The sequence below is a fragment of the Micromonospora zamorensis genome, assembly GCF_900090275.1.
Classification (GTDB): Bacteria; Actinomycetota; Actinomycetes; order Mycobacteriales; family Micromonosporaceae; genus Micromonospora; species Micromonospora zamorensis.
The window spans coordinates 3,307,806-3,363,627 of record NZ_LT607755.1 but is presented as its reverse complement, the minus strand read 5'-3'; the positions used below and the strand labels follow the sequence as shown (position 1 = coordinate 3,363,627).

At 71.7% G+C, this 55,822-nt stretch carries 52 protein-coding genes (2 of these 52 only partly in view); 34 read left to right on the top strand and 18 right to left on the bottom strand.

The features are described from left to right. The 3 genes in view from GA0070619_RS14775 to GA0070619_RS14765 are tightly spaced (at most 37 nt apart) and all read left to right on the top strand, a layout consistent with a single transcriptional unit that may run on beyond the window. On the top strand, positions 1-399 hold the end of the coding sequence (locus tag GA0070619_RS14775; protein ID WP_088948602.1) for an epoxide hydrolase family protein. It extends 735 nt beyond the left edge of the window; 399 of the gene's 1,134 nt are visible here — the last part of the coding sequence; the start codon falls outside the window, past its left edge; it ends in the stop codon at positions 397-399. Next, entirely contained in the window at positions 396-1,565 is a 1,170-nt protein-coding gene (locus tag GA0070619_RS14770; protein ID WP_088948601.1) for a winged helix DNA-binding domain-containing protein, read from the top strand. The genes GA0070619_RS14775 and GA0070619_RS14770 overlap by 4 nt, the downstream gene beginning before the upstream one ends. A 37-nt stretch (positions 1,566-1,602) precedes the next feature. Continuing rightward, positions 1,603-2,346: a YqjF family protein gene (locus tag GA0070619_RS14765; protein ID WP_088951809.1), complete on the top strand. Its 744-nt coding sequence runs from the start codon at positions 1,603-1,605 to the stop codon at positions 2,344-2,346. 22 nt (positions 2,347-2,368) lie between these two features. Here the strand turns inward: GA0070619_RS14765 and GA0070619_RS14760 are convergent, their stop codons facing one another. Beyond that, positions 2,369-3,346 carry an aldo/keto reductase gene (locus GA0070619_RS14760; RefSeq protein WP_088948600.1) on the bottom strand — a complete coding sequence of 326 codons (978 nt, stop codon included), beginning with the start codon at positions 3,344-3,346 and terminating at the stop codon, positions 2,369-2,371. Between the two features lie 165 nt (positions 3,347-3,511). Here GA0070619_RS14760 and GA0070619_RS14755 point away from each other — a divergent pair, with 165 nt between their 5' ends. The 6 genes from GA0070619_RS14755 to GA0070619_RS14730 all read left to right on the top strand — a co-directional run bounded on the left by GA0070619_RS14755 (position 3,512) and on the right by GA0070619_RS14730 (position 12,741). Continuing rightward, positions 3,512-4,891 carry a cellulase family glycosylhydrolase gene (locus tag GA0070619_RS14755; RefSeq protein WP_088948599.1) on the top strand — a complete coding sequence of 460 codons (1,380 nt, stop codon included), beginning with the start codon at positions 3,512-3,514 and terminating at the stop codon, positions 4,889-4,891. A 233-nt stretch (positions 4,892-5,124) separates the two neighbouring features. Continuing rightward, positions 5,125-7,794, top strand: a complete 2,670-nt coding sequence (locus tag GA0070619_RS14750) for a carboxylate--amine ligase/circularly permuted type 2 ATP-grasp protein (protein WP_197699649.1) — start codon at positions 5,125-5,127, stop codon at positions 7,792-7,794. Positions 7,795-7,893: 99 nt separating this feature from the next. Further along, entirely contained in the window at positions 7,894-9,672 is a 1,779-nt protein-coding gene (locus tag GA0070619_RS14745) for an N-acetylglutaminylglutamine amidotransferase (RefSeq protein ID WP_088948598.1), read from the top strand. Continuing rightward, on the top strand, positions 9,673-11,517 hold the full coding sequence (locus GA0070619_RS14740) for a S9 family peptidase (RefSeq protein ID WP_088948597.1): 1,845 nt from the start codon (positions 9,673-9,675) through the stop codon (positions 11,515-11,517). 17 nt (positions 11,518-11,534) lie between these two features. Continuing rightward, positions 11,535-12,113 carry a hypothetical protein gene (locus GA0070619_RS14735; protein WP_088948596.1) on the top strand — a complete coding sequence of 193 codons (579 nt, stop codon included), beginning with the start codon at positions 11,535-11,537 and terminating at the stop codon, positions 12,111-12,113. A gap of 73 nt (positions 12,114-12,186) precedes the next feature. Continuing rightward, on the top strand, positions 12,187-12,741 hold the full coding sequence (locus GA0070619_RS14730) for a dihydrofolate reductase family protein (RefSeq protein WP_088951807.1): 555 nt from the start codon (positions 12,187-12,189) through the stop codon (positions 12,739-12,741). A 5-nt stretch (positions 12,742-12,746) separates the two neighbouring features. On the opposite strand, the gene GA0070619_RS14725 is transcribed toward GA0070619_RS14730, so the two are convergent. Continuing rightward, positions 12,747-15,788, bottom strand: coding sequence for a BTAD domain-containing putative transcriptional regulator (locus GA0070619_RS14725; RefSeq protein WP_231927424.1), 3,042 nt, complete (start codon positions 15,786-15,788; stop codon positions 12,747-12,749). A 120-nt stretch (positions 15,789-15,908) separates the two neighbouring features. Between GA0070619_RS14725 and GA0070619_RS14720 the strand changes: the two genes are divergently transcribed. The 4 genes from GA0070619_RS14720 (at position 15,909) to GA0070619_RS14705 (ending at position 22,096) form a co-directional block, all read left to right on the top strand. Continuing rightward, a complete protein-coding gene (locus GA0070619_RS14720; RefSeq protein WP_088948595.1) occupies positions 15,909-16,181 on the top strand; it encodes a GlsB/YeaQ/YmgE family stress response membrane protein in 273 nt (90 codons plus the stop codon). A gap of 250 nt (positions 16,182-16,431) precedes the next feature. Next, complete coding sequence (locus GA0070619_RS14715; RefSeq protein WP_088948594.1) at positions 16,432-18,285, top strand: adenylyl cyclase; 1,854 nt, start codon at positions 16,432-16,434, stop codon at positions 18,283-18,285. A gap of 245 nt (positions 18,286-18,530) precedes the next feature. Further along, a complete protein-coding gene (locus tag GA0070619_RS14710; protein ID WP_157744000.1) occupies positions 18,531-19,583 on the top strand; it encodes an NAD-dependent epimerase/dehydratase family protein in 1,053 nt (350 codons plus the stop codon). Between the two features lie 125 nt (positions 19,584-19,708). Then, positions 19,709-22,096, top strand: a complete 2,388-nt coding sequence (locus GA0070619_RS14705) for a galactose-binding domain-containing protein (protein ID WP_088951805.1) — start codon at positions 19,709-19,711, stop codon at positions 22,094-22,096. 421 nt (positions 22,097-22,517) lie between these two features. Here the strand turns inward: GA0070619_RS14705 and GA0070619_RS14700 are convergent, their stop codons facing one another. Together GA0070619_RS14700 and GA0070619_RS14695 are read right to left on the bottom strand one after the other, a co-directional pair. Beyond that, positions 22,518-22,805 carry a hypothetical protein gene (locus GA0070619_RS14700; protein ID WP_231927423.1) on the bottom strand — a complete coding sequence of 96 codons (288 nt, stop codon included), beginning with the start codon at positions 22,803-22,805 and terminating at the stop codon, positions 22,518-22,520. Further along, positions 22,799-23,119 (bottom strand): hypothetical protein, encoded by a 321-nt coding sequence (locus tag GA0070619_RS14695; RefSeq protein WP_088948592.1) that lies wholly within the window; start codon positions 23,117-23,119, stop codon positions 22,799-22,801. Before GA0070619_RS14695 ends, GA0070619_RS14700 begins: the two co-directional genes overlap by 7 nt. A gap of 167 nt (positions 23,120-23,286) precedes the next feature. On the opposite strand from GA0070619_RS14695, the gene GA0070619_RS14690 reads away from it, so the two are divergent. Then, positions 23,287-24,138, top strand: a complete 852-nt coding sequence (locus GA0070619_RS14690) for an alpha/beta fold hydrolase (protein WP_088948591.1) — start codon at positions 23,287-23,289, stop codon at positions 24,136-24,138. 89 nt (positions 24,139-24,227) lie between these two features. Here the strand turns inward: GA0070619_RS14690 and GA0070619_RS14685 are convergent, their stop codons facing one another. From GA0070619_RS14685 to GA0070619_RS14660, 6 genes are read right to left on the bottom strand one after another with little or no spacing between them, the layout of a single operon-like run. After that, on the bottom strand, positions 24,228-25,244 hold the full coding sequence (locus GA0070619_RS14685) for a methyltransferase (protein WP_088948590.1): 1,017 nt from the start codon (positions 25,242-25,244) through the stop codon (positions 24,228-24,230). Positions 25,245-25,287: 43 nt separating this feature from the next. Continuing rightward, positions 25,288-25,917 (bottom strand): hypothetical protein, encoded by a 630-nt coding sequence (locus GA0070619_RS14680; RefSeq protein ID WP_088948589.1) that lies wholly within the window; start codon positions 25,915-25,917, stop codon positions 25,288-25,290. Further along, entirely contained in the window at positions 25,914-27,320 is a 1,407-nt protein-coding gene (locus GA0070619_RS14675; protein WP_088948588.1) for a selenium-binding family protein, read from the bottom strand. Before GA0070619_RS14675 ends, GA0070619_RS14680 begins: the two co-directional genes overlap by 4 nt. Before the next feature lie 14 nt (positions 27,321-27,334). Beyond that, entirely contained in the window at positions 27,335-28,066 is a 732-nt protein-coding gene (locus GA0070619_RS14670; RefSeq protein ID WP_088948587.1) for an ABC transporter ATP-binding protein, read from the bottom strand. After that, positions 28,039-28,872: an ABC transporter permease gene (locus GA0070619_RS14665; protein ID WP_088948586.1), complete on the bottom strand. Its 834-nt coding sequence runs from the start codon at positions 28,870-28,872 to the stop codon at positions 28,039-28,041. The genes GA0070619_RS14670 and GA0070619_RS14665 overlap by 28 nt, the downstream gene beginning before the upstream one ends. Continuing rightward, a complete protein-coding gene (locus tag GA0070619_RS14660; protein WP_088948585.1) occupies positions 28,869-29,846 on the bottom strand; it encodes an aliphatic sulfonate ABC transporter substrate-binding protein in 978 nt (325 codons plus the stop codon). The genes GA0070619_RS14665 and GA0070619_RS14660 overlap by 4 nt, the downstream gene beginning before the upstream one ends. Positions 29,847-30,036: 190 nt before the next feature. Between GA0070619_RS14660 and GA0070619_RS14655 the strand changes: the two genes are divergently transcribed. Beyond that, positions 30,037-31,218: an LLM class flavin-dependent oxidoreductase gene (locus tag GA0070619_RS14655; RefSeq protein ID WP_088948584.1), complete on the top strand. Its 1,182-nt coding sequence runs from the start codon at positions 30,037-30,039 to the stop codon at positions 31,216-31,218. A 78-nt stretch (positions 31,219-31,296) separates the two neighbouring features. Here GA0070619_RS14655 and GA0070619_RS14650 read toward each other — a convergent pair whose 3' ends face one another. After that, positions 31,297-31,701, bottom strand: coding sequence for a hypothetical protein (locus tag GA0070619_RS14650; protein WP_088948583.1), 405 nt, complete (start codon positions 31,699-31,701; stop codon positions 31,297-31,299). Between the two features lie 325 nt (positions 31,702-32,026). Here GA0070619_RS14650 and GA0070619_RS14640 point away from each other — a divergent pair, with 325 nt between their 5' ends. The 7 genes from GA0070619_RS14640 to GA0070619_RS14610 all read left to right on the top strand — a co-directional run bounded on the left by GA0070619_RS14640 (position 32,027) and on the right by GA0070619_RS14610 (position 37,082). Then, a complete protein-coding gene (locus tag GA0070619_RS14640) occupies positions 32,027-32,329 on the top strand; it encodes an urease subunit gamma (protein WP_088948581.1) in 303 nt (100 codons plus the stop codon). Next, positions 32,326-32,661: an urease subunit beta gene (locus GA0070619_RS14635; RefSeq protein WP_088948580.1), complete on the top strand. Its 336-nt coding sequence runs from the start codon at positions 32,326-32,328 to the stop codon at positions 32,659-32,661. Before GA0070619_RS14640 ends, GA0070619_RS14635 begins: the two co-directional genes overlap by 4 nt. After that, positions 32,658-34,361 (top strand): urease subunit alpha, encoded by a 1,704-nt coding sequence (locus GA0070619_RS14630; protein WP_088948579.1) that lies wholly within the window; start codon positions 32,658-32,660, stop codon positions 34,359-34,361. Before GA0070619_RS14635 ends, GA0070619_RS14630 begins: the two co-directional genes overlap by 4 nt. Beyond that, entirely contained in the window at positions 34,361-35,077 is a 717-nt protein-coding gene (locus GA0070619_RS14625) for an urease accessory protein UreF (protein WP_088948578.1), read from the top strand. Before GA0070619_RS14630 ends, GA0070619_RS14625 begins: the two co-directional genes overlap by 1 nt. Further along, positions 35,067-35,849: an urease accessory protein UreG gene (gene ureG / locus GA0070619_RS14620; protein WP_414855628.1), complete on the top strand. Its 783-nt coding sequence runs from the start codon at positions 35,067-35,069 to the stop codon at positions 35,847-35,849. Before GA0070619_RS14625 ends, ureG begins: the two co-directional genes overlap by 11 nt. Beyond that, on the top strand, positions 35,849-36,565 hold the full coding sequence (locus GA0070619_RS14615) for an urease accessory protein UreD (RefSeq protein WP_088948577.1): 717 nt from the start codon (positions 35,849-35,851) through the stop codon (positions 36,563-36,565). The genes ureG and GA0070619_RS14615 overlap by 1 nt, the downstream gene beginning before the upstream one ends. Positions 36,566-36,707: 142 nt before the next feature. Further along, positions 36,708-37,082 carry a cupin domain-containing protein gene (locus GA0070619_RS14610; protein ID WP_088948576.1) on the top strand — a complete coding sequence of 125 codons (375 nt, stop codon included), beginning with the start codon at positions 36,708-36,710 and terminating at the stop codon, positions 37,080-37,082. A 6-nt stretch (positions 37,083-37,088) separates the two neighbouring features. On the opposite strand, the gene GA0070619_RS14605 is transcribed toward GA0070619_RS14610, so the two are convergent. Next, positions 37,089-37,547 (bottom strand): MarR family winged helix-turn-helix transcriptional regulator, encoded by a 459-nt coding sequence (locus tag GA0070619_RS14605; protein ID WP_088948575.1) that lies wholly within the window; start codon positions 37,545-37,547, stop codon positions 37,089-37,091. Between the two features lie 95 nt (positions 37,548-37,642). Here GA0070619_RS14605 and GA0070619_RS14600 point away from each other — a divergent pair, with 95 nt between their 5' ends. The 6 genes from GA0070619_RS14600 to urtE all read left to right on the top strand — a co-directional run bounded on the left by GA0070619_RS14600 (position 37,643) and on the right by urtE (position 44,005). Next, positions 37,643-38,725, top strand: a complete 1,083-nt coding sequence (locus GA0070619_RS14600; RefSeq protein ID WP_088948574.1) for a substrate-binding domain-containing protein — start codon at positions 37,643-37,645, stop codon at positions 38,723-38,725. Positions 38,726-39,148: 423 nt separating this feature from the next. Then, entirely contained in the window at positions 39,149-40,393 is a 1,245-nt protein-coding gene (urtA, locus tag GA0070619_RS14595) for an urea ABC transporter substrate-binding protein (RefSeq protein WP_088948573.1), read from the top strand. 75 nt (positions 40,394-40,468) lie between these two features. Further along, positions 40,469-41,356, top strand: coding sequence for an urea ABC transporter permease subunit UrtB (gene urtB, locus GA0070619_RS14590; protein WP_088948572.1), 888 nt, complete (start codon positions 40,469-40,471; stop codon positions 41,354-41,356). Further along, positions 41,353-42,540, top strand: coding sequence for an urea ABC transporter permease subunit UrtC (gene urtC / locus GA0070619_RS14585; protein WP_088948571.1), 1,188 nt, complete (start codon positions 41,353-41,355; stop codon positions 42,538-42,540). The genes urtB and urtC overlap by 4 nt, the downstream gene beginning before the upstream one ends. Beyond that, positions 42,537-43,313, top strand: coding sequence for an urea ABC transporter ATP-binding protein UrtD (gene urtD, locus GA0070619_RS14580; RefSeq protein ID WP_088948570.1), 777 nt, complete (start codon positions 42,537-42,539; stop codon positions 43,311-43,313). Before urtC ends, urtD begins: the two co-directional genes overlap by 4 nt. After that, the gene (urtE, locus tag GA0070619_RS14575; protein WP_088948569.1) at positions 43,313-44,005 is read left to right on the top strand and encodes an urea ABC transporter ATP-binding subunit UrtE; all 693 of its coding nucleotides are present in this window, start codon (positions 43,313-43,315) and stop codon (positions 44,003-44,005) included. Before urtD ends, urtE begins: the two co-directional genes overlap by 1 nt. Positions 44,006-44,029: 24 nt before the next feature. On the opposite strand, the gene GA0070619_RS14570 is transcribed toward urtE, so the two are convergent. After that, on the bottom strand, positions 44,030-45,088 hold the full coding sequence (locus GA0070619_RS14570; RefSeq protein WP_231927422.1) for a LacI family DNA-binding transcriptional regulator: 1,059 nt from the start codon (positions 45,086-45,088) through the stop codon (positions 44,030-44,032). Between the two features lie 109 nt (positions 45,089-45,197). Here GA0070619_RS14570 and GA0070619_RS14565 point away from each other — a divergent pair, with 109 nt between their 5' ends. The 4 genes from GA0070619_RS14565 (at position 45,198) to GA0070619_RS14550 (ending at position 49,581) form a co-directional block, all read left to right on the top strand. Then, positions 45,198-46,145: a LamG-like jellyroll fold domain-containing protein gene (locus GA0070619_RS14565; RefSeq protein WP_197699648.1), complete on the top strand. Its 948-nt coding sequence runs from the start codon at positions 45,198-45,200 to the stop codon at positions 46,143-46,145. A 37-nt stretch (positions 46,146-46,182) separates the two neighbouring features. Then, a complete protein-coding gene (locus tag GA0070619_RS14560; RefSeq protein WP_231927421.1) occupies positions 46,183-48,285 on the top strand; it encodes a PQQ-dependent sugar dehydrogenase in 2,103 nt (700 codons plus the stop codon). Positions 48,286-48,386: 101 nt separating this feature from the next. Next, positions 48,387-48,857, top strand: a complete 471-nt coding sequence (locus tag GA0070619_RS14555; protein ID WP_088948566.1) for a molybdenum cofactor biosysynthesis protein — start codon at positions 48,387-48,389, stop codon at positions 48,855-48,857. Between the two features lie 199 nt (positions 48,858-49,056). Next, complete coding sequence (locus GA0070619_RS14550; protein ID WP_088948565.1) at positions 49,057-49,581, top strand: SUKH-4 family immunity protein; 525 nt, start codon at positions 49,057-49,059, stop codon at positions 49,579-49,581. Between the two features lie 6 nt (positions 49,582-49,587). Here the strand turns inward: GA0070619_RS14550 and GA0070619_RS14545 are convergent, their stop codons facing one another. The 3 genes from GA0070619_RS14545 to GA0070619_RS14535 form a co-directional block, all read right to left on the bottom strand. Beyond that, positions 49,588-49,965, bottom strand: a complete 378-nt coding sequence (locus GA0070619_RS14545; RefSeq protein ID WP_088948564.1) for a nuclear transport factor 2 family protein — start codon at positions 49,963-49,965, stop codon at positions 49,588-49,590. A gap of 104 nt (positions 49,966-50,069) precedes the next feature. After that, a complete protein-coding gene (locus tag GA0070619_RS14540) occupies positions 50,070-50,489 on the bottom strand; it encodes an ATP-binding protein (RefSeq protein WP_088948563.1) in 420 nt (139 codons plus the stop codon). A gap of 256 nt (positions 50,490-50,745) precedes the next feature. After that, positions 50,746-51,078 (bottom strand): nuclear transport factor 2 family protein, encoded by a 333-nt coding sequence (locus GA0070619_RS14535; protein ID WP_141909737.1) that lies wholly within the window; start codon positions 51,076-51,078, stop codon positions 50,746-50,748. Between the two features lie 179 nt (positions 51,079-51,257). Between GA0070619_RS14535 and GA0070619_RS14530 the strand changes: the two genes are divergently transcribed. Then, the gene (locus GA0070619_RS14530) at positions 51,258-51,644 is read left to right on the top strand and encodes a DUF2267 domain-containing protein (RefSeq protein ID WP_088948561.1); all 387 of its coding nucleotides are present in this window, start codon (positions 51,258-51,260) and stop codon (positions 51,642-51,644) included. 117 nt (positions 51,645-51,761) lie between these two features. Here the strand turns inward: GA0070619_RS14530 and GA0070619_RS14525 are convergent, their stop codons facing one another. Together GA0070619_RS14525 and GA0070619_RS14520 are read right to left on the bottom strand one after the other, a co-directional pair. Further along, positions 51,762-54,167 carry a ricin-type beta-trefoil lectin domain protein gene (locus GA0070619_RS14525; protein ID WP_088948560.1) on the bottom strand — a complete coding sequence of 802 codons (2,406 nt, stop codon included), beginning with the start codon at positions 54,165-54,167 and terminating at the stop codon, positions 51,762-51,764. 245 nt (positions 54,168-54,412) lie between these two features. After that, positions 54,413-55,255, bottom strand: coding sequence for a copper resistance CopC family protein (locus GA0070619_RS14520; RefSeq protein WP_231927420.1), 843 nt, complete (start codon positions 55,253-55,255; stop codon positions 54,413-54,415). A 123-nt stretch (positions 55,256-55,378) separates the two neighbouring features. Between GA0070619_RS14520 and GA0070619_RS33825 the strand changes: the two genes are divergently transcribed. Continuing rightward, positions 55,379-55,822, top strand: the 5' portion of a protein-coding gene (locus tag GA0070619_RS33825) for a cupredoxin domain-containing protein (protein WP_088948558.1). 27 nt of this gene lie beyond the right edge of the window; the window shows 444 of its 471 coding nt (coding positions 1-444); the start codon lies at positions 55,379-55,381; the stop codon falls past the right edge of the window.

Below are 55,822 nucleotides of genomic sequence, written 5' to 3'. Positions count from 1 at the left end.
GCCTGGAACGACTCGCCGGTCGGGCTGCTGGCCTGGATGATGCAGAAGTTCAAGGAGTTCACCATGACGGTGCCGACGCCGGAGCAGGCCATCGACCGGGACCACCTGCTCACCAACGTGAGCCTCTACTGGTTCACCGGCACGTCGGGAACGTCGTCGTGGCCCATGTACGAGCGACTCACCGTCGCCGACGACGGCGGCTTCGCCTGGCCCACCGGCCAGCGGCGGGTGCCGTCCGGTGTGTACGGCGGCGGGTCCGCGCTGATGCGCCGCCTCGCCGAACGGGACAACACCATCGTCCACTGGCCGCAGGGCAACCCGGGCAGCCACTTCGTGGCCATGGACGAACCGCTGGCGCACGCGGCGGACATCCGCGCGTTCTTCAGGGGCCTGCGATGACCGACCTGAGCTGGGCGCAGGTGTCCGCTCGACGCCTACAGCGGCACCGGCTCGGCACACCGGTGGTGGACGCGGCACCGGAGGCGGCACCGGACGCCGGACGCGTCGCCGACGTGGTGTCGACGATCTGCGGCGCGCACGCCCAGATCGCATCCGCCGCCGAGCTGTCCATCGGGCTGCGGGTGCCGGGCGCGACCCGCGCCCTGGTGCGCCGGGCTCTGTGGACGGACCGCACGCTGGTCAAGACCCGTGGGCCGCGCGGCACCGTGCACCTGCTCGCCGCAGCGGACCTGCCGATGTGGGTCGGCGCGCTGACCGCGTTGCCGACCCCCTCGTGGGAGCGCAGTGCGGTCCTGCTGACACCCCGGCAGACCGAGCAGGTCCTCGCGGCCATTGCCGAGGCGGTTGCCGAGGCCGACCTGACCACCGCCGAGCTGACCGAGGAGATTGTCGCCCGCACCGGCCCGTGGGCGGGTGACCTGGTCATGGAGGCGTTCCAGGACAAATGGCCTCGGTGGATCGCCGCGATGACCGCCGCCACCCGAGGCGGAGTGATCTGCTTCGGCCCGAATCGCGGTCGGGTCAGCACGTACACCAGCCCGGCCCGGTGGCTGCCCGACTTCGCGCCGATGCCCGGTCCCGCCGCCCTGGCCGCACTCGTCCGCAGTTACCTGTACGCGTACGGGCCGGCCACCCCGGCGCAGTTCGCCCGGTGGATGGCGGTGCCCCCGGGGTGGGCGACGTCGCTGTTCGACTCGCTCGACCTGGCCGAGGTGACAGTGGAGGGCACCCGGACCTGGGTGGCCGCCGACGACACCGGGTTCCCCGACGACCGGCCGTCCGGGCTGCGACTGCTGCCCTACTTCGACGCGTACGCGGTCGGCTGCCACCCCCGCGAACGGCTCTTCCCCGGTGCCGCCGCCGAGCGTGCGCTCGCCGGTGGCCAGGCCGGCAACTATCCGGTGCTGCTGGTGGACGGTGTGGTCGCCGGGGTGTGGCATCAACGCCGCTCCGGCCGCTCGATCCGCGTCACCGTCGAGCCGTTGCGGACGCTCGACGCCGCCCGGCAACGGGAGCTGGCGGAGGAGGTCGAACGCATCGGCGAGATCCTGGAGGGCAACGCGTCGCTGACCATCGGCACCGTCAGTGTCGGTCCGCACGCCTGAGACCACGCCGGCCCACGGCGTGGGCGAGGATGAGAGCGTGCACCCCGAACCGGTCGACCACTCGCCCCGGCAGTCGTTCCCCTGGGCGGTCCTGGGCCAGCGCTGGGAGGACCTCACCTTCCTGCACTGGGCCGTCGACCCGGCGCTCGTCGCACCGCTGCTGCCGGCCGGAACCCGTCCGGACACGCTGGACGGCGTCAGCCACGTCGGGCTGATCGGCTTCCGGATGGTGGGGCTGGGCTTCGGGCGGGGCCCCGGTGTGCCGTACTTCGGCACCTTCTGGGAGACCAACGTCCGGCTCTACTCGGTCGACGACCTCGGCCGGCGGGCCGTCGTGTTCCGGTCGCTCGACGCGTCCCGCCTGGTGCCGGTGCTGGTGGCACGGGCGACGCTGCGGCTGCCGTACCTCTGGTCGTCGATGCGGATGGACCGCGACGGTGACCGCCTCACCTACCGGTGCCGGCGACGCTGGCCGGGCCCGGCGGGCACGACGAGCCGGATGGTGGTGCGGGTGGGGGAGCAGGTCGACGACCCGACGCCCCTTGAGCATTTCGTCACCGCCCGCTGGGGGCTGCACACCCGGGCGTACGGGCGCACGCTGCACCTGCCGAACTGGCACCCGCGCTGGCCGCTGCACCGGGCCGAGGTGCTGCACCTCGACGACGAGCTGATTGCCGCCGCCGGGCTGCCGGCACCGGTCGGCCCGCCGGTCAGCGTGCTCTACTCGCCCGGTGTCGGGGTCAGGTTCGGCCCGCCCGTGGCGGTCCGGCGGCCCAGCTGAGTGGAGCCGGGCCGCCGGGCTGTCAGTAGCGACCGCCCTCGGGTGCGGGCAGGGCGTCCAGGTCGGCCAGGTCCTCGGCGCCGAGTCGGACGTCGCCGGCGGCGCAGTTGTCCGCCAGGTACTTCGGGGTCTTGGTCCCGGGGATCGGAATGACCTGGTCACCCTGGGCGACCACCCAGGCGAGCGCGACCTGCGCGGACGTGACGCCGGCCCGGTCCGCGATCTCCCGGACCCGGGCGACGATGGCGAGGTTGGCGCGTAGCGCATCCTGCTGGAAACGCGGCAGGCCACGACGGAAGTCGTCGGCGGGCAGGTCGTCGAACGAGGTGAACCGGCCGGCGAGGAAACCGCGACCGAGCGGGGAGAACGGCAGGAAGGCGATGCCGTGCTCGGCGCAGTACGGCAGCACCTCAGCCAGCGGGTCGCGGGTCCACAGCGACAACTCGGACTGCACCGACGCCACCGGGTGCACCGACTGGGCTCGCTTGATCTGGGCCACCGTCACCTCGGACAGCCCGATCTGCCGCGCCTTGCCCGCCGCCACGACCTCCGCCATCGCGCCCCAGGAGTCCTCGATGGGCACCTCCGGGTCGACCCGATGCAACTGGTAGAGGTCGACGTGGTCGGTGCCGAGCCGGCGCAGGCTGTCGTCGATCGCCGCGCGGATGTGCTCCGGACGGCCGTTGTTGCCGATCTTCGGCGAGTTGCCGGGACCACCGGTGGGGGAGGTCGCCACCAGGCCGACCTTCGTCGCCAGGACGGCCCGCTCCCGGTGGCCACCGACCAGCGCCCGCCCAACCAGTTCCTCGTTGGTGTACGGCCCGTACACGTCCGACGTGTCGATCAGGGTCGCGCCCAGGTCGAGCGCCTGGTGGATGACCGAGATCGAGGTGTCGTCGTCGCGGGGACCGCTGATGTCGTATCCGTGGCTCATGCCCATGCACCCGAGGCCGATGACGCCGACCTCGGGACCTGCGCTGCCCAGCGTGGTGGTTCGCATGCGCCCCACGCTACGACCAGCGCTGCCGACCCGCACCTACCCGAGGGGGCTCAGCGGCCTCGGGTCCTGGTGCCCCCGCCTTGCCTGCATTGGCATTGATCGATATTGTGCGCGAAGGCGCCGCCCCGCCTCAGACCACCACCGTCGATCCGAAGCGGGTTCCGCATGCGCGCACTGAGACTTGTCACGACCCTGGCCGTCGCCGGCCTGCTGGCCGGTGGGGTGGCCATCACCGCCACCCCGGCCAGCGCGGCGACCGCCGTGTTCTCCGTGACGAACAACTGGGGCAACGGCTACCAGGGGCAGATCACCGTCACCAACGACACCTCCGCACAGATCACGAGCTGGCGGGTCGAGTTCGACCTGCCGTCCTCCTCGACCGTCAGCCAGTCGTGGAACGCGCAGCAGTCGACCTCCGGCAGCCGCTACACCTTCACCAACGTGTCCTGGAACGGCACCCTCGCCGCGGGCGCCTCGACGTCGTTCGGTTTCCTCGTCAACGGCTCCGGCACCCCGGTCAACTGCACGGTGAACGGCGCGTCGTGCGCCGGTGGCCCACCCCCGACCACGCCGCCCCCCACGACGCCACCGCCCACGACCCCACCGCCCACGACGCCACCGCCCACGACCCCGCCACCGACCACCGGCACCCCGGTCGAGCGGTACGGGCAGCTGCGGGTCTGCGGCACGACGATGTGCGACAAGACCGGCGCACGGGTGCAGCTGCGCGGCATCAGCAGCATGTGGCTCAACTGGGAGACCGCCCCGTACGCCGAGAACCTCTCCGCGCTGACCTGGATGCGCGACAACTGGAATCTCCAGGTGATCCGCGCGGCGATGGGCGTGGAGCCGGCGGGCGCGTACCTCAGTGACCCGGCCAAGGCGCGTGCACAGGTGGAGACCATCATCAACAACGCGGTCACCGCCGGTGTGTACGTGATCGTCGACTGGCACGCCCACGAGGCGCAGAACAACCAGTCCCAGGCGGTGGCGTTCTTCGGTGATCTGGCCCGCCGCTACGGTCACCTGCCCAACGTCATCTGGGAGCCCTACAACGAGCCGTTGCAGGTGAGCTGGACCAACGTCATCAAGCCGTACCACCAGGCGGTGGTCTCCGCGATCCGCGCCGCCGACCCGGACAACATCGTCGTGCTCGGCACCCCGACCTGGTCGCAGGACGTGGACGTCGCGGCGGCCAGCCCGGTCACCGGCACCAACCTGATGTACACGCTGCACTTCTACTCGTGCACGCACGGCGCGTCGCTGCGGGCCAAGGGCGATGCGGCGATCCGCGCCGGCCTGGCGCTGTTCGTGACGGAGTGGGGCGCCAGCCACGCCGACGGTGGCCTGGACGGCCGATCCTGCCTGCCGGAGGCGCAGTCCTGGATCGACTGGATGAAGACCAACGGCATCTCCTGGACCGCGTGGAAGCTCGACGTCGGCACCGACACCACCAACCTGCTCAGCCCCGGCGCACCGGTCACCGGGGGGTGGAACAACTACCTGCACGGCCACGCGCCGTTCGTGGTCGCCAATATGAGGTGATCCCGGCCGCTCCCAGGCCGTGATCGACACGTGTTCACTGATGTCGGGGTATCCGGATCGACGGGATACCCCGACATCGCCATGCCCGTCGACCCGGCAGGAGCGTGCTGCGCGTCGCTGAGCAGCCCGGCCAGAACGGCGCGTCACCTTAACGCGCTGGAAACACCCCCGGTACCAACCCTGGGAACGCTCGTCGGACAGCCGAGACCACCGACACGCGAACCGGGGTGACCATGGCCGACAACACCACGAACGTGCCGACGTTCGACGGGTCGATGGGCCGGTCCGGCAATGGCCGGACGCTGCCCACGCCCCGCACCAACCCGGTCGCGTCGCTGGACGACGGTGACCCGGCGGACCTGGCCACGATCGGCGTGGAGGAGGAGTTCCACGTCGTCGACCTGCACACCCGCGAGCTGGTGCCCCGGGCCGGGGAACTGCTCGACCGGCTGCCGGCGACCTCGTTCACCGCGGAACTGCACCGCAGCGTGGTGGAGACCAACACCGCGGTCTGTCGCACCCTCGACGAGATCCGCGACGAGCTGACCAGGCTGCGTCAGCTCGCCGTCCGGGTCGCGGACCGGGCCGGGCTGGGCATCGTGGCGGCCGGTACGGTGCCGCTGCGCGCCGACGGGGACCCGAGCGTCACCCCCACCTCCCGCTACCGGCGGATGCTCGACGAATACCAGCTGCTCGCCCGGGAGCAGTTGATCTGTGGCGCGCAGGTGCACGTCGGGGTGTCCGACCGGGATCTCGCGGTGGCCGTCACCCGCCGGGTCCAGCCGTGGCTGCCGGTCCTGCTCGCCCTCTCCACCAGCTCGCCGTACTGGATGGGTCAGGACAGTGGTTACGCCAGCGTCCGGTCGCTGGTCTGGCAACGCTGGCCCACGGCGGGGGACCCGGGCGAGGTGACCAGCGCCGCGGACCACGAGGCTCTGGTCGCCGAGCTGATCTCCTCCGAGACCATCACCGACCCTGCCATGATCTATTTCGACGTCCGGCCGTCGGCCCACGTGCCCACAGTGGAGCTGCGGATCACCGACGCCAACTCCGACGTGGAGACCATCGTCCTGCTCACCGGCCTGTTCCGGGCGCTCGTCCGGCGGGAGGTCGCCGCGCTGCGAGCCGGGGTCGAGCGCACCGGCGTACGGCCACCGGTGCTGCGCGCCGCCGTGTGGCGGGCGGCCCGGTCCGGGCTGGAGGGTGACCTGCTCGACCTGCCCCGCTCGGCCCGGCCGGTGCCGGCCGCCGAGGCGGTCCGCCGCCTGGTGACCGACCTGCGTCCGCAGTTGGAGGCGACCGGCGACTGGGAGCAGGTCAGCGAGCTGACCCGTCACGCGCTGGAACGCGGCAGCTCCGCCGCCCGACAGCGGCGGGCGTACGAGCGGCGCGGCCGGTTGGCCGACGTGGTCGACCTGCTCCTCGACGAGACCCGGGGCCGGGTCCGGGGGCCACTGCCCGGAGTGTCGCCGCTGCCCGTCCTGCCCACGTACACCGACTCGTCCGACGAGGTCTTCGGGCCCGGCGGGCCGGAGCCCTCGTACCGTCCGTTGCTGGCCGCCCTGCGCGGCCTCGGCGCCGGCGGCCTGCGTCAACGGGAGAACGACCGGGACGAGGAGCAGCGGGCCCGCGGTGTGACGTTCAGCGTTGCCGGTGAGGCGAGCACCCGGCTCTTCCCCGTCGACCTGGTGCCGCGCGTCGTGCCCGCCGCCGACTGGCGGACCCTGCGCACCGGCCTGGTGCAGCGCGCCCGCGCCCTCGACGCGTTCCTGCGGGACGTCTACGCGGACCGGGCCGTGGTGGCCGACGGCGTCGTGCCGGCATGGGTGGTGGAATCCTCGCCCGGTCTGCGCCCGACCGGGGCGCTGATGGGCCGGCGGGGAACCCGCGCCCAGGTGTCCGGCACCGATCTCGTCCGGGACCCGGATGGCGGCTGGTACGTGCTGGAGGACAACCTGCGGGTGCCCTCCGGAATCGGCTACGCGGTGCAGAACCGCCGGTTGACCCAGGCGGTGCTGCCGGAGCTGCCGGTGCCGGCCGATCTGCTGCCCGCCGACGAGACACCGGCGATGCTGTACCGGGCGCTGGTCGCCGCCGCGCCTGCGGCTGCCGACGATCCCGCCGTGGTGGTGCTCAGCAGCGGTCCCGGTGATCCCGCGTGGTTCGAGCACCGGCTGCTCGCCGACGAGATGGGCGTGCCCCTGACCGAGACCAACGACCTGCTGGTGGAGGACGGCCGGGTCCGGCTGGTCCGCGAGGGCTGCCGCCGCGAGGTGGACGTGATCTACCTGCGGATGGACGAGGAGGCGCTGCTGCACGCGCCGGGCGCCGACGGGGTGCCGCTGGGCTGGCCGCTGCTCGCCGCGGTGCACGCCGGGCGGCTCACGTTGGCCAACGCGCTGGGCAACGGTGTCGGCGACGACAAGGCGCTGTACGCGTACGTGCCCCGGCTGATCGAGTACTACCTGGGCGAGAAGGCTCTGCTGGGGGACGTGCCCACGTACCTGTGCGGGCTGCCCGAGCAGCGGGCCGAGGTGCTGGGGCGGCTCGACGAGTTGGTGCTCAAGCCGGTCGACGGGTACGGCGGCGACCGGGTGGTGATCGGCCCCCGGGCCGAGGCGGAGGAGCTGGACGCCGTCCGGGAGCAGATCCTCGCGGCCCCGCACCGGTGGATCGCCCAGGAGATGATCGCGTTGACCACCCACCCGGTCTTCGACGGCACGGCTCTCGCCCCCCGTCACGTCGACCTGCGGGCCTTCGTGTTCCTCGGCGACACCGCCGAGGTCGCGCCGGTCGCGCTGACCCGGGTCGCGCCGGCCGGCAGCATGATCGTCAACTCGTCCCGAGGCGGCGGGTCCAAGGACACCTGGCTGCTCGGTGGAGACGAACGGCCGTCGGTGTAACCCACGCTTGACCCGCCCGTCATCGGGACGCAACCCGGTCCGCCAAACCTGGACCCGTCAGCGGCCCGAGCGGACCCGAGCCGAACAGAGGTGCGTGGCATGTGCGGTATCGGAGGCGAGTTCCGCTTCGACGGGACGCCACCGGACATGGCGGCCGTCGAGCGGATGCTCCCCGCCCTGGCCTCCCGTGGCCCGGACGGTGAGGGCCGGTGGCAGCAGGGGCCGGCGGCCCTGGTGCACCGACGGCTGCGCATCATCGACCTCTCCGACGCGGGCGCCCAGCCGATGGTCGACGACGAGCTGGGTCTGGCCGTCGTCTTCAACGGCTGCATCTACAACTACCGGGAGCTGCGCGACGAGCTGATCACCGCCGGTTACTCCTTCCGGTCCACCTCGGACACCGAGGTGATCCTCAAGGCGTACCACCGGTGGGGGACGGCCTGCGTCGAACGGTTCTACGGAATGTTCGCGTTCGCCCTGGTGGAGATGGCCACGCACACCCTGGTGCTGGCCCGCGACCGGCTCGGCATCAAGCCGCTCTACCTGGCCGAGGGGCCGGGGCGGGTCCGCTTCGCCTCCACCCTGCCGGCGTTGCTCGCCGCCGGTGACGTGGACACCGACCTCGACCCGGTGGCGCTGCACCACTACATGAGCTTCCACTCGGTGGTGCCCCCGCCGCGCACGATCCTCGCCGGGGTCCGCAAGCTCCCACCGGCGACCGTGCGGGTGATCACCGCATCCGGCCGGAGCACCGACACGCTGTACTGGCGGCCGGAGTTCACCAGGGCCGCGGCCGATCCGATGTCCGCCGACGAGTGGCAGGAACGGCTCATGGCGGCGTTGCGCACCGCCGTACGCCGACGGATGGTCGCCGACGTGCCGGTCGGCGTACTGCTCTCCGGTGGCCTCGACTCCAGCCTGATCGTCGCCCTGCTGGCCGAGCAGGGCCAGACCGGACTGGCCACCTTCAGCATCGGCTTCGAGGCGGCGGCGGGGGAGAGCGGGGACGAGTTCCACTACTCCGATCTGGTGGCCCGTCACTTCGGCACCGACCACCACCAGATCCGCATCGGCGCGAGCCGGTTCGTCCCCGCCGTGCACGACGCCATCGCCGCGATGAGCGAGCCGATGGTCAGCCACGACTGCGTCGCGTTCCACCTGCTGTCCGAGGAGGTCTCGCAGCGGATCACGGTGGTCCAGTCCGGGCAGGGCGCCGACGAGATCCTGGCCGGCTACGACTGGTACCCGCCGATGGCCAACGTAGCCAGGGCGGACGCCGTCGAGGCGTACGCCCGGGTGTTCTTCGACCGTCGTCACGACGCGCTCGGCGGGCACCTGGCGCCGGAGTGGATGCTCGACCACGACGCGAGCCTGGAGTTCGTGGCCGCCCACTTCGCCGCACCGGGCGCGGACACCGCGCTGGACGCGGCCCTGCGGCAGGACAGCCTGGTGATGCTGGTCGACGACCCGGTCAAGCGGGTGGACAACATGACGATGGCCTGGGGGCTGGAAGCCCGGGTGCCGTTCCTCGACCACGAGGTCGTCGAGCTGGCCGCCGCCTGCCCACCGGGGATGAAGCTGGCGCAGGGCGGCAAGGGCGTGCTGAAGGCGGCGAGTCGGGGCATCGTCCCGGACGCGGTGATCGACCGGCCGAAGGGCTACTTTCCGGTGCCCGCCATCCGGCACCTCTCCGGCCCGCTGCTCGACGACGTGCGCGACGCGCTGACCGCCCGGCCGGCCCGCGAGCGGGGCCTGTTCCGCAAGGACTACCTGGAGGAGTTGCTGGACGCGCCCAACGCCCGGCGGACCACGCTGGGTTCCAACGCGCTCTGGCAACTCGGGTTGCTGGAGCTCTGGTTGCAGCGGATCGGGGTTTAGATGAGCGTACGGACCGAGGTGCCGGGCACCGCCCGACGGGCCCGACCCGTCGGCCACCGGCCGGCACCGCCGCTGCCTCCCGGCGAGGACCACGCGCCCGCGCCGTCCCCCGACGGTCGCCGGGTGGCGTTCCTCTCCGACCGGGCCGGCGCGCCGGGCGTCTGGGTCCGCGACGTCGACGCCGCCGAGGCTGTCGCGCTGCCCACCGGCGACGACCCGGTGCTCGCGCTGAGTTGGTCCCCGGACGGGCAGTGGCTGGCCTGTGTCGTCGCCCCCGGCGGCGCTCCCCGCACCGAGCTGTGGGTGCTGCGCCCGGACGGGTCACGACGCCGCCAGGTCGCCGGGTTCGGCCGTCGCAGCGCCGCGTTGGCCGGCTGGCTGCCCGAGGGTGCGGTCCTGATGGTCACCGAGACCGACGAGCACGCCCGGGCCGTCCTGGTCGACGCGGGCACCGGGCACCGGCGGGTGCTCGCCGAGGGTGACCTGCTCACGCTCCTGGACGTCACCCCGGACGTCGGCATCGCCCTGCTGCGCCGCGGCCCGCGCAACGCGCGCTGGCTGGAGGTGCTCGACGTGGCCACCGGCGTTCGACGGCGACTGTTCCCGGACACCGGCCAGGGCAGCACCGACCAGGGCTGGTTCGGAGCGGACGGGACCAGCGTGCTGGCCCGCACCGACGCGTTCTCGGAACTCGCCGCGCTGGTGCGGGTCGACCTGACCCGACCGGAGCAGCCGCCGACCCGGCTCGCCGGACGACCGGACGCCGAGTTGGAGCAGGCCGTGCCGAGCGCCGACGGGCGGCGGGTCGCGCTGCTGTGGAACACCTACGGTGGCCGCAGTGAGATGAGCCTGCTCGACCTCGCCAGCGGCGTGCAGCGGGCCGTGGTGGCACCGGGCGAGGTGCTCGACGACGCCGTCTTCGCCGCCGGCGGTGACCTGCTCTGCGTCACCGCGCAGGGGCCGGTGCAGCCTCGGGAGGTCTGGCTGGTGGACCCGACGAGCGGGGCGCTGCGGCCGCTGCGCCCGGACACCGGTGTGGCGCGTACGGGCGACGGCGGGGTCGCGCCGCACCTCGTCGACCTGCGTGCCCGCGACGGGTTGCCGCTCTCCGGCTGGCTCTACCGCCCCGCCGGGCCGGGTCCCTGGCCGACCGCCATCAGTCTGCACGGAGGCCCGGAGGCGCAGGAACGTCCCTGCTACAACCCGTTGTTCCAGGCTCTCGTCGCGCAGGGCATCGCCGTGTTCGCGCCGAACGTGCGCGGCTCGTCCGGCTTCGGCCGGTCCTTCGTCGCGGCCGACAACCTCGCCGGCCGGTACGGCGCGATCGCCGACGTGGCGGCCTGCGCGGACTTCCTCGTCGACAGCGGCGTCGCCCGGCCCGGCCAGCTCGGCTGTCTGGGTCGTTCCTACGGTGGTTACCTGGTCCTCGCCGTGCTGGTGAACTTCCCCGGGCTGTTCGCCGCGGGGGTCGCCGAGTGCGGGATCTCCGACTTCCACACCTTCTACGCCGGCACCGAGCCGTGGATCGCCGCCGCCGCCGTCAGCAAGTACGGCGACCCGCAGCGCGACGCGGAACTGCTGCGTGACCTCTCGCCGATGACCCACCTCGACCGGCTCGACGTGCCGGTGATGCTCATCCACGGCGCCAACGACACCAACGTGCCGGCGGGCGAGTCGGCGCAGGTGGCGCAGGCCCTCGCCGCCCGGGACGTGCCGCACGGGCACCTGGTGCTCGCCGGCGAGGGGCACGACTTCCTGACGCGCGCCAACGCCGAGGCGGCGCGTACGGCCACCACCGCCTGGCTGACCCGGCACCTCGCCGCGGCCACGACCACCGTCGGCTGAGGCGTTATCCTGCGCCGGTGGAGGTCACGGCGCAGGGCGAGCGGTTGGCGTCCGACCTCGGTCGCGCTCTGGCGGACCTGACCTTCGTCGACCTGAGCGCCGACGAGGTCACCGCGCGGGTGATCGACTCGGTCGTGGGGTGGGCCGAGGCCCAGGGCTGGCGGGTCTATCGGCGCGCCCCCAGCGTGTTGCCGTTGCCGCCGCCGCTGGAGCAACGGCACTCGGTCCTGGACGTGGCGTGTGCCCGCCCGGACGGCCCGCCGGTCGTCGTGGAGGTCGACCACACCGACCGGGCCCGTACGGTGCAGAAGTTGCGCGCGGAGGCGGACGCCGGCCGGATTCCGATCTGGGTGCGGTGGGGTGTCGGGCGTTTCACCGCGCCGCCCTTGCCGGTGCGGATGGTGACCGTCGAGGTGACCCGGCGTGCCGGGCCGGCGGGGCAGGGACGCCTGCACAGCCGCACCGGTGACCGCCCCGCGCCGGCGCACTCGACCGGCGGCGGCACGGTGGCCACGCAGGCGCTGCCCATCCCGCTGACCGACCCGCTGTCGCAAGCGGCTCCAGGCGCGGCCGGGGACGCCGGTAAGGGCACCTGAAGCGAATCGTAAGCGGGCATTGGCAGAGTTCTGGGTGTCACCGGAGAGCACGACAGACAACCAGGAGATCCCGATGCGCAAGCTCATCAACTCGACCTACATCACCCTCGACGGCGTCATCGAGAACCCCATGTGGACCATGCCGTACTTCGACGAGGAGGCCGCCAGCCTCGCCGGGGCGCAGACCACCGAGGCCGACGCGATGCTGATGGGCCGAGCCACCTACGACGGCATGTCCGCCGCCTGGCCGACCAGGGACGAGAGCGACCCGACCACGGGCGCCGCGTACTTCAACAACGTCAAGAAGTACGTCGCCTCGACCACCCTGACCGACCCCACCTGGAACAACACGGAGGTGCTCCAGGGCGACCTGGTCGAGGCGGTCAGCGCGCTCAAGGCCCAGGAGGGCAAGAACATCATCCAGTACGGCTTCGGCTCGGTCACCGCGCAGCTGATCCGGGCGGGCCTGGTGGACGAGGTCCGGTTCTGGATCCACCCGGTGCTGGAGGGCGGCGCCAACCTGACGGTGCCGCTGACCGACTTCAAGGCCTCGTTCGACCTGGTCGACACCCGGGTGCACAAGAGCGGCGTGATCGTCGCCTCGTACGCGCCGAAGACGCCGGCCTGACCAGATCAGAGCTGAGCCCGGGCCTCGCTCGGGCTCAGCTTCGCGCCCTCGGCGAGCAACGCGTCGAACCGCTGCGGCCCGAGTGCGGCTCGCAGGCGCTCGGTCGTCCGGTCGATGTCGTCGCGTTCGGCCGGCGCGGCGGGGGACTGCGTGGCGAGTCGGGCAGCGGCAGCGGCGCCCAGCAGTCGGGCGGCCACCTCGGGGGAGCGCACCGCCGCCGCCATCCCCTCCAGGGGGCCGACCGCGTCGCGCATCGTGGTCATCGCCTCGGCGGCCTCGAACGCCTCGATGTGCAGGGCCAGCGCGGCATCCGGGTCACCGCCCTGCTCGAGGGCGTAGCCCAGCTCCACCAGGACCATCGGCAGGTAGAGCGCGGGTTGACTCTCGCCCCGGCCCAGCTCGGCGAGGTGGCTGAGGTGGGTGACGGCCAGGTCGAGCTTGCCGTCGCGGCGGGCGGCCAGCCCGAGGCTCATCTCCGCGAAGACCAGCGCACCGGGCGAGCCCTGCTCGACCGCCAGGGCGTACGCGCGTTCGGCCAGTTCCCGACCCTGGGCGTAGTCGCGGGTCTGCACGGCGAGCCAGGCCAGCCAGGACAGCTCCGCGCAGACCTGCGGCCACAGCGCCAGTTCCTCGGCCCAGCGCAGCCCCTCGCGGTGCAGCGCGGCGGCGCGCTCGTGCTCGCCGCGCATGTCGGCCAGGCCGCCCACCCACTCGGTCGCACGGAGCCGACCCCACCGGTCGCCGAGGTCGGCGAAGAGCGCGGCGCTGCGGGTCGCGGTGTCCTCCAGGGTGGCCTGGTCACCGTTGGCGTGCGCGATGTGGGCCAGGGAGGTGAGCACCGCGGCCTCGGTCCACCTGTCGACTGTGGCGGTGGGCAGCAGCTCCGCAGCCAGGGCCAGGTCGCCGTGCTCGATCACCGCGTTGGCCGCGAACCACGCGGCGTGGCAGCCCGGGTCGGCGGCCACCGCGGCGCGTACGTCGTCCGGCTCGGTCGCCTCGCCCTGCGACAGGGCGAACCCGACCCGCCAGGGGGCCGCCCGGGTCTCCTGGTCCGGGTCACCGGGCACGGCCAGGGCTCGCCGCGCCTCGGTGAGCCGGCCGCGCAGGTGCCAGTACCAGCTCAGCGCGATCGCCAGGCGCAGCCCTCCGCCGTGCACCAGCGCGGATCGCAGGTTCGCCATCTCGGCGTCCAGCAGCGCCAGCCACCGCTGCTGGTCGGCCCCGCGCAGCTCCGGGTCGGCGCGCTCGGCCAGCTCCGTGTAGTAGGTGGCGTGCCGGGTGCGCACGGCGTCGGCGTCGGTCAGTCGGTCCAGGCAGAATGCCGCGACCGATTCGAGCAGCCGGTAGCGCGGGTTGGCGCCGGAGTCGTCCAGCACCACCAGCGACCGGTCCACCAGCCGGGCGAGGGTGTCCAGGTCGGTCCCGCAGACGTACTCGGCGGCATCCGGGGTGCAGCCGTCCCGGAACACCGCCAGCCGGGCCAGCACCATCCGGTCGGTCTCGTCGAGGAGGTCCCAGCTCCAACCGATCACCGCGGTCAGCGTCCGCTGCCGGGGTGGCACGTCCCGCTGCTGGGTGGTGAGCAGACGGAAGCGGTCGTCGAGCCGTTCCACCACACCGCGCACGCCCAGCGCGCGCACCCGGGTCGCGGCCAGCTCCAGCGCGAGCGGCAGGCCGTCGAGGCGGCGGCAGAGCTGCGCGACCGCGGCGGCGCTCTGCCCGTCGAGGCGGAACCCGCGCTGCTGCGCGGCGGCGCGGGCGGCGAACAACCGGGCCGCCGCCGAGTGCCGGACCGTGTCCAGGTCACCGTCATCCGGCACGGGCAGTGGGGGTACCTCCCAGAGCAGTTCACCGGTCAGCCCGAGTGGCTCCCTGCTGGTGGCCAGCACCCGCAGCCCGGGCACCTCGCGCAGCAGCCGGGCGACCAGCTCGGCGACCGGGTCGATGACGTGTTCGCAGTTGTCCAGCACGAGCAGCAGGTGTCGGTGCCGCAGGGTCGTCACCAGCCGGTCGGCGGGGGACATGTTCGTGCCGGCCGCCTCGTAGCTGCCCAGAGCGGCGAGCACCTGCTCGGCGACGAGCGCGTCACCGGCGGGCAGCGGGGCCAGCTCGACCAGCTGGACTCCGTCGGGAAGGGACTGCGCGCGGGCCGTCTCGACGGCCAGTCTGGTCTTGCCGACGCCACCGGGCCCGACCAGCGTCACCAGCCGCTGCCGGGGCAGCAGCTCGCCCAGCTCGGCCAGCGCCTCGGCGCGCCCGACCAGCTCGTCGAGCGGGGCGGGAAGGCTGACGCGGATGACCGCGGCCTTCGGCGGCGCGCTGAGGGTGGCGTCCTGTTCGAGGATCCTGCGGTGCAGGGCGACCAGCTCGGGGCCGGGGTCGAGGCCCAGCTCCTCGGCGAGCCGCTCCCGCAGATCGGCGTAGCTGTCCAAGGCCTCGGACTGGCGGCCGGCCGCGTACAACGCGCGGAGCTGCACCGCCCGCAGGCCCTCACGCAGCGGATGCCGGGTGACCAGCTCGGCGAGGTCGGCGGCGACCAGATCGTGTTCACCCCGGGCCAGCCGGGCCTCGGCCAACCGTTCGTGGACGGTGAGGCGCTGCTCGGCGAGGCGGGTGGCCTCCGCGCGGACGAACTCGGCGTCGGCCACGTCGGCGTACGCCTCGCCGCGCCACAACGCGAGGGCATCGGTCAACCGCTCGACGTCGGTGCACCGGGCCAGCTCGTCGAACCGGGCGACGTCGACCGCGTCGACCCGCAGCAGATAGCCCGGCGGCCGGGACTCGACCAGCTCGCGGGCACCCGGCTCGGCGTCGTTGAGCGCCTTGCGCAACTGGGACACCCGCACCTGGAGGGCGCCGGCGGGGTTGGCGGGGCAGTGCTCGCCCCACAGATCGTCGATGAGGCGGTCCGCCGAGACCACCTGGTTGCGGTTGACCAGCAGGTCGGCCAGCAGCGCGCGTACCTTCGTGCCGGGCACCACCACCGGCTCGCCGGCGTCCGTGGTCACGGCGAGCGGCCCGAGCACCCCGAACTGCACGGCGGTCATCCTAACGCCGGTAAGGCGGCCTGAAGCCGACCGCAGATTGAAGATCCAGAGGGTGTTTCGCGGCTCGTTGCCCAGGGCAATCAAAGGCCGACGACATTCCCCTCGCAAAGGACGACTCCCGTGGAAATTACCGGCTTCTTCGCCGCCATCATCATCGGTCTGATCATCGGCGTGCTGGGCCGGCTGGTGGTGCCGGGCAAGCAGAACATCCCGATCTGGCTGACCCTGCTCATCGGTGTGGTCGCGGCGATCCTCGGCACCCTCGTCGCCGGTGCCCTCGGTGTCGACGACACCAGCGGGATCGACTGGATCGAGCTGATCCTGCAGGTCGTCTTCGCCGCTGTCGGCGTGGCGATCGTCGCCGGTGTCTACGGCCGGCGCCGGGTGCGCTGACCTCTCACACCTCGTGGCGGCCCGCCCTCCTCAGGAGGGCGGGCCTCGCCGTATCCGGACTCCGAAATGGACCGACCGGTACCGGCACGAAGTTCGCCGTCCGTGGTCATGGCGGGCGGCCGGATTAACGGGTAGAAAGATGTCAACCCCCTTCTGGTCCGGCTCAACTCCGGCGGCAGGGGTCAGAGAGCGCTCTCACCGCCCCCAGCTGCGCCGGAAGCATCTCCGGCCAGCGGAGAGGACGAACTACATGACAAGCCCGTCCCTACGTACCCTCACCCTTGCTCTGCTGGTGACCACCGCCGTCACCATGACCAGCACCGCCGCCACCGCCGGTCGCCCGACCCACGGCGCACCGGACTTCGGCCCCAACGTGACGATCTTCGACCCGGGCATGCCGGTCGCCGAGATCCAGCAGACCCTGGACGCGGCCCACGCCCGGCAGGTCGACAACGAGATGGGCACCGAGCGGCACGCCTACCTGTTCAAGCCGGGCACGTACGGCACGGCCGAGCAGCCGTTGCAGGCCAAGGTCGGCTACTACACCGAGGTGTCCGGTCTGGGCGCCTCGCCCACCGACGTCACGGTGAACGGCAAGCTCGAGGTCTACAACCGCTGCCTGGCCGACGGCGGCACCGGCAACTGCCTCGCGCTGGTCAACTTCTGGCGCACCCTGTCCAACCTGTCGCTCACCATCAACGCCTCCGGTCAGGACGGTTGCCGGTCGACGGCGAACTTCTGGGCGGTGTCCCAGGCGGTGTCGATGCGCCGGTTGAACATCAACGGCGGCGGTCTGTCGCTGATGGACTACTGCACTGCCGGCCCGCAGTTCGCCAGCGGTGGCTTCATCGCCGACTCGCGGCTGCCGGCCACCACCAACGGCTCGCAGCAGCAGTGGCTGACCCGCAACAGTGAGGTCGGCAGCTGGTCCAACGCGGTGTGGAACCAGGTCTTCGCGGGCGTCGAGGGCGCGCCGGACGACGCCACGTTCCCCGACCCGCCGTACACCACCCTGGAGACCACCCCGCTGAGCCGGGAGAAGCCGTACCTCTTCGTCGACGGCAAGGGTCGCTACAACGTGCGGGTGCCCGCCGCGCAGCGCGACAGCCGGGGAGTCTCCTGGGCCGACGGCATGACGCCGGGACGGACGATCGGGATCGACGACTTCTTCGTCGCCAAGCCGTCCGACCCGGTACGCGTCATCAACGCCCAACTCGCGCGCGGGAAGCACCTGCTGCTGACCCCCGGCACGTACGACATCGCCCGCAGCATCGAGGTCCGGCGGCCCGGCACCGTGGTGCTCGGAATCGGCCACGCGACGCTCACCGCGGTGAACGGCGCCATCCCGCTCGACGTCGCCGGTGTCCCCGGCGTGATCGTCGCCGGTGTCACGATCGACGCCGGTCTCGTCGAGTCGCCGGTCCTGCTGCGGGTGGGCCGCCAGCACGGCCACAACGCCAGCAGCCCGCACAACCCGACCACGCTGTCCGACGTGTACTTCCGGGTCGGCGGCCCGCACATCGGCCGGACGAACACCGCGCTGGAGGTCAACAGCGACAACGTGCTCATCGACCACACCTGGGTCTGGCGCGGTGACCACGGCGTCGAGGGCTTCACCGAGGGCGTCAACGGTGACACCGACCGCTGGCGCACCAACACCGGTCGCTACGGCGCCGTCATCAACGGCGACCACGTGACCGCGACCGGTCTGTTCGTCGAGCACTTCCAGCGCTACAACACGGTCTGGAACGGCGAGCACGGCACCACGATCCTCTACCAGAACGAGCTGCCGTACGACCCGCCGACGCAGGCCGACTGGATGAACGGCGCGGTCGAGGGCTGGGCCGGGTACAAGGTCGGTGACCGGGTGCGTCACCACACCCTGCACGGCGGCGGGGTGTACGTCTTCAACCAGAACAACCCGTCGATCCACACCGAGAACGGCTTCGAGGTGCCGAACCGGCCGGGCGTGAAGCTGCACCACGTCATGACCGTCAACCTCAGCGCCGGCACGATCGACCACGTGGTCAACGGCGTCGGCGAGGCGGCCGATATGACCAAGGTGGGCGCGCCGGTCTACCTCGCGCAGTACCCGACTTCGTAAGGGTCTCGGGTGTACCGACGGGGCCGGAGCCGGCATGGCTCCGGCCCCGTCGGCTGTGGAACGGCCAACGGATCCAATCCACGCGTGAACGCTGCGGGCCGACCGTGGCCGCGACGAACCCTCATGTCCGCTCCGCTGCATTAGGCGAAAAGTCTCTTTCGTGGTTATTTGGTGGGTTACTGTCGTGCCTGGCCGTCTTGGTGTGCGAAGCGGGCCGACAGGCTCTGTCGTCCAAGGAGTTCCAGGTGGACCTGCCAGTTACTACCGTCGGGGTCGACCCGGCGAACGACCTGACGCCCCGGCGTGTTCTGGTCACGGGAGGTGCCGGCTTCATCGGAAGCCACGTGGTCGCCCGGCTGATGCTGATGGGCAGCCAGGTCCGGGTGCTCGACAACTTCTCCACCGGCCGGCTCGAGAATCTGGCGGACGCCGTGTGCGGAGGTCTGACCGATGCGGACGTCGTCTCCGGTGACATCCGTACGCCGGCGGGTGTCGAGGTCATCCACCAGTGGCAGCCGGACGTCGTGGTGCACCTCGCCGCGCAGGCGAACGCTCCGGTGGGTCGCCGCTCACCGCTGTACGACGCCGACGTGAACGTCTTCGGCACCGCCAACGTGCTGGACGCGTGCGCCCGCAGCGGCGTACGACTGGTGGTCAATGCGGCCGGCAGCGCCATCTTCGGCAGCGTCCCCGCCCACGACCTGCCGGTCCGCGAGGACCACCCGATCGCTCCGGTGGACCCGTACGGCATCAGCAAGGCCGCCGGCGTGCACTATCTCGACTGGTACGGACGCCAGCACGGCCTGCCGTACACGTCGATGGTCTTCGGCAATGTCTACGGGTCCCGGCAGGAGGGCGGCGACTACGGCGTCGTGTCCCTGATGGTGGATGCCCTGCTCGGTGGGCGCCAGGCGGTGATCTACGACGACGGCACGCAGACCCGGGACTTCATCCACGTCAGCGACGTCGCCGAGGCGGTGGCCGTCGCCTGCCACCACAGCGGGGTGGGGATGGTCAACATCGGTTCCGGCCAGCAGACGAGCGTCAACGACGTGTACGACACCGTCCGGGAGGCGTCCGGTGTCGACAACACGGCCCGCTACGAGCCGTTGCCCTGGCCGGGCGAGGTGCGCAACATGGCGCTGGACACCAGGAAGGCGCGCGAGCTGCTCGGTTGGCGGCCGAAGCTCGGCTTCACCGAGGGCGTACGGATGACGGTGCGCGACGCCCGCCGTTGGCAGGCCGGCAGCCGGATCCTGTCCCCGGTGCGCGCCCTGGACCAGGCCCTGACCCACTGATGACCCAGCGTGAAATTCCCGTCATCTGATCGGGAATTTCATCGATTAGTCTAACTCTTGCGGGGCGGCATCCACTGCTGCCACGATGGCCGTCAATGCCTTCCGTCGAAGAAGGAGTGGTCGTCATGGCGGTCTCCCGCCGCAGGTTCGTCACGTCCGTGATGGCGGGGTCCGCCCTCGCCGCCGCCTCCAGCACCGAGCTGCTCACCACCCTGGCCAGTCCCGCCTCCGCCGCCAGCCCTCCCGGGGACGTGGTCGGCAAGGTGACCGTCGGCTACCAGGGCTGGTTCAGCGCCCCCGGTGACTCGGCGCCGATCGGCGGTTGGTGGCACTGGAGCCGCGACCGGTTCCAGCCGCCCTCGCCCGCCAACACCACCATCGTGTCCTGGCCGGACATGCGCGAGTACACGCGTACCTATCCCACCGCGTACCCCAACCTGGGTAACGGCCAGCCGGCCACCCTGTTCTCCTCCTACGACCAGCAGACAGTGGACACCCACTTCCGGTGGATGCAGGAGTATGGGTGCGACACCGCCGCGTTGCAGCGGTTCAACCCGACGGGCGACGAGGGGCCGACCCGCGACGCGATGACGCAGAAGGTCCGCTCCGCCGCCGAGCGCTACGGCCGCAAGTTCTACATCATGTACGACGTCACCGACTGGTTGACCTTCCAGTCGGACATCAAGACCGACTGGACGACGAAGATGTCGGCGCACGTCGCGTCCTCCGCGTACGCCCGGCAGAACGGCAAGCCGGTCGTGTGCATCTGGGGCTTCGGTTTCAGCGAGCCCAGCCGACCGTTCACCCCCGGGCCCTGCCTGGAGGTCATCAACTGGTTCAAGGCGCAGGGCTGCTACGTCGTCGGTGGCGTGCCCACCTGGTGGCGGCAGGGCATCGAGGACTCCCGTCCGGGCTTCCTCGACGTCTACCACGCGTTCAACGCGATCTCGCCGTGGATGGTCTACCGGGCCAGGACGGTGGAGGAACTCGACTCGTACTACAACAACGTCAACGTCGGCGACATGGCCGACTGCGCGGCACGCGGCATCGACTACCTGCCCTGCGTGATGCCCGGTGACCTCGCCGGTGGTCACCGCAAGCACGGCGACTTCTACTGGCGGCACATCTACAACATGGTCCGACTCGGGTCCCAGGGCCTCTACGTGTCCATGTACGACGAGTACAACGAGGGCAACCAGATCGCGAAGACCTCCGAGACCCAGGCCACCACCCCGGCCGGCGCGAACATCCGCGCCCTGGACGAGGACGGCGTGGCCTGCTCCTCCGACTACTACCTGCGGATCACGGCCGACGGCGGCCGGATGCTCAAAGGGCAGCTGGCGCTCACCGCGGTCCGTCCCACGCCACCGATGATCGGCACGCCGCCACCGACCGGCGGGAACCTGGCCGCCGGCCGGCCCACCTCGGCGAGCAGCCAGGGTGGCGGGTTCCCGGCGTCGAACGCTGTGGACTCGAACGTCGGCAGCTACTGGGAGAGCAGCGGCGGCGCCTTCCCGCACTGGTGGCAGGTCGACCTCGGCGCCAGTCACCAGGTCAATCGACTGGTGCTGCGGCTGCCCGCCGGCTGGGGCGCGCGCACCCAGACGATCACCGTGCAGGGCAGCGTCGACGGCAGCTCCTTCGCCACCATCGCCGGGGCCTCCGCGTTCGCCTTCGACCCGGCCACCGGCAACACCGTCACCCGCACGCTGACGACCACGACCGCCCGCTACGTCCGCCTCAGCGTCGCCGGCAACACCGGCTGGCCGGCCGCCCAACTCGCCCAGGTCGAGGTGTACGCGGGGACCACCACACCGGACAACCCGCCGACCGCGCCGAGCGGCCTGACGGTCACCGGCAAGACGTCGACCAGCGTGTCGCTGGCGTGGACGGCGTCGACCGACGACACCGGCGTGACCGGTTACCAGGTGCGCCAGGGCGGCACTGTCGTCGCCACCGTCACGGGCACCACGGCAACCGTGGGCGGGCTCAACCCGTCCACCACGTACACCTTCACGGTCACCGCGCGCGACGCCGCCGGCAACACGTCCGGCGCGTCCAACACGGTCACCGTGACGACGGACGCCCCGACCAACGCGGACCTCGCCCGGGGTCGACCCACCAGCGAGAGCAGCCACGTCCAGAGTTACGGGTCGGGCAACGTGGTCGACGGCGACCCGAACAGCTACTGGGAGAGCGCCAACAACGCGTTCCCGCAGTGGGTCCAGGTCGACCTCGGTGCGACGCGCACGGTCGGGCGGGTGGTGCTCAAGCTGCCCCCGGCCACCGCCTGGGCCAGTCGCACGCAGACCCTGGCCGTGCAGGGCAGCACCGACGGCGGCAGCTTCAGCACACTGGCCGGCGCTGCGGGGCGGACCTTCAACCCGGCCACCGGCAACCAGGTGAGCATCACCTTCACCGCCGCACAGACCCGGTACGTGCGCATCACGGTCACCGGCAACACCGGCTGGCCGGCCGGGCAACTGTCGACCCTGGAGGTCTACCAGAGCTGAGCCGACGAGCAGGGCGACCGCCGGGGGAGCGGCGGTCGTCCGGCTCGGGTCGTCCGGTTCGGGTGGTTCGGCTGGGGTCGTCCGGCTGGGGCCCTCGGTGGCCGGGTCCGCAGTCGGACCGTCGGGTTTGGGGCGGTGCCACGGTCTGACCGAGCGGTCTGTCCAGCATCCGGTCAAAGCCTTCCGCCTGTCGGGACGGCGGCGATGATCGACTCGGGTTCCTTGAAATCGGGGTATCCAGGTCGTTGGGACACCCCGATTTCAGCAAACCCGTGTTGATCTTCGCGGGCGACGCCATGCTCGTGCCGACGTCCGCGCAAGCCGAACACCGCGCAAGCCGGACACCGCGCAAGCCGGACACCGCGCGTGCCGCCGCTCGCAGGGTCAGCCCGGCGGGCTGGGTCCACCGACGGGCAGGGGGTCAGCAGAACCAGCCGTCCTGCACCCAGCCGCGGCGGTTGATGTGCCCGTAGGCGAAGCCGTAGACGTAGCCGCCGCTGCGGGGGCCTTCGACCAGGAACGTCTGACCCTGGTAGAGGGTGCCCATCCAGGCGCCGACGGGTTGGGTGCGGACGAACAGGTCGCTCGCGCACACCGTCTCCCGTTGCCCGATGGTGCCGTTGGCGGCCTGCGCGGGGGACGGCAGGGCCACGGTGGCGGCGACGATCCCTGCGAGCAGGCCAGCGAGGGCGCGACGTCTGATCACCATGAGTCGTACCCGCCGATGCACTCGGTGCGCAGGTAGCCCCAGTCGTTGGGGCCGAAGTCGAACGATGCCGCCCACCCGTTGTAGACCGGGTGCGCGCCCGGCGTGTGACCGATCTTGTTGCCGTAGGCGAGGGTGCGCTTGAGGCCGGTGGGGCCGCCGGCGGAGTCGTAGTTGGCGTAGAAGCTGGCGCTCTGGCACACCACGACGGCGTGCCGGGGCACCACCGGGTCGGCGTGGGCCGGCGTGGCACTCAGTGCGGCCGTTGCTGACCCGAGGGCCAACGCGGCGACCGTCGTGCGGATTCGTCGGGGCATGCCCACCTCCCGTACGCCGAAACTTTCCTACCTCCAACCCTATCGAAAGCGTCGATATCTGTCGATGGCTGAGGGGTCGCTGTGCCTTTCGACGGCCGGCATATCCGCCGACCCGGCGGGAAAGCGCGCTGACGTCCGACAGCCCGATACCGGAGCAGGAGACAAACATGCCTTTCATCACCGTGGGAACGGAAAACTCCGCGCCCATCGACCTGTACTACGAGGACCACGGTTCCGGTAAGCCGGTGGTGCTGATCCACGGCTTCCCGTTCAACGGGGCTACCTGGGAGAAGGTGACCACCCAGCTGCTCAACGCCGGATACCGGACGATCACCTACGATCGGCGCGGTTACGGCAACTCCGCCCAGCCGACCTTCGGGTACGACTACAACACGTTCGCGGCGGACCTGGACGTGCTGATGACCGAGCTGAACCTGAGCGACGTGACCCTCGTCGGTCACTCGATGGGCACCGGTGAGGTCATTCGCTACCTGGGCAACTACGGCTCCCAGCGCGTGAGCCGGGCCGTGGTGCTCAGCCCGCTGCAACCCATGCTGGCCAAGGCCAATGACAATCCGGAGGGTGTCGACCGGAGCCTCTTCAAGGGTTTCCAGGACGCCATCATCAAGGACCGTTTCGCGTACCTGACGTCGTTCTGCGACGCGTTCTTCAACCCGGATCAGAACATGGGCAAGCGGGTCAGCGAGGAGGCGTACCGGGCGCACTGGCAGATCGGCGCGATGGCCTCCGCCAAGGGCACCCACGACAGCGTGGACGCCTGGCAGGAGGACTTCCGCCCCGACCTGCCGAAGATCGACATTCCGGTGCTGATCGTGCAGGGTGACCAGGACCGGGTGCTGCCCTACCCGGTGACCGGCCAGCGGCTCGGGCCGATGATGCCGACCGGCAAGCTCGTCACGCTCAAGGGCGCGCCGCACGGCATCCCGTGGACACACGCCGAGGACGTCAACAAGGCGATCCTGGACTTCATGAAGCAGCCGGTCAAGGCTCGCGCCTGACCCGTACCGGTAGCCGATCGGACGCCAGCGCCGTGAGGCGCCGCGACACCCGGCCCACGGTTCGCATCGGGGCCGGGTGTCGTCGTCGGTCAGGCCCGCCGGGCCACCACAGCGCCGTTGGCACCGGGGGCGTCGAACGGCACGGTACGCACGTCGACGAAACCGGCATCGGTGAGCCAGGCGGCGTACTCGGCGCCCGAGTAGTTGCGGCCACCCTCGGTCTCGACCAGCATGTTCATCCCCATCAGCGCGGCCTCCGGCGGCCCGGTCCGCTCGTCGTTTAGCAGCAGTTCGCAGACGACGATCGCCCCGCCGGGCGGCAGCGCCGCGTGGCACCGGGCCAGCAGCGCCCGGTTCGTCGGCTCGTCCCAGTCGTGCAGGATCATGCTGAGCAGGATGACGTCGTGCCCGTCCGGCAGCGCCGGGTCGGCGAGGAAGTCGCCGCCCACCGCGTCGATCCGCTCGGTCAGGCCGGCCTCCGCGATCCGCTCCCGCGCTCGTACGCAGACGTGCGGCAGATCCAGGACGGTGGCCCGCAGCTCGGGCAGGCGGCGGCAGAACTCGATCGGGAACGCCCCGGCCCCGCCCCCGACGTCGAGCAGGCGGCGGTGCGCGGAGAAGTCGTACGCGTCGGCCAACGCGGCGGCGGTGAAGCTGGACGTGGAGAACATCGCGTCCCAGAACTGCGTCAGCATCTCCGGGTCGGCGGTGTCGAACATCGACTGCTGTGCCTCCGGGTCCCAGGTCAACGGCCGATCCGTGCGCAGGGCCTCGCCGATGCGGTGCCAGGGCAGATAGGTGCGCAGGTCGGAGTAACGGATCTGCGCACCGAAGTAGTACGGGCGACCCTCGACCAGGAACTGCTCGGCCAACTCGGAGTTGCGGTATCCGTCGCCGGCCTTCTCCAGCAGGCCGAGCGAGGCACTGGCGGCCAGCAACAGGTCCGCGGGCCGGTCGGGCAGCCCGAACTCGGCGGCGGCCTGCTCGACGGTCATCGTCCGACCCCCGGCGAGCCGGGTGAACAGACCGAGTTCGACGCCGGCCGCGAGGGTCTTGAACCCCCACACACCGGCCACCAGACGCATGAGGGGAGTCGGAGTGATCATGCCGCCATGAGACCACAGATCAGCTCCGTCCACGATGGTCGGTTCACGCCCGGAGCAACGTGACCAATCCGGCGGCGACCAGCACCCCGGCCCAGAGCCGGTCGACGTTGAACCAGGCCCGACGCAGCACACCGACCCCGAGCACCTGGTAGACCAGAATCGCGATGGCCAGCGCGGTGCCGAGCATCGCCACTGTGTGCACACCGGCGGCGGCGAGCCCGGACAGGGCACCCACCGGCGCGCTGGCCAGGTGCCCGGAGTGGCCCCCGGGCACCGGCTCGGCCACCAGCACCGGCAACAGCATCAGCCCCGCGCCGTGGGCCGAGGACATGAGGAACGACCAGCCGGCGAGTTGCGCCGCGGACAGCCGCATCCCCGCCCAGCGGAAGTGCCGCTCGGAGAGCAGTCGCCACAACCCGAACGCGACCAGCAGCACGCCGCCGACCACCGCGAGGGCGGTGCTCGCCGTCACCGAACGGGTCGCGGTGACCAGTGCCGCGACGATCCCCACCGAGGCGAGGTGCCCGGCCGCGATCGGCGACAGGGCGCGCAGCAACGCCGCCCGGCTGCGCTCCTGCAGGCCCCGGGCCACCGCGAACAGCCAACCCATCGCCGGGTTCAGACCATGGAACGCGCCGAGCGCGGCAAGCGTCGCCAGTGTGGAGACGGTCACGGAAAGCAGTACGAGTCGGAGGACGCGTCCCCGCCCTGCAACCGGGTCTGGTGCACCCGCAGGCCCCGGAACTCCTCCCCGTGCGGAAAGAACCGCTCGTCCGGGGTGAGCCCACCGGCCTCGACGTCCACGTCGAGCTTGGCCAGCCAGGCACCCACCCCGTCGGGGTAGAACTGGTCGTCCCACGCGCCGTAGAGCGAGTTGCTGACGTAGACCCGCCGCCCGTCCCGGCTCACCTCCACCATCTGCGGGCCGCCGGCCAGGGCCTCGTCCGGCGCGGACGGGTGCGCCGTGCGGCGCACGATCCCACCGAGATGCACGGAGCCGGTCAGTACGGGACGCAGCGGGTCGCTGACGTCGTACTGGCGCAGCTCTCCCGTGCCCCAGCAGGAGACGTAGAGGAACCGGTCGTCGACGGACAGGTCGATGTCGGTCACCAGTGGCGGCACCGCCCCGAACGGCTTGAGCAGGTCGGGCAGATCCGCCGGGTCCGCCGGCTCGGCCGGAATGTCGATCACCTTGGTGACCGCCCAGGCGTCGCCGTCGCGGTGCCACAGCCAGACCGAGGCGGACAGGTCCTCGACACTGATCACCACCCCGACGAACCCGTACGACTTCGACGGGTCGTGCGCCGGGCGCAGCTCCAGCGGCATCTGATATTGATCGCCCAGGTCGACCCGCTGGACGTGCCGACGTTTCGCGAGGTCCCAGAAGTGGATGGCGTGGCCGTAGCGTCGACCCAGCAGCAACTCGCCGACGATGCCGTCCTCGATCATCGACGGGGTGCCCCACTCGCTGGTGACCAGCACGTCCTGGGTGAGGTGCCACCACAGGTCGTACGCCAGGAACTGTGGACCCCGGTCGGCCTCCCACGCCCCGCGTACCTCGAACGTGGTGTGGTCGAGGATGGCGATGCCTCCCGGACCCTCCGCGCCGTCCGCGCCCCCGAGAGCGGAGAGGTAGATGCCGTCCGGCCCACAGTGCACTGTGTGCGGGCGCGAGTAGCCGGCGCGCTTCGCCAGCTCCTCCGGGCCGATCACCTTGACCACCTGCGGCTGACGCGGGTCGGGTTGGGTGTCGACCACGTGGATCCGCGACGACCGCAGGCCGGGAACGATCAGGTAGCGCCGCTCGACGTGCGGGTGCGGGGCGGTCGGACAGAGCGCGCTGCTGCACGCGTTCCAGCCGAAGTGGTGCAGCTCGTCGCCGACGTAGGGCAGGTCGGTCCAACCCACGACCCGGCCGTAGTCGGGGGAGTCCGGGTCGGTGTCCAGCACCACGATGGCGTCCGGACGGCTTGCCGTACGGTCGAAGGCGGCCACGTAGGCGAGCTTCTCGGCCGGTGCGGTCACCGCCTCCCGAGGCGAGGGATAGAACGTGGGGTCGGGGGTCCAGCGGGTCATCACAGCTCCGCTCGTCAGGTGGTGGGAACGCCGAGTCGGTCGAGCAGGTGGCGGCGCAGCGCGCCGAAGGCCGGGTCGTCGGGCGTACGGGTGGGGGCCAGGTCGACGGGCAGCTGCGCGGCGATGCGGCCCTCGTCCAGCAGCAGGATCCGGTCGGCGAGCAACAGCGCCTCCTCCACGTCGTGGGTGACCAGCAGGGCCGCGAAGCCGTGCTCGGCGCGCAGCCGGCGCAGCAGGATCTGCATCCGCAGGCGGGTCAGCGCGTCGAGGGCGCCGAACGGCTCGTCGAGCAGCAGCACGTCCGGTTCGCGGACCAGTGCTCGTGCGACGGCCACCCGTTGCGCCTGCCCGCCGGACAGCTCCGCCGGCCAGGCGCGGTGCCGATCGGCGAGCCCGACCTCGGCCAGCGCCCGCCGGATCCGCTCGTGGGCGTCCGGCCCGGACAGGCCGAGCCCGACGTTGTCCGCCACCCGCTTCCAGGGCAGCAGCCGGTGTTCCTGGAAGACCACGGCGGCGGTGCCGTGCACGACGCTCGTGCCACTGGCCTCACCGTCGAGCCCGGCGAGAATCCGCAGGAGCGTGCTCTTGCCGGAACCGCTGCCGCCCAGCAGGGCCACCACCTCGCCGCGTGCGATGGCGAGGTCGACCCCGGCCAGCACGACCGTCGGCCCGAACGTCCGGCGCACCGCGTGGGCGGTCAGCACCGGCGCGGTGTCGTTCAGGTGGCCCGCAGTCCGCGACGCCATGTCAACATCCTCCTCTCCAGGACGCGCAACGCACTGTCGGATATCAGCCCGAGCAGCGCGTAGACGAGCAGCCCCAGCACCACCACGTCGGTCTGGCTGAACTCCCGTGCCTCCATCATCAGAAAACCGATCCCCGTCTGGGCGTTGACCTGCTCGCCGACGACCAGGCTGAGCCAGGCCGCCCCGATCGCCAGGCGCAGCCCGAGGAACAGGGCCGGCAGCGCGCCGGGCAGCACCACGTGCCGCAGTCGGGCGGCCTGCCCCAGACCGCAGGTGCGCGCCGCCTCCACCAGCCGCTCGTCGATGTCCCGGATGCCGGCGTAGGTGTTGAAGTAGATGGGGAAGAAAGCACCCAGAGCCACCAGGCTGATCTTGAGTGACTCACCGATGCCGACCCAGATGATCAGCAACGGGACCAGCCCGAGGTGCGGCAGCATCCGGGCCATCTGCACCGGCGGGTCGACCAGGTCGTCACCGAGCCGCAGCAGCCCGGCCAGGGTGCCCAGGGCAAGGGCCAGGACGCCGCCGATCACCAGCCCCGCCCCGGCCCGGGTGAGGGAGTCCAGCAGATGGACGCCGAGCGTTCCGTCCCGGCTCAGCCGCCAGCCGGTGGCCAGGACGTCACTCGGCGCGGGCAGCTTCTCCGGTGCCAGCAGGCCGGTCCGCGAGGCCAGCTCCCAGCCCAGGACCAGTGCCACCGGGCTGGCCAACCGCCACCACCGTCGTGTCGGCCGAAGACGTCGGGGCGCGACCGGCGGCGCCGCCGCGATCTCGGCGGGCGCCTCGGCCAGCGTCGTACGGCTCACTGGAACACCGCGCTGAACCGGCTGTCGACCCGGGACCGGATGTCGACCGGGCCCGGGATCAGATCCAGGGCGATGAAGCTGTCGGTGATCGCCTGAAGTTCGTCGCCGATGGCCGGGGTGACGGGGGCGAGGGGTCTGGCGCTGCGGGCCAGGGCCCGACCGGTGACGTCCTGCGGAATCTTCAGCTCCGGCGCGAGCGTGCTGGCCCGCTCCTCGGGATGGGCGATGCCCCAGTCGGTCACCTCGCGGTAGCGCTGGAGGAAGGCCCGGATCTCGTCCGGCTGCTTCGTGACGGCGTCCGGGGCGGCCAGGACGTACTCGCGGTTGCTGGCCAGCCCGGTCGCGTCGGCGAGCACCTGGACCCCCGGTTGCTCGGCCAGCGCGAAGTACGGGTCCCAGATCACCCAGGCGTCGACCTGGCCGCCGTCGAACGCGGGCCGTCCCTCCGCGGGCTTGAGGTACTTGACCTGGATGTCCTTCAGGGTCATGTTGTTGGCCTTGAGCAGCTGGACGAGCAGCCAGTGCACGTTCGACCCCTTGTTCAGGGCCACCGTCTTACCCTTCAGGTCGGCGAAGGTGCGGTAACCGCGATCGGCCTTGACGAGCACGGCCTCGCCCTGCGGGATCGGCGCCGAGGTGCCGATGATGGAGAACGGGATCTTCCCGGCCGCGGCGAAGACGGGTGGTGCCTCGCCGACCTGTCCGATGTCGATGGAGCCGGCCTTGAGCGCCTCGGTGAGCGCCGGACCGCTCTCGAACAGCGACCACTCCACATCCGGCGCCGCGCCGCGCGCCTTGACCAGGCTCAGCCCGCCGAAGCGCTGGTAGCCGATCCGGAGTTTGCTGGCGGAGCCGCCGGCATCGGCGGACCCGCCGCACGCGCTTACCGCTGCCGTGGCGAGCAGCGCCACTGTGGTGAGGCCGGCCGTCAGGAGGCGGCGATGCGGGGGACGGCTCGTCGACGGGGTGGGCATGGCGGCTCCTCGGGTCGGGCATGCGGGTCGGGGCGCATCGACAGGTGTCGGCGCCGTGGCCGGTAGCCTACTAACCCGATAGGTTTTATGGGTAGGCTGTCGGCGGGATCGTCCCACCCCTCAGGAGGTGCCCGCCTGCGGCGCGCGCACCCGTACCCGCACCCGCCGCGCACTGGAGGAAAGAGCCGCGATGACCCTCACCTTCCACTGGTTCCTGCCCACCAACGGCGACAGCCGGGACATCGTCGGGGGTGGCCACGGCGTACCGACCGGTGCTGCCGGAGGCGCCCGCCCGGCCAGCGTCGCGTACCTCGGGCAGATCGCCCGCACCGCCGAGCAGCTCGGCTTCGTCGGCGCCCTCACCCCGACGGGTGCCTGGTGCGAGGACGCCTGGCTGAGCACCGCGATGCTCACCGAGGTGACCGAGCGACTCAAGTTCCTGGTCGCGTTCCGACCCGGGCTGCTGGCTCCGACGCTGGCCGCCCAGATGGCCTCGACCTTCCAGCGGCTGTCCCGGGGCCGACTGCTGCTCAACGTGGTCACCGGGGGCGAGTCGCAGGAGCAGCGGGCGTACGGCGACTTCCTTGACAAGGACGCCCGGTACGCGCGGGCCGACGAGTTCCTGCACGTGGTGCGCGCGCTGTGGCGGGGTGAGACGGTCGACCACACCGGCACCCACCTGCGCGTCGAGCAGGCGCGGCTGCACCGGCTGCCCGACCCGGTCCCGCCGGTCTACTTCGGTGGCTCGTCCGCCGCGGCCCTACCCGTGGCGGTGCGGCACAGCGACGTCTACCTCACCTGGGGTGAGCCGCCGGCCCAGGTCGCCGACAAGCTGACCCGGGTCCGGGCGTTGGCCGCCGACGCCGGGCGCGAACTGCGGTTCGGCATCCGGCTGCACGTCATCGCCCGGGACACCTCTGATGAGGCGTGGGCGCAGGCGCGCCGCCTGCTCAACGGCGTCGACGAGGCCGACATCCGGGCGGTGCAGGACGGGCTGCGCCGCAGTGAGTCCGAGGGGCAGCGCCGGATGCTCGACCTGCACGGCGGTTCCCGCGACAGCCTGGAGGTCTCGCCCAACCTGTGGGCCGGCGTCGGGCTGGTCCGGGGCGGGGCCGGCACCGCGCTGGTCGGCAGTCACCGCGAGATCGCCGACCGGATCGCCGAATACCACGCGCTCGGCATCGACGAGTTCATCCTCTCCGGCTACCCGCACCTGGAGGAGGCGTACTGGTTCGGCGAGGGCGTGCTGCCGATCCTGCGCGACAGTGGCCTGTGGCGGCACCCCGACGGCCAGCCCCGCCCGACGGACAACGTCGACATCCCCTTCGCCGGGGTGCCCCGGCCGGCGGCGGCACCCGTCGCGGCCCGCTGAGCGAGCGGGCCCCGGCCAGCGGCGGCACCCGTCGCGGCCCGCTGAGCGAGCGGGCCCCGGCCGGCGACGGGGCAGCGGCTAGCTGGGTCGGCCGGCGACGCGTCGGCCGACCCGCCGCGCGACGAGACTCACGGCCGTGCTGCCGGCCGCCATCCCGACCAGCACCAGCACCGCCCCGACGGCCCACAGGCCGGTGTCGTCGGTGGACGCGGCCTGCCACCCCCAGGCCGCCGTGAAGGCGACGGTCATCACCGTCGCCACGAGCCACGGGCTGAGTCGCGTGGCGGCGAGCGCGGCCAGCAGGACGAGCGTCAGCACACAGCCGACCACCTGCCACGCCTCGTACGGGCCGCTGCTCGCGCCGGTCTCCGCATCGACCGTGTAGTCGGTGTCCCAGCCCAGCCAGAGCAGCCACGCCCCGACCGTGGCCGCAGCCAGGAACAGAACACCGAGCAGTGCGCGCGTACCCCTTGTCGCCGTCATCCGGCGATCATGCCCTGGGTCGTACGCGAGGGGAATGAGCACCGGCACCCAGAAGTGGGCCGGCGCGAACCCGGATCGACTGTTGCCCCGGCCGGTGGTGATCCTCTACGGTCGGCTCAGCGGTGGGCGGTGCGGTCCGCATCCGACCGAGACACCGCCGGTTGCCCCTCACTCGGGCCGGGATGGTGGAGTCCCGGGTCGCCCCGTCGGCGGGGACTCGGCGGTCGTGTGACTCCAGCTCGTACCCCGGGTGTCTGCTGCCCGGCGCGCGGCCCCTGCGGGGCCGATGGCGAGCCGGGCACGCCCACCCCACCGGGAGAAGCCCGTGTTTCTCAGCCCGCATGAGCAGGACCGCCTGCTCGTCCACGTCGCGGCCGATGTCGCCCGCGCCCGCCGCGAGCGCGGCCTGCGCCTCAACTACCCCGAAGCCGTCGCGGTGATCACCGCGTTCCTGCTCGAAGGGGCCCGCGACGGCCGGTCCGTCGTCGACCTGATGTCGGCCGGCCGGAGCGTGCTGGGCCGCGACGACGTCCAGGACGGCATCCCCGAGCTGCTGAGGGAGGTGCAGGTGGAGGCGACGTTCCCGGACGGCACCAAGCTCGTGACGGTGCACCACCCGATCCCGTGATTCCGGGGGAGATCCTGCCGGCGGCCGGCCCGGTCGAGATCAACGCGGGCCGCCCGGTGACCACGCTGCTCGTGGTCAACACCGCCGACCGGCCGGTGCAGGTGGGCTCGCACTACCACTTCGCCGAGGCCAACCCGGCCCTGGCGTTCGACCGGGACGTCGCCTGGGGGCAGCGGCTCGCCGTGCCGGCGGGCACCTCGGTCCGGTTCGAGCCGGGCATCAGCCGCAGCGTCGACCTCGTCCCGTTCGGCGGCGCGCGCGTCGTGCCGGGGCTGCGTGGCGCGTGTGCGGGCCCACTGGACCCGCCGACGGCCGACGGGTCACCGGAGTGAGCGCCGTGCGGCGGGACCGCTACATCGACCTGTACGGGCCGACGACCGGCGACCGGATCCGGCTGGCCGACACCAACCTGCTCATCGAGGTGGAGACCGACCACTGCGTCGGTGGTGACGAGGCGGTCTTCGGCGGCGGGAAGGTGATCCGTGAGTCGATGGGTCAGTCGCGGGCCACCCGCGCCGAGGGGGCACTGGACACCGTCATCACCGGCGCCGTGGTGCTCGACCACTGGGGAGTGGTCAAGGCCGACGTGGGGCTGCGCGACGGGCGCATCGTGGCGCTCGGCCGGGCCGGCAACCCGGACACCATGCCCGGCGTCCACCCCGACCTGGTCATCGGCCCGTCGACCGAGGTGATCGCCGGCAACGGGCGGATCCTCACCGCCGGCGCGGTCGACACCCACGTGCACTTCATCTGCCCGCAGATCGTCACCGAGGCCCTGGCCAGCGGCGTCACCACGTTGGTGGGTGGCGGCACCGGCCCGGCCGAGGGGACCCGGGCGACCACTGTCACCCCGAACGGCTGGCACCTGGCCCGGATGCACGAGGCGCTGGACACCATGCCGGTCAACGTGTTGCTGCTCGGCAAGGGCAACACCGTCTCCAGCGAGGCGCTCTGGGAACAGTTGCGCGCCGGTGCGGGCGGTTTCAAGCTGCACGAGGACTGGGGCACCACACCGGCGGCGATCGACGCCTGCCTGCGGGTGGCCGACCAGTCCGGGGTCCAGGTGTCGATCCACACCGACACGCTCAACGAGGCCGGTTTCGTCGCCGACACCCTGCGCGCGATCGGCGGGCGGGCGATCCACTCGTACCACACCGAGGGTGCTGGCGGCGGGCACGCACCGGACATCATCACGGTGGCCAGTGAACCGAACGTGCTGCCGTCGTCGACCAACCCGACCCGCCCGTACACCGCCAACACCCTCGCCGAGCACCTGGACATGTTGATGGTCTGCCACCATCTCAACCCGTCCGTGCCGGAGGACCTGGCCTTCGCCGAGAGCCGGATCCGACCGTCCACGATGGCCGCGGAGGATCTGCTGCACGACCTCGGAGCGATCTCCATCATCGGCTCCGACGCGCAGGCGATGGGCCGGGTCGGCGAGGTGATTCTGCGGACCTGGCAGAGCGCGCACGTGATGAAGGAGCGGGTCGGCGCGCTGCCGGGTGACGGGGACGCCGACAATCACCGAGCCCGACGGTACGTCGCGAAGTACACCATCTGCGCGGCGATGGCCAACGGGCTGGAGCACGAGGTCGGCTCGGTCGAACCCGGCAAGCTCGCCGACCTGGTGCTCTGGGACCCGGCGTTCTTCGGCGTACGACCGCACCTGGTGCTCAAGGGCGGCATGATCGCGTACGCCCAGATGGGTGACGCGAACGCCTCGATCCCGACGCCGCAGCCGATGCTGCCGCGGCCGATGTTCGGGGCGTACGGTGCCGCTGCGGCCGCCACCAGTCTGGCGTTCGTGGCGCCGGCGGCCCTGGACGCCGGGCTTCGGCTGGACGTGCGACGCCGGGTGGTGCCGGTGAGCGACGTGCGGTCGCGGGGCAAGGCCGACCTGCCGGAGAACAACGCGATGCCGCGCATCGAGGTGGACCCGGACACCTTCACGGTGCGGATCGACGGTGTGGTGGTCGAACCGGACCCGGTGACCCGGCTGCCGATGGCCCAGCGGTACTTCCTGTTCTGATGGCCACGCCGAGCCTGCTGTTGCTGCTGGCCGACGGACGCTTCCCGGCCGGGGCGCACGCGCACTCCGGCGGTCTGGAGGCGGCCGTCGCCGCCGGCCGGGTCACCGACCTGGCCTCGTTGGAGGCGTTCCTGGCCGGGCGGTTGGCGACCGCCGGGCTGGTCGGTGCGGCGTTCGCGGCGGCCGCACACCGGGCCGCGGTGCCTGGGACCGTCGGCGCGGCCGAATCCGCCGGGACCGCCACGCTGGCAACCACGCTGGCCCAGCTCGACGTGGAGCTGGACGCGCGTACCGCGGCGCCGACGTTGCGGACCGTCTCCCGCCGGCAGGGCCGAGCGCTGCTGCGTGCCGGCCGGGCCATCTGGCCGGACGCTCCGTTCGGCGACCTGCCCACGACGCCCGCCGGCGCACACCAGCCGCTGGTGCTCGGGCTGCTCTGCGCCGCGGCGGGGTTGTCCCGTCTCGACACCGCCACTGTCGCCGCCTACGGGACGGTGACCGCGGCGGCGAGCGCCGGCGTACGCCTGCTCGGCCTCGATCCGTACCAGGTCCAGGCCCTGCTGGTCAGCCTGGCCGACGCCTGCGACGGCACGGCTGCCGACGCGGCCCGCGCCGCCGAAGACCCACCGGAGCGGCTGCCGGCCGCCGCCGCTCCACTCGCCGACATCCATGCCGAAATCCATGCCACCTGGGAGGTGCGTCTCTTTGCGTCCTGAGACTGTTGTGCCGAGCGCTGCGCCCGTCGACCCGACCACGCCACCACCGACCGCCCCGTTGCACGACGAGAGCGTCCCGCACACCCATCCCGAGCCGGGGGTCGACCCGCACCCTCCACTGGCCCGCGCCGGTCGTGCCCTGCGGGTCGGCATCGGCGGCCCGGTCGGGTCCGGCAAGACGGCCCTGGTGGCCGCGCTCTGCCGGGCCTTCGCCGACGAGTTGCGGCTCGGCGTGGTGACCAACGACATCTACACCACCGAGGACGCCGACTTCCTGCGGCGGGCCGGGGTGCTGGACCCGGCTCGGATCCGGGCGGTGGAGACCGGCTGCTGCCCGCACACCGCGATCCGCGACGACATCGGCGCCAATCTGGACGCCGTCGACGAACTGGCCGAGGCGGTCGGCCCGTTGGACCTGGTCCTCGTGGAGAGCGGTGGAGACAACCTGACCGCGACCTTCAGCCGGGGCCTGGTCGACCGGCAGATCTTCGTGGTCGACGTGGCGGGCGGGGACAAGGTGCCCCGCAAGGGCGGCCCGGGGGTCACCGCCGCCGACCTCCTCGTGATCAACAAGACCGACCTGGCGCCGATGGTGGGCGCGGACCTCGCCGTGATGGACCGTGACGCGCGGGCTCGGCGCGGCGACCTTCCGACCCTCTTCCTGTCGATCGTGGAAGACCCGACGGCGAGCCGGGTCGCCGACTGGATCCGGCACGAGCTGGCCCACCACGCGGCCCTGCACCCGCTCGCCGTACCGGCCGGACCGGTCTGATGCGGGCGCTCGCCCGGCTGGTCGCCCGGGCCGACGGCCGGGGCGGCACGGTCCTGGTCGAGCTGCACGGCGAGACGCCGCTCCTGCTGCGCCAGACCCCGGCCGACGGTGGTGTCGCCACTGTGCACCTCGTCGGCGGGGCGGCCGGCCCGCTGGCCGGCGACGACCTGCGGTTGGAGATCGAGGTGGGACCGGGCGCCGCGGTGCGGGTGCACACCGTGGCGGCGTCGATCGCCCTGCCGGGACGGCCAGGCGCGGTGTCCCGGATGGCGGTGTCCGCGGTGGTGCACGCCGGTGCCACGCTGCACTGGCTCCCCGAACAACTGGTCGCGGCGGCCGGCTGCGCGCACCTCGCCGAGTCCCGCGTCGCGGTGGCCGCCGGGGCGAGCCTGCGCTGGCGCGACGAGCTGATCTGTGGCCGGTACGGCGAGGCGCCGGGCGGTGCCGTCGTACACACGCAGGTCGACTACGCGGGCCGGCCGCTGCTGCGCCAGTCCCTCGCCGTGGGGCCGCGCGCACCCGGCTGGGCCGGCCCCGCGGTGCTCGGCGGCGCACCGGCCACCGGCTCGCTGTTGGTGGTCGACCCGTCGCGGCCCGCCGAACCGGCCGCGGTCGACGGGACCGTCGCCCGACTGCCATTGGCCGGGGGCCCGGCGACACTGTGGACCGCCACCGCTCCCGACGCGCACACCCTGCGCGCCCACCTCACCGGGTGACGCGAGCGCCCACTCGACCCCGGCACGTCGTCGGCTCTCGTGTTCGCCCATCCCGGCCCGGGACGGGTCTGCGGCCCATATCCTCGGAATGCCATGCCAACCGGGGCGACTGCCGTTCCGCGACGGCTCACAGGAGGCCGTGATGAGTGCGAAAGATCGGCCCGAGGGCATCAGTCCGACGGCGGTGGAGGCGGCGCCGGGGCTGTGGCGTGTCGATCTCCAGAAACACGACCTCAGCATCCCGGGACGTGAGGTCGTCCAGAGTCGGGTGGAGTTCACACCGGACTCGCCGCCGTTCAAGCACTTCCACCCGGGCGAAGAGATCATCTGCGTACTCCAGGGGTCTCTGGAGTACACGCTCGAAGGTCAGCCGCCGATGGTGTGCAACGTCGGAGACGCGCTGACCGTGCCGTACGGCGTCCACCACCAGGCCCGCAACGTCGGCGACGGCGTCGCCGTCGAACTGGCCACGTACGTCGTGGAGAAGGGCAAGCCGCTTCTCACCAGGGTCGACTGAGCCTCGTCAGCGGTGTGGGCCGATCGCGTCGGCGCGGCGGCGGGCCGGGTCGAGACGACCGATCAGGTCGGCGAGCTGAACGGTCAGATCGTCGACCTGTGGCATGCCCAGCTCGGCGAGGTTGGCCCGCACCCGCTCATCGAGGCGATCGTGCTCGCGACGGCCGCGGGCCGTGAGGTAGGCGCGGATTCGCCGACGGTCCATCGGGTCTATCCGGCGGAAGACGAGGTTACGGTCGACGAGCTGGTCGACCAGTTTGGTGAGGGTGCCGGGAGGCAGCGACGCCTCGGCGGAAACCTCGCTCATCGGGTGGCCCTGGCCGTCGGCGAGCAGGCAGAGCACCCGCCATGCCTCGATGCTCAGCGCGTCCTCGGCAAGGACAGCGCCCAGCCGGCGAGAGAGCAGCCGTTCGGCGCGGGTGAGCGAGCGCAGCAGGTCGGCTGGCGCCCCGGGCACGTCTGACATGGAACTCCCTGGTCCGGTGGCCCTGTCATGGTAGCGAGTGTCCCGGTCCGTGGTGAGTCCTGGCCTTCGGTCGCGGGCCGGGCAATCATGTGCTCATGTCCGCGCCGGCACCGCCGTGGCTGACCGTCGACCGCGCCGTGGTCAGCATCGCGTTGGTCTACCCGATGCGCGGGCCGGCCGGCATGTTCGGCCCCACCTGCGAGCTGTGCGCGCAGCTCGCGGTCGAGGAGATCAACCGATGTGGTGGTGTGCTGGGCCGGGAGGTGCGGCTGGTGCCGGTCGACGGCGGCGCACCGCCGGCCGAGGTGGCCGCCGAGGTCGAGGCGTTGGTGTCGGTGGGGGCGGTGCAGGGGGTGACGGGGTGGCACATCTCGTCGGTGCGCCAGGCGCTGGCGCCACGCGTCGCGCACCGGGTGCCGTACGTCTACACCGCACTCTACGAGGGCGGTGAACGCACCGAGGGGGTCTTCCTGACCAGCGAGACGCCGGATGCCCAACTGTGGCCCGCGATGCGGCTGCTCGCGGAAGAGCAGGGGGTGCGTCGCTGGTTCGTGGTCGGCAACGACTACGTGTGGCCACGCCGTACCGCGCGGGCGGCCCAGCGGTACGCGTTGCGCGGCGGTGGGCAGGTGGTGGGCCTGCACTTCCTGCCGTTGGACGCGCACGACTTCACCGAGGTGCTGCGCCGCATCGAGCACAGCGACGCCGACGGGGTGCTGATGCTGCTTGTCGGTGCGGACGCGGTGCGGTTCAACCGGGCGTTCGCCCGATCCGGCCTCGATCAGCGGTGCCTGCGGCTGAGCACGCTGATGGACGAGAACATGCTGCTCGCCAGCGGTGCCGGTGCAACCCGGCGGCTGTACAGCACGGCGGGCTTCTTCGCCGGGCTGGTCACCCAGGAGAACCTCGACTTCCACGGCGAGTTCGTCCGTCGCTTCGGGGTGGAGGCGCCGCCGTTGGGCAGCCTCGGGGAGTCCTGCTACGAGGGCGTGATGCTGCTCGCCGCGCTGATCGGCCAGGCCCGCACCCTCGACGTGCGGGCCATCGAGACGGCCGCTGACACGGTGGCCTACCAGGGGCCACGCGGGCGGTTGCTGCTACGCCAACGGCACGTCCGTCAGCGCATCTACCTGGCCGAGGCCGACGGGCTCGACTTCACCGTGCTTGCCCAGCTCTGAGACCAGGGGCCGCCAGCCGGCCCGCCCGGACCCTTGACAGTGCCACCCGATCCCGTCCTAAGATGCTTCCTGCGTGAAGTATCTGGCCTCGGGTCAGATGTCACCACTGTGTCCCCACCATCGACGGAATTGCCCGTCGACCATTGTGGTGACACCAAATCTGCGTCTTTCCGAACGGCCGGCACCGTTTCCTCCCCAACGGTGCCGGCCGTTTTTTCGTGCGGGTCGGATCGACCGCGCGGAAACAGCCAATTAAGGGCCGGGAAACATGAGCGCAATCATGTCGGTCGACGCTTTCGGTGCCCATATCCGAACCGGTGCCCTGAGCGGCGTCCACCCGTCGACCTCGGCATCGCCCACGTCAGCTCCACCGGACCGCACCGACCGTCCTTTCGCCACTTGAGTGCACCGCAGGGAGAGTAGATGTCACTATTCCGGGGCCGCCGCATCCTGGCGGGCGCCATGACCCTGGTCGCCGCGGCCGCGATGACCGCGTGCGGCAGCAAGACCACCGACGAGGGTGGCGCGACAGGCGTCACCGCCGACATCTCCGGCGACACCGTCAAGGTGGGGCTGCTCAACTCGCTCTCCGGCACCATGGCGATCAGCGAGGTCACCGTCCGCGACTCCATCATGCTCGCCGTCGAGGAGATCAACGCGGCCGGTGGCGTCCTCGGCAAGAAGATCCAGCCGGTCGGCGAGGACGGCGCCTCGGACTGGCCGACCTTCGCGGAGAAGGCCGAGAAGCTCATCTCCGAGGACCGGGTCGCCGCCGTCTTCGGCTGTTGGACGTCGGCCAGTCGCAAAGCGGTCAAGCCGGTGTTCGAGAAGAACAAGGCGTTGCTGTTCTACCCGGTGCAGTACGAAGGCCTCGAACAGTCGCCCTACATCTTCTACACGGGTGCGACCACCAACCAGCAGATCGTTCCCGGGCTCGACTACCTCAAGGCGCAGGGGGCGAAGTCGGTCTATCTGGTCGGCAGTGACTACGTCTTTCCCCGCACCGCCAACAAAATCATCAAGGCGTACGCGACCGCGAACGGGATGACGGTGCTCGGTGAGGATTACGCCCCACTCGGATCCACCGAGTTCGGCACCATCGTCAACAAGGTCAAGTCGTCCGGCGCCGATGCCGTCTTCAACACACTCAACGGCGACAGCAACGTGGCCTTCTTCAAGGAATACAAGTCGGCCGGTCTGACCGCTGCCGCGATGCCGGTGGTGTCCGTCTCGATCGCCGAGGAGGAGGTCAAGGGCATCGGCACCCAGTACCTGGAGGGTCAGCTGACCGCCTGGAACTACTACCAGACCACCCCGGGGGCGGCGAACTCGAAGTTCGTGGCCGCGTACAAGGCGAAGTTCGGCGCGGACAAGCCGACCAGCGACCCGATGGAGGCCGCGTACGTCGGCGTGTACCTCTGGAAGGCCATGGTCGAGAAGGCCGGCGCCTTCGACGTGGAGAAGGTCCGCGCCGCCTCGGACGGGATCACCTTCGACGCGCCGGAGGGCCTGGTCACGGTGGACGGGAAGACCCAGCACATCGCCAAGACCGCCCGGATCGGCAAGATCGGCGCGGACGGTCTGATCACCGAGGTGTGGAACTCCGGCAAGCCGGTGCAGCCGGACCCGTACCTCAAGACCTATCCGTGGGCGAGCGGCCTGAGCTGACGACGCCGGCCCGGGCGGGCTGCGCGACGACGCGCACCGCCCGGGCCACCCGACCAGCAGTTCGGAGTACCCACCGTGACAGTCCTCTTCGGTCAACTCTTCACCGGCATCAGCATCGGCGCGGTGCTGCTGCTCATCGCGCTCGGCCTCGCGCTGACCTTCGGCCAAATGAACGTGATCAACATGGCGCACGGTGAGTTCATCATGGCCGGGGCGTACACCACCTACGTCCTGCAGCAGAGCATCACCGGGGCCGGCTGGTCGCTGGTCGTCGCCCTGCCGGTGGCGTTCGTGGTCGCCGGCACGATGGGCGCGCTGCTGGAGATGCTGCTCATCCGCCGGCTGTACGCCCGACCACTGGACACCCTGCTGGTCACCTGGGGTGTGTCGCTGATGCTGCAACAACTGGCCCGCGACGTCTTCGGCAGCCCGAACGTGCAGACCCGCGCGCCGGAGCTGCTGACCGGCAACGTGGCGCTCCCCGGCGGGTTGACCATCGCCAACAACCGGCTGTTCATCCTGGCCCTGGCGCTGGCCGCCGTCGCGGCGCTCACCCTGGCGCTGCGCCTCACCCCACTCGGGCGTCGCATCCGCGCGGTCGTGCAGAACCGCGACCTCGCGGCGGTGTCCGGGATCGCCACCTCCCGGGTCGACCGGACCACCTTCTTCGTCGGCTCCGGCCTGGCCGGGCTCGCCGGGGTGGCGCTCACCCTGCTCGGCCCGATCGGCCCGACCATGGGCACCAACCTGATCATCGACGCCTTCCTGGTCGTCGTGGTCGGCGGGATCGGCCAGCTCAAGGGCAGCGTGATCGTCGCCTTCGCCCTCGGCGTGCTCCAGGCCACCGGGGAATACCTCACCACCCTCAGCGTCGCCAAGGTGATCGTGTTCGTGGCGATCGTCGCGTTCCTCCAGTGGCGGCCACAGGGTCTGTTCACGCTGCGGACCAGGAGCCTCGCATGACAGCCGTCACCCCCGCGCCGCCCGACACCGCCCTCGGCCCGGCACCCGTCAGCGCCGTACCGCCGAGCCGGCCCGCGGGCCGCTCGCGACTGCGGACGGCGGCCGGCTTCGCACTCGGCGCGGCGCTGCTGTTCGCCGTCGCGCCGCTGGTCTTGTCGGACTTCCGGCTGTCCCTGCTCGCCAAGTACCTCTGCGTCGCCATGGTCGCGGTCGGCATCGGGATCGCCTGGGGCCGGGGCGGCATGCTCACCCTCGGCCAGGGCGTCTTCTTCGGCCTCGGCGGCTACGCGATGGCCATGCACCTCAAGCTCGCCGACGCGGGCCCGGCCGGGATGCCGGACTTCATGCAGCTGTACGGGCAGCTCGACGAACTGCCGCTGTGGTGGAGGCCCTTCGCCAGCCCGTGGTTCGCGCTGCCCGCGACGGTGCTGCTGCCGATGGCAGTCGCCTTCGGGCTCGGCTCGCTGGTGTTCCGCCGCCGTGTGCGCGGCGCGTACTTCGCCATCCTCAGCCAGGCCCTCGCCGCGGCGATGGTGATCCTGCTGATCGGCCAGCAGGGCACCACGGGAGGCACCAACGGGCTCACCGACATCAAGGGCTTCTTCGGCTACGACCTGGACGACCCGGTCAACCAGCGGATGGTCTACTTCATCATCGCCGGCACACTGCTGGCCCTGCTCGCGCTGACCCGTCAACTCATCCACAGCCGCTACGGCGAGCTGCTGGTGGCGGTCCGCGACGGCGAGGAACGGGTCCGGTTCCTCGGCTACGATCCGGCCTCGGTCAAGCTGGTCGCGTACGTGGTCGCGGCCGGGATGGCCGGCCTGGCCGGGGCGCTGTTCGTGCCCGCGGTGGGCATCATCTCGCCCGCGCTGATCGGCATCGTCCCGTCGATCGAGTTCGTCATCGGGGTCGCGGTGGGTGGTCGGGCCACAGTGCTCGGGCCGGTGCTCGGCGCGGTGGCGGTGGCCTGGGCGCGTACCGCCCTCTCGGAGCGGTTCCCGGGCACCTGGACGTACCTTCAGGGGTTGCTCTTCGTGGTCGTGGTGGCGTTCCTTCCCGGCGGCCTGGCGTCGCTGTGGGCGTTGGCCCGCCGCCGCGACGTCGCCGCGCCGCCGCTGCGGCGCGGGTGGTTGTCGCTGGGCCGACGACGCGCCGGGCGGACGGAGGTGCCGGCGGCATGAGCGGCGACCGACTGGACGGGTTGTCCGTCCGTGACGTGCGGGTCAGCTTCGACGGTTTCACCGCCGTCGACGGCGTCTCGCTGGAGGTGCCCGCCGGTGACATCCGGTTCCTGATCGGGCCGAACGGCGCCGGCAAGACCACGCTGGTCGACGCGATCACCGGCCTGGTCCGGGCCACCGGCTCGGTCCGCTTCGGCGCCGACGAACTGCTGGGCCGCCCGGTGCACCGGATCAGCCGGCTGGGCGTCGGGCGTACCTTCCAGACGTCCTCGGTCTTCGAGGAGCTGTCGGTGCTGCAGAACCTCGACATCGCGGCCGGCGCCCGGCGTGGCTGGGCGACCCTGGCCCGCCGCCGTCGCGGCGTTCCCGACGAGGTGGCCGCGGCGCTGGAGACCATCGGTCTGGCCGAACGGGCCGAGCACCTCGCCGGGACGCTCGCGCACGGGCAGAAGCAGTGGCTGGAGATCGGGATGCTGCTGGTGCAGGACGCGCGGCTGCTGCTGCTCGACGAGCCGGTCGCCGGCATGAGCCACGAGGAACGCGACGCCACCGGGGTCCTGCTGGAGACGGTGAGCCGGGACCGCACAGTCGTCGTGATCGAGCACGACATGGACTTCCTGCGCCGGTTCGCGCGCAGCGTCACAGTGCTGCACGCCGGCCGGGTGCTCAGCGAGGGAACGGTGGCGCAGGTCCAGGCGGACCCGCGTGTGCAGGAGGTCTACCTTGGCCACCCGGTCGACGCCGGGTCGGCCCGCACCGGTCTGGAGGCATGATGCTGACGCTGCGCGGGGTGCACGCCGGGTACGGGCGCAGCCGCGTGCTGCACGGGGTCGACCTCACGGTCCCGCCCGACGGGGTCGCCGCGGTCCTCGGGCACAACGGCGCTGGCAAGAGCACATTGCTGCGGGTTGCGGCCGGCCTGCTGCGCCCGAGCGCCGGCACCGTCGAGCTGGACGGCGAGAACGTCACCCGCCTCGGGCCGCACGAGCGGGTGGCGCGGGGGATGGCGTACGTCCCGCAGGGTCAACAGTGCTTCCCGCACCTGACCGCCGCGGAGAACCTGCGGCTGGTCGCCGACGGTCGGCGCGACGGCGCGGTGGCGACCGCTGAGGTGCTGGACCTCTTTCCGGCGCTGCGCCCGCTGCTGCGACGCCGGGCCGGGCTGCTCTCCGGCGGTCAGCGCCAGCAACTGGCCATCGCCCGTGCGCTGATCACCCGGCCGAGGTTGCTGATGCTCGACGAGCCGACCGAGGGCATCCAGCCGTCGGTGGTCGCGGAGATCCAGGAACGGATCGTCGAGCTGACCCGGCAGTCCGGGTTCAGCGTGCTGCTGGTGGAGCAGCATCTGGGCTTCGCGCTGCGGGTGGCGAGCCGCTACCAGGTGCTGGAATCCGGCCGGGTCACCTCGCAGGGGGACGGTGGTGTCACTGCGGAACGGGACGTCCGGGCGGCCCTGGCCGTCTGACCCTTCGGGCAGCGTGGTCGCCGGTCAGGTCGTCGGCGCGGGCCCGGTCGAGTCGCGGACGACCAGCAGGTGCCCGGTGGGACGGCGGCGGGGGCGGGTCGAGCGGGGCTTGAGGGCGAGGGTGAGCGCCGTGCGGCCCATCTCGGTCATCGGCAGGCGGATGGTGGTGAGGCTGGGCGCGAGGTCGGCCGCCACCGAGACGTCGTCGAAGCCGACGACGGACATCCGCGCGGGCACCGGCACCCGGCGGGAGCGCAACGTCGACAGCACACCCATGGCCATCGCGTCGTTGAGCGCGATGATCGCCGTCGTTGCCGGGTGCTCGTTGAGGATCTGCTCGGCGGCGGCCCGCCCGCCACCGCGGGTGAAGTCGCTGTGCACGACGACGAGGTCGGCCGGGGACCGCCCGCGCTGCCGCAGGGCCGACGACACGCCGGCCAGTCGGTCCGCGACAGTGGTGAGCCCGGCGCTGCCCGCGGCGACCGCGATCCGTTGATGGCCGAGGTCCATCAGGTGTTGGGCGAGCGCGTGACCGCCGGCCTCGTTGTCCGGCAGGACGGCGTCGATGCCGAGCGCGTGCCGTCCGATGGCGGCGGCCCGTCCGCCGTGGTCCTGGAAGGCGGCCAGCTCGGCGCGGGCGGCGGCCTCCATGCGGGGGTCGTCGTAGCCGGAACCGCTGATCAGGACGATGCCGACCCGCTGGGCGATCAGGTGCCGCAGCTGTTGCAGCTCGTAGCCGGGGTCGCGGCCGGACTGGCAGATCTGCACCAGCAGCCCCTGCTCGGCGGCGAGCTGGATGACGCCGGCGGCGATCTCGGCGAAGTACGGGTCGTCGACCTGGTGGACGATCAGCCCCACGGTTGAGCTGGCCCCGCCGGCGAGGGTGCGGGCGTACGGGTTGGCGACGTAGCCCAGCTCACGGGCGATCTGCCGGATCCGGTCGGCCACCTCGGTGCTGACCCCCTCACGGCCGGCGAGGGCGCGGGAGGCGGTCGCCAGCGAGACGGCGGCGTGTTCGGCGACGTCCACGAGGCGCGGCCGCTGGTTGGCCCTGGGCATCCGCAACCCTCCGGAAACATCCATGTCACCCGATCTATTGCGAGCGCCATTCATCGGAGCCTAGGGTACGTAAGCGCTTACGTAAGCGCTTACGTGACCGGCATCAGTCATGCCGCGAAACGAGGTGACAGCCATGTCCAGGGCCCGCCGAGCGGCCGTTTCCCTCCTGGCGATCGGCGCACTGACCGGCGTCGCCGCGCCGCCCGCGCAGGCGGATCGGAGCATCTCGCACGACGTCCACCCGGCCCTGCGCGCACACCTGGTCGCCGCGTACGACTTCGACCACCCGGTGCCCGGCGATCCGGCGCTGGAACGCGACCAGGGCCGCTCCGGCACCGAGATCGAGCTGATCAACGGCGGTGCCGCCATGCGGGTGCCGGACCGTGCCTACCGGGGCAGCCGCAACGCGGTGCAGACCCGGCAGGTCGACCCGGCGGTTGCCGGCAACGACGACTGGAAGGCCGGCACCTGGTCGGCCAGCGGGGTGCGGACGCTGCGCGCCTTCAGCGCCACCGCGGGCACCACCGTGATGGGCTGGTTCAAGCTCGACATGGACAGCCCGCTGCCCAACTCCACCACCACCGACCCCGCCGACCGCTACAACGCGATCGGACTGGCCGGGGTGCTGACCGGCGACTCCGACGGCCACGGCGTGCGGGCCCTGCTGGAGCTGATCGACGTCGACGGGGAGCTGCGCCTGGTCGCGCTCGGGCGGCGACTCGACGGCGGCAACTCGCAGACCTTCGCCGCCAACCAGGACTGGCGCGAGCTGTTGCCCGTGGGGGAGTGGGTGCACCTCGCCGCCACCTTCGACTTCGACACCGGTGCCCTCGCCCTCTACCGCAACGGCGAGCCGGTGGACGGCTTCTACACCCGCACCGACGACCCGTGGCTGGTGTCCGGGCCGGGCCCACACCTGACCACCGCCTCCGACCCGCGCGGCATCAAGATCGGCGGGAGCTTCCCCCAGGACACCCTGGAGCGCAACCCGTGCGACTGCCGCATGGACGGCCTGATGTTCCTCGACAGCGTGGTCTCCGCGAGCGACGTGCGGAGGCAGTACCACCACCTGGCCCGCTGACCACCCTCGGCACCGTCCCACCGAGAAGGAGACACGCGTGCTCGTCCTCCACCGCCGCACCCGAGGTGCCCGCCGACCCGCACTGACGGCCGGCCTCACCGCCCTCGTGCTGGTCCTGTCCACAGTGCTCGCGTCGCCCGCCCGGGCCGCCGACGGCGTCGACGACCCGATCCCCGAGATGCCGGTCCAGTCCCGGATCGGGCTGGTCCTCAGTGAGTACGCCAGCTTCCCGCAGTCGTACCCCACGCCCGCCCCGACCGATGCGCGGCTCATGCGGACCGCGCGGATCAACACGGTGATGGAGTTGCCCGACGGCTCCGGCCGGCGGGCGGTGCCCGACCTCAACGGCAACCTCTACCTGGTCGAGGGCGGCGTGCCGCACGTCTACCTGGACGTGGCGGCGACGTTCGCGCCGCAGTTCTTCTCCGGTCGTGGGCTGGGCCAGGGCTTCGGCTACGTCGCCTTCCACCCGGAGTTCGGCGTCAACGGCCGGTTCTACACCATCCACACCGAGCTGGCGTCCACGACGACCGCCACACCCGACCACGCCCAGCCCAGCACGCTCTTCCACGGGGTCATCACCGAGTGGACGGCGACCGATCCGACCGCCGCCACCTTCGCCGGTACGCACCGCGAGGTGCTGCGCATCGGCTTCGGCGGCCAGGTGCACGGCATCCAGGAAATCAACTTCAACCCCACGGCCAAGCGTCACGACCGCGACTACGGCCTGCTGTACCTCGCGGTCGGCGACGGCGGCCAAGGCGCCCGCAACACCGACCCGCAGAACCTGGCGCTGCCGCACGGCAAGCTGTTGCGGATCGACCCCCGGGGCACCAACTCCGCCAACGGGCGCTACGGCATCCCACAGGGGAACCCGTTCGTCGGCCAGACCGGCGCGCTCGGCGAGATCTACGCCGTGGGTTTCCGTGACCCGCACCGGTTCAGCTGGGACCGGGCGACCGGCCGGATGTACCTCGGACACATCGGTGAGCACGCCGTCGAGGCGATCTACGAGGTCCGCGCCGGCGACAACTTCGGCTGGAGTGAGCGCGAGGGCTCCTTCGTCTTCGACAAGGCCGCCACCAGCCCCTGCGACCGGCTGCTCCCACTGCCCGCCGACGACGACCGGTACGGCTACACGTACCCCGTCGCCGCGTACGACCATGACCCCGCACCGGGCTGGAACTGCACCGACGACGTCGGTGTCGCGGTGGCCGGCGGGTTCGTCTACCGGGGGCGCACGCTGCCCGCGCTGCGCGGCAAGTACGTCTTCGGTGACCTGGTCGACGGCCGGGTGCTCTACACCGAGGCGAACGAGATGCGCCGCGGCCACGGCCTGGCACCGATCCACCAACTCGCGCTCTTCGACGCGGCGGGCGGTCCGGTCCGGATGCGGGACCTCTCCGGACCCGGAGCGCCCGGCGACCCCAACCGGGTGGACCTGCGCTTCGGCACCGACGCCGCCGGTGAGCTCTACCTCGTCGCGAAGGCCAACGGGAAGATCTGGAAGGTGACCGGCACGAGGGAGTTCGCCAGCGGCGACGTCGGCGACACCACAGTGCGCCGCACCGCCGGGGCGTCGAACTGGGCGCCGGTGACCCCGGCGAAGTGGCAGTTCACCCGCGACCAGGTCATCCTCGCCGAGGCCGGGGAGAGCCGGCCGGGCCCGCGCCGGCCGTTCGAGTACGCCGTGCTGACCGCCGGCCCGGCGTGGTCGTCGGTGCAGGTCGACGCCCGGGTACGCCTCGACACGCCGGTGGACGTCAGCAACCGCGACGTGATCATCGTCTTCGGCTGGCGCTCGGACACCGAGTTCTACTACGCCCACCTCTCCACCGACAACACCATCTACCCGCACAACGGCATCTTCAAGGTCGACAACGCCGACCGGGAGCGCATCGACCACCAGTGGAACGGCCGCTCCCGGGGCGCCAACCCGGCGATCACCGATGCCGACTGGCACCGCGTCCGGGTGGTGCACCTGCCATCCACGGGTGAGATCGCCGTCTACGTCGACGGAAACCGGGACCCGCTGATGACCGCGAAGGACACCACGTTCGGCTCGGGGCGGGTGGGCTTCGGCTCGTTCGACAACGTCGGCCGGGTACGGAACCTGACCGTGACCGGCACGCCGGCCTGAGCCGTGTCGCGGTGGGGACGGCGGCGAACGTGCCGCCGTCCCCACCGGGTCATCCGTCGACCTGCCCCGGACGACCCGGTCCGCTTCGTAGACTTCCAGCCATGCCGGAGATCGTCGAGTTGCTGGCCTCGCCCGTGCACCGCTTCCTGGGCCGGCCCGCCGACGGCCCGGCGCCGGCTCCGCCCGGTGAGCTGGTCGACGTGGTCCGGATCCGGGCCGGCCTCGGCATCGTCGGCGACCGGTACTTCGGCCAGCAGGCACACCGCGACGCCAGCGTCACGGTCATCGCCCAGGAGTCGCTGCCGGTCGGCATCGGCCTGGCGGAGGTCCGGCGCAACATCCTCACCACCGGGATCGCCGTGGACGAGCTGATCGGCAGGGTGCTGGTGCTGGACTCCGGCAACGGCCCGGTCAGCCTGCGGGTCAACCGGGCGGCCCGGCCGTGCGCCTGGATGGACGTCACGGTCGGCCCGGGAGCATGGAAGGCGCTGCGCACCACCGGTGGCATCCGCTGTACGCCCCTCAACGACGGCACCCTGCGCGTCGGCCCGATCGACGCGGTCGTCAGCTGAGCAAAGGGCTCGACGCCAGCGGCCCGGACGCCCTCACCACCAGATCTTGGACAGGTGGTGTCGGCCCGGTTGGCGGATTCGGCGAGGTGACGCCCCGGCGAGCTGCCGCGTGGTAGAACCAATCCGCACATCGGCTCGCAGGCCTCCGGGCAGCCGGGAGCTTTGCCGGACAGGACCTCATCCGAACAGAGGTGGTGCAGTGAACCCCGAGCTGCGGCAGCTCATCGAGGAGCTGCGAGCCGACCTGGCCGACCAGCCGGCGAGCCTGGCGTACGCCGAGTTCGGCGAGGGCGCCGCCATCGATGTCGTGCCGGCGAGCCTCCCGGCCGACCTGCGCGATCTCCTGCTGGTGGCCGACGGCCTGCGGGCGGGTCGACTTGAGTTGGCGTCCACGTCGACCCTCGCCGGAATCCAGTACCACCTCGACTACGTGCCGGACTTCTCCACCATCCCCGAGGACCGGGCGGGCTGGCTGGTGGTGGGCACCCGCAGCGACGAGCCGATCTTCATGGACCGTGGCACGGGAGCGATCTGGTACTTCCCACCCAACGGCACCGAGTGGTTCATGTCCGACGCGTTCGAGGAGCTGGCCCCCGACCTCGGATCCTTCGTGGACTACTACCTGCTCGGCCCGGGCTACGCCGACCTGACTCCGGCGGACGACAGGTGGTTCGCGTTCCTCGACGAGCAGGGCCTGCTCGACGAGGACGAGGACGAGGACTGAGCTGAGTCAGACCGGGCTGATGTGCGCGGCGAGGACCCGCCAGCCGTGCGGGTCGTCGTGGACCCAGGTCCGGGTGTAACGCAGGCGAGCGGCGAAGGGTGCCCCCTCGAACACACCGGACACCCGGCCCAGGAAGAACGTCACCCCGGTCTTCCCCACGACGAGCAGGTCCAGCTCCTCCTCGACCAGCTCCTGCACCACCGAACGGCGGTCCCGGTGCGCGGCCAGGTCGTCCTGCTTGGTGTGCGGACGGCCGTCCGGGCCGATGGCGATCAGCTGGTCGACCAGCAGCTGATCGAGAGCATCGACGTCGCCGGCCCTCTGGGCGGCCTGCAGGGTGCGCTCGGCATCGAGCAGCTCTGCCTCGCGTGCGCTGTCCGGCATCGTGCCGTCCTCCCGGTCGGGTCCGACCCGGGGTCACCGTCGGCCCGGGCTGTCCGCATTGTGGCAGGCAACGCGACCCGAGCGGGCGTGGATCGCCGCCCGGCTCACAGGCTCAGGCGAATCCGTACGACGGTCTCCCCGGGTCCGGTGAGCACGGCGACCTCGTCGCAGACCTGCTCCACGATCGCCAGCCCCCGGCCGCGGATCGAGTCGGCGGACGGCATTCCCTGGCCGAACTCCCGCGCCGGTCCCCGATCGACGACGTCGCAGAACAACTGGCCGGACTCGGCCCAGAGCAGGACCCGGCCGCCGCCGGTGGTGTGCTGCAGGGTGTTGGTGGCCAGCTCGCTGACCGCCAGCGTCAGCAGCTCCACCCGATGCGGCGGCAGGCCCCGGGCCAGCGCCCCGGCGCTGACGAACGCGCGCAGCGCTCGCACGTCGGTCGCCACCTGGTACGCCATGGTGTCCGTGACATGGGCGGGGACGCTCTGCTCGACCACGGTGTCTCGCCGCTCGGCCGGCATCAGCCCTCCGGCCGAGGGTCGCCGGTCAGCGTCACCACGATCCGCCCGGGTGCCGTGGACGTGTTCGCCTCGACGTGCGCCATCGGACACCAGCAACCCTTTTCCGTAGCCACAGCCGTTGTCGCAACATCATGTCATCCGCCGACCCATGGGCCGTCTCGTCCGTTCGGCGGTTGATCACGGCGCGCGCCGGACCGGCCAGGCATCCGGCACCGGGCGGTCAGGGGGCCGCGTCGGCGCCGAGCAGCGACCGCTGCTACGGGCGGATGTCCAGGGCGCCGATCAGGTTGTCGCGCAGCGTGAACCGGTACCGCAGCTCGACCGGGCTGCCGGGGAAGTCGCCGGAGACCCGGGTGAGAGCCAGGTACGAGTCGCCGGCCTGTGGTGTGACACGTACCGGCTCGGCCGTGTAGGAGTGGGCATCCATCGTCTTCTGCCGCCACGCGCGGATGGAGGCCCGTCCGTCGTACAGCCGGTCTTCGTCGGCGACGCTCGCGGTGTCCGCGAAGCAGGCGACGAAGGCGTCCAGGTCCCGGTCGTTGACGGCCCGGAAGTACCGGTCGATCACGTCGGGTAGGTCGACGGCCATCTGCTCCTCCTGCGGCACGGGCCGCCGTCGGGCAGCCGTCGGGTTCCCGGTCCGACCTCACCGTACGAGACTCCGACGGCGCCGCGCGGAGCAACCATCAGACCCGTCCGGCTCCGCCCGCCGGGTTTGCCGTGGACAGGCCCGGGTAGCCACGCATCTCCGAGACGAAGGGCGGGGGAATGGCCGAGCTGGGGTTCGTCGACAAGGTCGCGGCACGGGCGGGCGTCCCGCCGGAGCAGGCGCGCCCACTGACCGAGGCCGTTCTGCGGACCCTCACCGAGCGGCTCAGCGGCGGTGAGGCGGGCGCGTTGGCCCCCCACCTGGCTGACGAGTTGAGCCCGTTGCTGGTCAAGGCCGCCGAGCCGCCGGAGGCGTTCGGCTACGACGAGTTCCTCCGCCGGGTCGCCGACCGCGCCGGAATCGACCGGCCAGCCGCCGAGCGGGGCATTCGGGCGGTTCTTCAGACGATGCACCGGGTGGTCGGGCACCGGGAGTTCGAGGACGCCCTGGCCCAGCTTCCCTCGGATCTCCGCGCGCTGGCGCAGCCGCTGCCGCACGGTCCCTGACCGACGGCAGGCCTCACCGTCGCGCTGGCGCCGTACGGCCGGCGCGCCGGTGACCCTGCGCCACACGGTTCGGGGCGCGGCCCGACCGGGAGGTCGGACCACGCCCCTCGCCCGACGTCAGCCGGTTACCCCGGCACTGACCACCCACTTCTGGTGGGCGCCGCCCGCGTACGTGCCGAGCTGGATCTGGGTGCGGTCGGCGCTGCTACCGCCGGCGGCCTCCAGGACCTTGCCGGACTGCGGGTTGCGGATCGACCCGTCGGACTGCGGCTGCCAGACCTGAGCGGCGGTGCCGTTGCAGGTCCAGAGTTGCACCTTCGTGCCGTTGGCGGTGCCGCCGTTGTCCACGTCCAGGCACTTGCCCAGCACCCGGTACGTGTCACCGACCTTCGTCCACGACTGCGCGGTGGTGCCGTTGCAGGTCCAGAGCTGGATCTTCGTGCCGTCGGCGGTGCCCGCGTTGTCGACGTCCAGACACTTGCCACCGACGCCGGTGATGGTCCCACCGGTCGGCGGCGGGGGACTGCCGGGGATCGAGTTGAGCGTGTACCACGCCTCGGTGCTCCACAGTGACTGCCCGCTGGTGGAGGTGAACGGGCGCGGTGACCGCAGGTGCACCACCCTGCCGGCCTTGCGTCCGGGCACCGTGAGGCTGACCTTCTTGCCGTCCGCCGAGAGGGTGGCCGAGGTGACGGTCAGCGTCTCCTCGTCGATCTTCGGACCGCCGTAGTTCGAGGTCGCCACGTACCTCCACTGCTTGAGCTTGTACCGCGCGGCCAGGTCGGTGGCGGTCGCCGTCGACACGGGCTGGGTGTACTCGACCTCGAAGCCGGTCGTGGTGGCGCGCATGGCGAGCATCTCGAACGTGGTGGCGGTGTTCGGGGTGAGCTTCTGCAGGCCGTACGACAGCTTCCCGGTCTGGCCCCAGTTGCCGCCCGCGCCGAGCCCGCCGACGTAGATCGCGCCGTCCGGGCCGACGTTCACCTCGGAGACGCCCGCCTCCAGGCCCTGGGTGAGCCGGAAGAGGGCGCCCTGGTATTCGCCGTTGACCTTCTCCACATTCGCCCGTTGCAGGCCGCCGTACGTCACGTCGCCGATGACGAACTGGCCGGCGTAGCGGCCGGTGGTCAGGTACAGCGGGGTGCTGGGCGAGTTGGCGATCTCGTTCTGTGGCATCCAGAGCACCGGCGGGGTGACCGGGTTGGTGTCGAACGGGCCAGCCGGGTTCGTGTAGTGGTTGAAGAACCGCCCCTGCTTGACGTGCACCAGCTTCGACGAGGGCAGCCAGCCGCCCTGGTTGTCGGTGACGAAGATGCCGCCCTCCGGGCCCCAGCCGATGCCGTGCGGGGTACGCAGGCCGCCGGCGACGTAGCTGACCGCGCCGGTGTCCTTGTTGATTTTGAGGGTGCTGCCCCGGTTGGCGGCGGGCTGCGGGTTGGTGGTGGCGCCGCCGGAGTTGATCGACACCGACAGGTTCAGGTAGAAGAACCCGTCCTGGTAGAGCAGGCCGAACGCGAACTCGTGGAAGTTGCCCCCGTACGGCCAGGTGGCGACGGTCTCCAGGCGCTCGGCCACCTCGTCTCCGCCGGTGTTGACCAGCCGGGTCAGCCGCTGCTTCTCCGAGACGTAGACCACCCCGTCGACGATCTTCAGTCCCATCGGCTCCTTCAGCCCGCCGGCGATCTTCTTGGTGGTCACGGCGCCCGGAGTGGTCGCGCCGCCGGTGTTGCCGAGGATCCAGACCTCACCGTCCTGGGACGTGCCGGACTGGTCGCTGCCGCCCCAGGTGGAGACGACCAGCCGCCCGTCGGCCAACCAGTCCATCCCGGTGACCTTCGGCTGGAAGCCGCTGGGCCGCAGGTTGGTCAGCGTGTAGCCCGGGTGCACCCCGGTCAGCGGCAGGCCGTCGCCGGGAGTGTCGGCGATGCCCTCGCACTCCTTGCGGCCCGGTGCGGTCACCCGGACGACGCCGGCGTCGGTGCTCAGCGCCGAGTTCGGTACGACCACGAAGGACGACGAGCCGGGCGGCTTCCACTCCAGGGTGATCTGCTGCCCGCCGTCACGCTCGAAGTGGTCGATGCGCAGCGGGTGCAGCCCGGCGGTGAGGGTGACGGTGCCCTCCTTGGGTGGGGTCGCTCCGTGTAACCCGTCGTGGTCGATCACCACGGTGTTGTCGATCGCCAGTTTGGACCCGTCGTCGCTGCTGAGCCGGAACGTGTAGCTGCCGGCCTGGGTGGTGGTGATGTTGCCGAGCACCTGCGAGACGAAGTTGTCCTCGAAGCCGAAGTCGGCCGCCGAGGTCCAGTTGATTGTGGACATCAGCTTGTCCACGTTCGGGGTCTGCGCGGGCTTGAGTGTGCAGAGCGTGGAGAGCGGCACCTGCACGTCGAAGACGCGCAGCGTGACACCCGGTTCCTGCGCGGGGGCGGCGGTGGCCGGAGCGGCCCAGAGGCCGGTGGTGAGGACGAGTGCCAGCGCACCCAGTGCGGGTTTGTGGAGTCGGCGTAGCAGGCGTGTGCCCATCGTTCCTCCAGGAGGCGGTGGAGTGTCCGACGGCCGGCGCATAGCAGCGGTGAGGATGGCCGTCGGCCCGGGTCCGTAACGTCCTCGACGCCGACGAGTGACGTTGCGGAAACACCGGGTGGATGGATCGAGACATTAAGGCGTTTCGATTGGAGTGTCCATGGCTTCGCCTCGATACATCAAAAGTTCCTCGTGTCCGTGCGAAAGTTCGCGGTGGTACGCGCAGGTATGCGGGTTTTGGCGGCCTATCGCCGTCCGCCTCGGGCCCGGCCACCAGCCCGGTTGCCGGGCTTGTGAGGCGTGTTCGCCGCCTTCCCCGCGTTGGCCGTCTTGCCCGCCCTGCTAACCGGTCGGCGGGTCGCGGCGGCGCCTCCCCGTGCGGCGGGCCGACGGCGGGCCGCCACCAGCACGATCGCGGAGACCACGACGACGATCAGTGCCGGGACCAGCCAGGGCGGGAACCCGCCGTCCCGCCGCTCTTCCGTGGCGCCAGCCGGATCGCTCGCCGGGGCGCCGGTGGCGTCCGCAGGGCCGCCGGTCGCCCCCGGGCTCGCCGACCCCTCGCCCTCGGCCTGGGCAAGCAGTGTCGCGTCCGGCCCCGCCGTGGGCACCACCCAACCGGCTGGCGCCGGCGTACTCGGCCCCTGGTAGTCGAAGGTGACGTTGCCCCGCACCGCCTCACCGTCCGAGGCGACAGAGAGATAGCTGGCGGTGTAGCGACCCTTCGCCGGCCAGTGGGCGACGGTCACCATGGCCGGGAAGCCGGTGTGGTAGAGCCGCGGCTCGAACACACCGTTGACCATGAAGTACTCCTGGACCGGCTTGTCCAGGCGCTTCGGCTCGCCGAACGACCAACCATTGTCCACTCGCGACCCGTCCGGCCCGGTGACGGTGAAGTGGGCGTTCGAGGCCGGTTTCTCGGTGAAGTACAACCCCAACTGTGTCAGCGGCTCGCGCACGACGGTGCCGGTCAGCGGGGTGCTGGTCGCCAACTGGCCGTGCGCGGACGCCGGTGCGACCGGCAGCACCAGCGACACCACCACCGTCGCGGCCAGGGCCGCCAGGGTGCGGCTCAGGATGTGACGCATAGTGACGAGCCTCGATCGCATTGGTTCATCATGGTCATATCCCCGCCGCCGAACAAGACGTACAGTTCTCATCCCCGACGATCAACCCGACACCCGTCCCCTCGCGTCGTTCGGAGCCCGCCCGTGTCCGTCCGTACCCCCGCCGGCCGCACTACCGCCGCCCTCGCCGCCGCCCTCACCGCCCTGCTCCTCGTCGGGTGCGGCCAGGACGACGATCCCTCCGTCGCCACCCCCTCGGCGGCACCGACGTCCGCCGCGCCGCCGAGCGCCACCACCGCGCCGACCCCGACGGCCAGCGCCACCCCGAGCGCCGCCGCCAGCACCCCGGCCGTGGACCGGGAGATCACCGTGACGATCGCGAAGCGGCGGGTCGATCCGCCCACCGGACGAATCACCGTGGGTAAGGGCGAGCTGGTTCGGATCACTGTCACCTCCGACGTGTCCGACGAACTGCACGTGCACGGCTACGACCTGGGCGCTCGACTGCCGGCCGGCACCCCCGGGTTGGTGGAGTTCCGGGCCGACAAGACCGGGCTGTTCGAGGTGGAGACGCACGAGACCGAGCTG

What these genes read in the sequence shown, in the direction of transcription:
- GA0070619_RS14770 (WP_088948601.1), top strand. Translation starts at nt 396, where the DNA reads ATGACCGACCTGAGCTGGGCGCAGGTGTCCGCTCGACGCCTACAGCGG.
- GA0070619_RS14760 (WP_088948600.1), bottom strand. Translation starts at nt 3,346, where the DNA reads ATGCGAACCACCACGCTGGGCAGCGCAGGTCCCGAGGTCGGCGTCATC.
- GA0070619_RS14755 (WP_088948599.1), top strand. Translation starts at nt 3,512, where the DNA reads ATGCGCGCACTGAGACTTGTCACGACCCTGGCCGTCGCCGGCCTGCTG.
- GA0070619_RS14750 (WP_197699649.1), top strand. Translation starts at nt 5,125, where the DNA reads ATGGCCGACAACACCACGAACGTGCCGACGTTCGACGGGTCGATGGGC.
- GA0070619_RS14745 (WP_088948598.1), top strand. Translation starts at nt 7,894, where the DNA reads ATGTGCGGTATCGGAGGCGAGTTCCGCTTCGACGGGACGCCACCGGAC.
- GA0070619_RS14740 (WP_088948597.1), top strand. Translation starts at nt 9,673, where the DNA reads ATGAGCGTACGGACCGAGGTGCCGGGCACCGCCCGACGGGCCCGACCC.
- GA0070619_RS14730 (WP_088951807.1), top strand. Translation starts at nt 12,187, where the DNA reads ATGCGCAAGCTCATCAACTCGACCTACATCACCCTCGACGGCGTCATC.
- GA0070619_RS14725 (WP_231927424.1), bottom strand. Translation starts at nt 15,788, where the DNA reads ATGACCGCCGTGCAGTTCGGGGTGCTCGGGCCGCTCGCCGTGACCACG.
- GA0070619_RS14715 (WP_088948594.1), top strand. Translation starts at nt 16,432, where the DNA reads ATGACAAGCCCGTCCCTACGTACCCTCACCCTTGCTCTGCTGGTGACC.
- GA0070619_RS14705 (WP_088951805.1), top strand. Translation starts at nt 19,709, where the DNA reads ATGGCGGTCTCCCGCCGCAGGTTCGTCACGTCCGTGATGGCGGGGTCC.
- GA0070619_RS14700 (WP_231927423.1), bottom strand. Translation starts at nt 22,805, where the DNA reads ATGGTGATCAGACGTCGCGCCCTCGCTGGCCTGCTCGCAGGGATCGTC.
- GA0070619_RS14695 (WP_088948592.1), bottom strand. Translation starts at nt 23,119, where the DNA reads ATGCCCCGACGAATCCGCACGACGGTCGCCGCGTTGGCCCTCGGGTCA.
- GA0070619_RS14690 (WP_088948591.1), top strand. Translation starts at nt 23,287, where the DNA reads ATGCCTTTCATCACCGTGGGAACGGAAAACTCCGCGCCCATCGACCTG.
- GA0070619_RS14685 (WP_088948590.1), bottom strand. Translation starts at nt 25,244, where the DNA reads ATGATCACTCCGACTCCCCTCATGCGTCTGGTGGCCGGTGTGTGGGGG.
- GA0070619_RS14675 (WP_088948588.1), bottom strand. Translation starts at nt 27,320, where the DNA reads ATGACCCGCTGGACCCCCGACCCCACGTTCTATCCCTCGCCTCGGGAG.
- GA0070619_RS14670 (WP_088948587.1), bottom strand. Translation starts at nt 28,066, where the DNA reads ATGGCGTCGCGGACTGCGGGCCACCTGAACGACACCGCGCCGGTGCTG.
- GA0070619_RS14660 (WP_088948585.1), bottom strand. Translation starts at nt 29,846, where the DNA reads ATGCCCACCCCGTCGACGAGCCGTCCCCCGCATCGCCGCCTCCTGACG.
- GA0070619_RS14655 (WP_088948584.1), top strand. Translation starts at nt 30,037, where the DNA reads ATGACCCTCACCTTCCACTGGTTCCTGCCCACCAACGGCGACAGCCGG.
- GA0070619_RS14650 (WP_088948583.1), bottom strand. Translation starts at nt 31,701, where the DNA reads ATGACGGCGACAAGGGGTACGCGCGCACTGCTCGGTGTTCTGTTCCTG.
- GA0070619_RS14625 (WP_088948578.1), top strand. Translation starts at nt 34,361, where the DNA reads ATGGCCACGCCGAGCCTGCTGTTGCTGCTGGCCGACGGACGCTTCCCG.
- GA0070619_RS14615 (WP_088948577.1), top strand. Translation starts at nt 35,849, where the DNA reads ATGCGGGCGCTCGCCCGGCTGGTCGCCCGGGCCGACGGCCGGGGCGGC.
- GA0070619_RS14610 (WP_088948576.1), top strand. Translation starts at nt 36,708, where the DNA reads ATGAGTGCGAAAGATCGGCCCGAGGGCATCAGTCCGACGGCGGTGGAG.
- GA0070619_RS14605 (WP_088948575.1), bottom strand. Translation starts at nt 37,547, where the DNA reads ATGTCAGACGTGCCCGGGGCGCCAGCCGACCTGCTGCGCTCGCTCACC.
- GA0070619_RS14600 (WP_088948574.1), top strand. Translation starts at nt 37,643, where the DNA reads ATGTCCGCGCCGGCACCGCCGTGGCTGACCGTCGACCGCGCCGTGGTC.
- urtA (WP_088948573.1), top strand. Translation starts at nt 39,149, where the DNA reads ATGTCACTATTCCGGGGCCGCCGCATCCTGGCGGGCGCCATGACCCTG.
- urtC (WP_088948571.1), top strand. Translation starts at nt 41,353, where the DNA reads ATGACAGCCGTCACCCCCGCGCCGCCCGACACCGCCCTCGGCCCGGCA.
- urtD (WP_088948570.1), top strand. Translation starts at nt 42,537, where the DNA reads ATGAGCGGCGACCGACTGGACGGGTTGTCCGTCCGTGACGTGCGGGTC.
- urtE (WP_088948569.1), top strand. Translation starts at nt 43,313, where the DNA reads ATGCTGACGCTGCGCGGGGTGCACGCCGGGTACGGGCGCAGCCGCGTG.
- GA0070619_RS14570 (WP_231927422.1), bottom strand. Translation starts at nt 45,088, where the DNA reads ATGGATGTTTCCGGAGGGTTGCGGATGCCCAGGGCCAACCAGCGGCCG.
- GA0070619_RS14565 (WP_197699648.1), top strand. Translation starts at nt 45,198, where the DNA reads ATGTCCAGGGCCCGCCGAGCGGCCGTTTCCCTCCTGGCGATCGGCGCA.
- GA0070619_RS14555 (WP_088948566.1), top strand. Translation starts at nt 48,387, where the DNA reads ATGCCGGAGATCGTCGAGTTGCTGGCCTCGCCCGTGCACCGCTTCCTG.
- GA0070619_RS14545 (WP_088948564.1), bottom strand. Translation starts at nt 49,965, where the DNA reads ATGCCGGACAGCGCACGCGAGGCAGAGCTGCTCGATGCCGAGCGCACC.
- GA0070619_RS14540 (WP_088948563.1), bottom strand. Translation starts at nt 50,489, where the DNA reads ATGCCGGCCGAGCGGCGAGACACCGTGGTCGAGCAGAGCGTCCCCGCC.
- GA0070619_RS14535 (WP_141909737.1), bottom strand. Translation starts at nt 51,078, where the DNA reads ATGGCCGTCGACCTACCCGACGTGATCGACCGGTACTTCCGGGCCGTC.
- GA0070619_RS14530 (WP_088948561.1), top strand. Translation starts at nt 51,258, where the DNA reads ATGGCCGAGCTGGGGTTCGTCGACAAGGTCGCGGCACGGGCGGGCGTC.
- GA0070619_RS14525 (WP_088948560.1), bottom strand. Translation starts at nt 54,167, where the DNA reads ATGGGCACACGCCTGCTACGCCGACTCCACAAACCCGCACTGGGTGCG.
- GA0070619_RS14520 (WP_231927420.1), bottom strand. Translation starts at nt 55,255, where the DNA reads ATGCGTCACATCCTGAGCCGCACCCTGGCGGCCCTGGCCGCGACGGTG.